Source organism: Corynebacterium sp. Marseille-Q4381 (assembly GCF_036881695.1).
Taxonomy (GTDB): Bacteria; Actinomycetota; Actinomycetes; order Mycobacteriales; family Mycobacteriaceae; genus Corynebacterium.
On sequence record NZ_JBAJNR010000001.1, the window covers coordinates 1 to 56,485 of the forward strand.

Sequence of the window (56,485 nt, forward strand, 5' to 3'; positions counted from 1 at the left end):
TGATAGCGGCGGGGAAACGCCCGGACCCATTCCGAACCCGGAAGCTAAGCCCGCCCGCGCCGATGGTACTGCACCCGGGAGGGTGTGGGAGAGTAGGTTACCGCCGACCCAACAACAACAAAACAACAACAAAATACACACAAAGCACCCGATCCACCGGCCACAACCGGTAGATCGGGTGCTTTATTATGCCCGCACACAAGCAGCGTCACGCCAGCGGCGCACACCGGTAACGCCACCACCGGCACCACCGGTACCGACAGTGCCACGCTGACCCCAAACCCCACACCACACAAGAGTGGGGCGGATACCCGAAGGCGGATAAACAACCGCGGACGTACGCGTACGTCATCGCATATCCGCTATCTATCATCCGCCCCGATACAGGCCGCAACGCTGACACACCCGGCCACCCCGGGCGCTGCTGTAGCCCCCAACAACAAACAGCCACGAACCGAGCAGCAAAGCCCCAGCTCGCAAACACCCCGAAACCCCGGGGAGCTACACACCCCGCACACCAACAGCGGATAACTCCCAAGGCCCCGGACTACGACCAGCACAAACAAGAAGCCACCCCCGAGATACCCGCTATCAGCAAGAGAAGCGGCGGGCGACGGCACCCAGGCGCCCGCCTTGAACAGCAGGCGCCCGGCGCCAGTGGCTTTTGAGGCGTGGGCGATGCGCCCGCAACGGCGGTTCATATAATGGTGGGAACGCAAACGAAAGGGCATCAATGTCGGAAAAGGACAACCGTCCGCAGCACAACAACCGTGGCAACCGTGGCGGCAACAGCCATGGCCGCCGCGGCGGCAGTGGCCAGCAGGGCAATCCGGGCCGCGGCCGCAGGCCGGATCGCGATGGGCGAGACGAGCGCAGCGGACGCGACAGGCGAGACGACGACCGGGTGCGTCATGACCGCTCAAACCCGCGCCGTCAGGGGTACCGCGAAGACCGCATGGCTCTCCGATTGTCCGAGCCGGATTTGCCCGACGAGATTGATGTGACTGTGCTCGACCCGTCCGTGCTCCAGGATCTGCGGGTTCTGTCGAAGGACAATGCGGACCGCGTCGCAAAGCACATGATTATGGCCTCTGATCTGCTTGAAGACGATCCGCAACTGGCACTTAGACACGCCCGCGCTGCGAAGAACCGCGCAGGGCGCGTCGGCGTCGTGAGAGAGACGAATGGCGTCGTCGCGTACCACGCTGGCGAATGGAAGGAAGCGCTGTCTGAGCTGCGCGCTGCCCGCCGCATGAGTGGCGGCCCGGGATTGCTTGCAGTCATGGCCGACGCTGAGCGTGGCCTGGGCAGGCCTGAGAAAGCGCTAGAGCTCGGCCGCACTCCCGAAGCGGAACAGCTGGACGAAGAGGGCAGGATTGAGCTCGCAATCGTGCTCGCCGGCGCTCGTCACGATCTTGGGCAACACGAGTCCGCGCTCGCAACTCTCGAGCGCCTGAATCCGTCGTTGGAATCTGAGGGCTACAGCCAGGGTCGGTTGTCTTACGCATACGCTGACGCGCTTTTGTCGCTTGGCCGCCGCGACGAAGCGAAGACGTGGTTCGAGCACGCCGCCAAGTTGGATGAGGATGGCCTGACGGACGCTGAAGAACGTATCGACGAGCTGGATTAGGGGTTTACAAAACGTTGACGCTCATCAGTAACCACGACGCACTCCTGCTCGATCTTGATGGCACCGTCTGGGAAGGCGGCGAAGCCATTCCCCACGCTGTCGAGGCCATTAACGGTGCTGCGGTACCGGCGCTCTACATCACCAACAACGCCTCGCGAGGCGCGGATGAAGTCGCCCGCATGCTGAGGGGGATCGGCTTAGACGCTTCGGAAGCAGATGTGGTCACTTCCGCCCAGGCTGCACTTGAGCTCGCTGGCGATCACCTCGCGCCCGGCGACGCGGTCCTCGTGCTGGGTGCGCCGTCGTTCCGCGACCTTGTGGCGCGAGCGGGCTACCGCGTCGTAGACAACGCTGATGAGCAGCCAAAGGTCGTGTTGCACGGACACAACCCCGAAACCGGATGGCGTGAGCTGTCCGAAGCTGCGCTGGCGATCCAGCGCGGCGCGACCTACTTGGCGTCGAATCTCGACACCACGCTGCCGATGCAGCGCGGCTTGATGGTGGGAAACGGATCTATGGTTGCAGCTGTCACCTCCGCTACCGGAGTGACTCCGCAAGCCGCTGGTAAACCCGAGCCCGCGATGTTCCTGCAGGGCGCGTCCCAGATCAATTCCTCGCGGCCACTCGCAGTCGGGGACCGGTTAGATACCGACATCGCCGGTGCCGTCGCTGCGGGCATTCCTGTCCTGCACGTGTCGACCGGTGTGTCGGGACCGCTAGCGTTAATCGAAGCACCGAAGGAACAGCGGCCCACCTATGTGGCTGAGGATTTCCGCGCCCTCCAAGCTGATCCCGGGACTCTGAAGCCCGGTAGCCAGGGTGGTTTCGGCGCCCGCGTCGACGGCGACGACATTGTGCTGAGCCACGGTCGCGATGGCGCTACCAGCATGGAGGCGCTGCGTACGGTGCTTGAAGTCGCTTGGATGATGGATACGCCGCCCAACCTCGTGCGTCCAAACTCCGAGGCCGCCGAGGCCGCGACGTCGACGTGGTGGTGATCGGCGATGACAGAACCGCACATCCTTACGGCGGAGCAATTGCGCGAGCAGTTTGCGGAGCTGATGGCTGAACCCGCCGATGACCTCGCAAATGAGGCAGCGCGTCTCTCGAAAGCACACCTGCTGCTTCACGACGCGCTGCAGAACGGATAGCCCGCGATGGCACCAGGAAGACGCCGCCTCGACGCGGAACTTGTGCGCAGGAAGATCGCGCGGTCCCGGGAGCAGGCGCAATCGTGGATCAAGGACGGATTGGTAGAAGTGGGTGGCTTTGTCGCCACTAAACCGGCCACCGTTGTGGAACCGGACGTCTCGATCAAGGTCAACGCCAACGCGGACGATGAATGGGCATCTCGCGGAGCGCATAAACTCCTCGGCGCGCTCGAGGTGTTCGAAGCCGCCGGTTTGCGTGTCGACGACCGCAAAGCCCTTGATGCGGGGGCGTCTACAGGCGGATTCACCGACGTGCTGCTGAAGCGCGGGGCGAGCGAAGTCGTGGCTGTGGACGTCGGCTACGGGCAGTTGATCTGGCGCCTCCAGAACGATGAACGCGTCCGTGTTCTTGACCGCACCAACATCCGCCATCTCACACCGGACATGATGGGCGGTGCCGCCGACGTCATGGTTGGGGATCTCTCCTTCATCTCGCTAAAGCTTGTGCTCCCGGCCATTGCGGAGTGCATGGCTGACGGAGCGGACTTACTGCCGATGGTCAAGCCGCAGTTCGAGGTGGGCAAGGATCGCCTCGGGCACGGCGGCGTTGTGCGTTCCGCTGAACAGCGTGCGGAGGTGACCGCCGATGTGGCAGGCTTCGCGCAGACGTTGGGGCTGAGCCTGAAAGGCGTCACCGCCTCACCCCTTCCCGGCCCGAGCGGCAACGTAGAATACTTCCTGTGGCTGGTCAAAGACGGTGGAACCGCCGCCATCGACCAGGATTCGATCGCCGCGATGGTGGGCGAGGCAGTGCAGGAAGGACCGCAGAATTGATGGACGCGACGCAAACCCGCGAAGTCCTGTTGGTGCCGCATTTTTACCGGCCGGACAACATCTCCTCGGCCGCGCACGCCGCTCGGTTGCTCAGTGACGCAGGCATCCGCGTGCGCCTACTCGATCAATCGGGTGACAGCGCCGAGCACCCGGCGCTGCAAGATCCGGTCTTAAGCACCCTTGAGCGCGTTACGCCGGGGCCGGCAGCTGCGAAGGGGTGCGAGCTTGTTCTGGTGATGGGCGGCGACGGGACGTTTTTGCGAGCCGCCGGCGTGGCCCGTGAGCAGGACGTGCCGGTGCTCGGCATCAACCTGGGGCATGTGGGGTTCCTCGCGGAGGGCGAGGTGGACAGCCTTGAGTCGGTGATCGATACAGTGGTGAACAAGACGTACACCGTGGAAGACCGGATGACGATTGACGTGCAGGTGCGCGACGCCGACGGCACGGAAATCGGGCGCGGGTGGGCGCTGAACGAGTGCAGTGTGGAGAACATAGACCGCACTCAGGTGCTCGACGCGATTTTGGAGGTAGATTTCCGCCCGGTGTCGTCCTTCGGGTGCGACGGGGTGCTAGTTTCCACGCCGACCGGGTCGACTGCCTACGCGTTTTCCGCCGGCGGCCCGGTGATGTGGCCGGCCTTGGACGCGATCCTGGTCGTGCCGAACAACGCGCACGCGCTGTTCACCAAGCCGATGGTGGTATCGCCGCGCTCGACAGTCGCTGTGGAGAATGAAGCGACGTCGAGCGCCGCTGTGGCGGTGATGGACGGTTTCCGCAAAATCGAGATGCCGCCCGGCGCCCGCCTCGAGGTCATCCGCGGTTCGCGGCCTGTCAAATGGGTCCGTTTGGACCGCAAACCGTTTACGGACCGGTTGGTCCGGAAGTTCCAACTTCCTGTTGCCGGCTGGCGAGGACCCAGGTACACGTAGTGCTCGCAGAAATTTCAATCCGCAACTTGGGTGTCATCCCGGCGGCGTCGGCTGAGCTGGCGCCCGGGTTGACGGTGCTGACCGGCGAAACAGGCGCCGGTAAGACGATGGTGGTTACTGGGCTGCGGCTGCTCACCGGCGGACGCGCCGATGCGTCGCGCGTTCGCAGCGGCGCTGACGAAGCCGTCGTGGAAGGGTCATTTTCCACCGAGGGCCTGCACACGACCCAGTCGCAACGTGTGGCGGACGTGGCCGAGGCCGCGGGTGCCGCAACAGACGAGAACGGCGAGTACGTGGTCACGCGGTCGGTAAAGGCCTCGGGGCGCTCGAAAGCTCACTTGGGCGGCCGCACTGTGCCGGCTGCCACGCTTGCAGAGCTCACCGAGCCGCTTTTGACTATTCACGGCCAGAACGATCAGCTTCGTCTCATGTCGCCGGACCAGCAGTTGGCCGCGCTCGACCGATTCGATCCGGCGATCGCGCCGGCGCTGAAGGAGTACCGCGAGGCGTACACCGAGTGGCGCAAAGCCGCGCGCGAGCTCAAGGAGCGCACCGAGCGCAAGCTCGAGCTCGCCCAGGAGGTCGACCGCCTCCGGTTCGCGCTGGAGGAGATCGACGCGGTCGCGCCCCAGGAGGGGGAGGACACCGAGCTGGTCGCGGCGATTAACCGGCTGCAGGATGTAGACGCGTTGCGGGAGGCCGCGGCCGAGGCCCTCGCCGCGATCGACGGTCCTGAGGCGGCCGGCGGCGCGGCCGCCGGCGACGAGCTGGCGGCAACGGCGCTCATCGGCCAGGCGGCGAGCGCGCTGCAGCAGTCGAGCGACACCAGCTTGCAGGAGCTGGGTTCACGCTTGGGTGAGGTGAGCAGCGTGCTTGGCGACGTAGCGGTTGAACTCGGAACCTACCTCGCCGATTTACCGGCAGACCCCGACGAACTGGATGCGCTGCTGACGCGCCAGCAGGAGTTGAAATCGCTGACGAGAAAGTACGCGCCCGACGCCTCCGGGGTGCTCGCGTGGCGTGAGAAGGCGGCGAAGCGGCTGGGCAAGATTGATGTGAGTGAGGGGGCCGTCGATAAGCTGAAAAAGCAAGTCGCCCAGCTCGAGAAACTCTTGCGGCAACGCGCTGAGACGCTCAGCGCCGCACGCGAGAACGCGGCGGCGGCGCTCGGCAACGCCGTGACCGAGGAGCTGCACGGGCTGGCGATGCCGAAGGCCAAGCTCGCCGTGCACGTGGAGCGCGCAGACTTTAGCAAAGACGGCGTGGACGCGGTGGAGATTCGTCTCGCGCCGAACGCGGCGCTCGAGCCGAAGCCCTTGGCCACAAGCGCGTCGGGCGGCGAGCTGTCGCGCGTGATGCTCGCGCTCGAGGTAATCCTGGCCGGATCCAGCGGCGGAGCGACACTGGTGTTCGACGAGGTCGACGCCGGTGTCGGGGGGCGCGCCGCAGTCGAGATCGGCAGGCGCCTTTCCAGGTTGGCGGCGAACAACCAGGTCATTGTGGTCACTCACCTGCCGCAGGTCGCCGCCTACGCCGACACGCACCTTCACGTGTCGAAGCACGTTGGCGATGAGGCGGTGACCTCCGGTGTCGGTGCGCTAAGCGGGGACGAGCGCGTGGAAGAGCTCGCCCGCATGATGGCGGGCTTGGACGATTCCGATACGGGGCGCGCTCACGCCGCGGAGTTGCTCACCCGCGCACAGGAGGAACGCGCGCGGCTGCGTAGCTAGCTGCCCACCCCTCCCGCGCGCCTTCCTAAGTTCAGGCAGGTCACGGTGCACAATGGCCGGTATGACTGTCTCGACCACCTTCGAAGGCACGCTGCGCGACTGCACGCCGCAGGGCAAGGGCATGAGCCGAATGCGCGAAGGCGACATCGCGTTCGTGGACGCGCCGGATATGACCCGCCGCCTGGCGGAGCAGCTCGCGGCCGCCAGACCCGCGGCCGTTGTCAACCTCGCGCGCTTCTCATCGGGTGCGGTGCCGAACTACGGCCCGCACTTGCTGCTGGACGCCGGCATCGCCCTGCTCGAAGGCGCAGGCACGGAACTTCGCGGGTTGATCCGCGACGGCAAGAAGGTCGCGGTGGACGCTGACGGGCAGATCACCGTGGGCAAGAAACTCATTGGCCAGGCCGCACCGGTTGACCGCGCGGAGCTCGACGCCACCTTCGCGGACGCGCAGCGCTCCCTGGTGGACACGATGGAAGCCTACTTCGGCAACGCAACCCAGTTCATTCAGTCCGAGGCGCCGCTGCTTACCGACGCCATCGGCGCCCCCGACTTAGGCGACGTCATGGCCGATCGCAAAGTGGTGGTTGTCTCCCCGGGCGCGGACACCCGCGAGCGCCTGAACGGGTTGAAGAACTTCATCAGGGAGTTCACCCCGGTCATCATCGGCGTGGGCAGCGCCGCCGACGAGGTGGTGAAGGCGGGATACGAGCTCGACTTTATTGTGGCTAACCCGACTGAGGTGTCGTCAGAAAGCCTGCGCGGCGACGCGAAAGTTATCCTGCCCGCGGAAACGGACGGCTACGCCCCGGGCCTGGAGCGGATTCAGGATCTCGGTGTGGGCGCGATGACGTTCCCGGCCGCCGGCGAGTCTGCCACCGACTTGGCTATCCTGCTCGCCGCGTTCCACGAGGCGGAAACCATCATCACGGTCGGCGAGCCGGTGGAACTCGACACGATCTTCGCCGACCCGGCGGCGGCCGAGCCGGCGGCTCTAATCACCCGGCTTAAGGCCGGCCGGAAGATGGTGGACTCGACGGTTATCGAAAACCTCTACGCCGTCAACACCGGAGGCGGCGGTGTGGCGTGGGCCTGGGCAATCCTGGGCCTGCTGGTCGCCGCAGCAACGGTCGTGGTCATTGTGGGCCTCGGCGGCAGCGACACGTTCACCGACAACCTGGTGAACACGTGGGACGCCGTCGTGGCGCGGGTCCAGAGCTGGTTCAAGTAGGCAAGTAGGGAGGGCGAGAGACGCATGGGTCAAGGAGCACGCAGTTCGGGACTTGTCGCCGCCGGTTTGGGTTGGGGCGTTGCCGCGGGCGTCGCGCTGGGCGCACTGCTAGTCGCGCCTGCGATGGACGACGTGTCCGGCGGCCGTCCCGCAACCACTCCGGCGCAGTCGAGCAAGGCGGACGCCGCCGAGAGCAACGCGTTTGCGGACGACCAGGTCGCCGACGCGAACGATCTGCTCGCCAGCGAGGGCGACGCCATGGTGGACGGGGTGCTTGACGGCGTCGCGGTCACGATTATCCGCACCGCCAGCGCCACCGACGAGGACGCCGCGGCTGTGCGGTGGAAGGCGAACGCAGCTGGGGCGTCGAACTCAGGCGGCGTTCGGTTAACGGAGAAGTTCACGGACATGTCGGCCGTAGACGAGCTGGCGACCATCATCACGTCCACCCTGCCCGCGGGTACGCAGCTGTCGGAGGACAACCGCGCTCCCGGCACCCACGCGGGCGAGTCGCTCGCCGCGGCGCTGACGACAGCTTCCGCCGACGACCGCGCGCTGGTTTTGGAAGCTCTGGAGCAGGCGGGTTTTGTGGAACTGCGCGGCCAAATCGTGCCGGCGGACGTGATTGTGCTGGTCGCGGCCGACGAGCTCGACCTCAGCGCGGAACCCACCGGTGACGGCGAGGCGTTCACCGCCAAGGTGCTCAGCGATTTTACCGCAGCGCTCGGCAGCGGCGCGCCGACCGTCGCGACGGGCCAGGGGTCGCTGCCGCAGCTTGGCGAAGCCCGCACCGTCAGCTTCGCCGACACGGAAGCTGGCCGGATCCGCACAGTGTTGCAGGCAGGCGAGCTGGCCGACGTACCATCGGAGCATGACGCATAACTTCGAGGTCACCCAAAGCACACTGCTTGTCGACGCACCCATTATCGCCCTGCGCCGCGACACCCTGACCATGCCGGGCGGCAAGGAAGCCGACCGGGAGATCGTGGAGCACTTCGGCGCCGTGGCGGTTGTCGCGATCGATAGCAGCGGCCGCGTCGCCATGGTGGAGCAGTACCGCCACTCGGTCGGCCGCCGCTTGTGGGAGTTGCCCGCCGGCATTTTGGACATCGCCGGCGAGGAGGAGCTCGCCACCGCTCAGCGGGAACTGGAAGAGGAAGCCGGCCTTGCCGCCGGCGACTGGGCGGTGCTGGTGGACCTGGTCACGTCGCCGGGGTTCGCCGAGGAGGCGGTCCGCGTTTTCATCGCCCGCGATCTGCGCGACATCGAGCGCCCAGATGCGGAGGACGAGGAGGCCGACATGGGTTTTCAGTGGATCGCCCTCGACGAGGCGCGCGCGAAAGTGATGCGCGGCGAGATCGTGAACTCCATCGCCGTCGCCGGCATCCTGGCTGCCGCCGAGGTCGAGGCGGGCCGCGCGCAGCCGCGCGATGTGCGCGAACCGTTTGCGTTGCGGCCGGAGTCGCTCGCGCGGCGCAGGCAAGCAGCTGGTGTTGCGCCGGACATGAAGAAGATCCAGCGCTAAGGCCGGGGTTTTTCAGATGCGCCCAGCAGATCTTGCGCACCGGTGGCACGTCCACCTCGTGGTGGAGCGGGGGCTTTCGGACAACACGGTGAGCAACTACGACCGCGACTTAAAGCGCTACGTTAATTGGCTCGCGGGCGCCGGAATCGACCGCATCGAGGACGTCACCCCGCAGCACCTCGAAGCGTACGTCGCCGACCTGCGCCGCGGCAGCGACACCGCCCGCCCGCTCGCCGCGTCCTCAGCCGCGCGCGCGTTGGTAGTGGCGCGAGGGCTGCACAAGTTCGGCGTCGCAGAGGGCGTGCTGCCTGCCGACGCCGCCGCTGAGGTTTCCCCGCCGGCCGCGGGGGAGAAGCTCCCGGATACCCTCACCGTCGACGAGGTCGCCCGACTCATCGAATCGTGCTCGACTGAAACGCCGCTGGGCCTGCGCGATCGCGCGCTTTTGGAAACGCTCTACGCCACCGGCGCGCGCGTCTCCGAGGTGCTCGCGCTCGTGGTCGACGATGCGGTCGACACCGGGGGCGTGATCGCGGTGAGGGGGAAGGGCAACAAACAGCGTTTGGTGCCACTCGGGTCGCACGCCCGCGATGCGATCGGCGCTTACCTGGTGCGGTCGCGCCCCGTGCTGGCGACGGGCAAGTCCCACGCGCTGTTCCTCAACGCCCGCGGAGGTGCCCTTTCCCGCCAGAGCGCGTGGACCGCGTTGAAGCAAGCCGCCGACCGCGCAGGAATTGCTAAAGACATCTCGCCGCACACGCTGCGCCACTCGTTTGCCACCCACCTGCTCGAAGGCGGCGCAGACGTCCGCACGGTCCAGGAGCTCCTCGGCCACGCCTCAGTGACCACGACACAGATCTACACTCACATCACCGCCGACAACTTGCGCGAAGTCTGGGCGGAGGCGCACCCCCGGGCGTAGGTGGGGCAACGCTGTACAGTTGGCGCGGTGTTGATCTTGCGAAAAACTGCCCTCGGTATCACCGCAGCGGGCGCGGCCGCCGTTATGCTCACTGCACCCATTGGCCCGGCGCATGCGCAGCTGCCAGGTGGGCTCGATCCGCAGACCGTCCGCGACATGATCCCGTCTCCAGTCAGCGTGCGCGCAGGGGAGACGACCACCGTCGATGTCGGCGTCCCGGTCAACGTCAGCTACAACTCGGGTGGTTGGGAGGTCAACGCGAACGGCACTTCCGTGACCGTCACAGCGCCGGATACCCCTGGTGCGACCGCCCAGGTCCCGGCGAGCGCTTTCGGCTTCGACGCGACGATCAACTTGATCGCTGTTGGATTCTCGGAGTCGACCACCCTGGACGAGATTGAGGATGCGGGGTCTGCTGCGCCGGTTGCGCCAGCTGCGCCTGCGCCGTCGGAGGCACCGCAGCAGCGGGAGGCAGCCGACGACGAAGCGCCTGCGGCGCCGCACCCGCCGCGGTCGAAGGCCGAGCCCGCCGACACCGCGGCAGCGAAGAAGTTCTACTTCGACGGGGTGATAGAAGGCAACCGCCTTGTGGTCACTGTGCCGCTGTCGCGCGCCGCGGGTCTGGCGAAGTACGCCAGCACCGACCGCGAGGGCGCGAAGCTGCGCTACCTCGACGTCGACGGCCAGATTATCGAAGGAGTCACCCGGGACGTGGAGGTCGCGGCCCGCAGGCTCACCCTGATCTACCCGGAAGGCGAAACGCCCGACAGCCCGTTCATCATGGAGGTTAACCGAAACGGCAAGGCGGAGTTCATCGCTGTCATCACCGCCACCAACGCCGAGACAGCTGCGCCGGCAGCACCGGAGAACAACCCGTACGCGGACGCAGCTGCCGAAGGTCAAGCGCAGAATAGTCAAGGCCATGAACATGACTCGGGGCGGTCTGTTGTGCCGCTCGCGATCGGCGGCGTCGCGCTGTTGACGTTGATTGCGCTGGTGATCGCCTGGTTGCGGCGCCGGGGCAGCGCGCGGGCGTAGCAGAGGCTACGCGCGAAATGCCACCGTTGTAAGATGGGGGCGTCAAGTGTTCAGGCGGGATGAAGTGTAAGGATCGGCGATGGCGGAGACACCTGCGGACGGCGCGTTGTTTAACGCCCAAGAGAACAAGACGTTTTTGACTGGGCGCCCGTACCGCGAATTCGCCGCACCGAAGGAACTTGACCGGCACGGACCCGCCAAAGTTATTTCGATGGTCAACCAAAAAGGTGGGGTGGGCAAAACCACCTCCACTATTAACTTGGGCGCGGCGCTCGTGGAGCAGAGGCGCAAGGTGCTGCTGGTCGACCTTGACCCCCAAGGCGCACTCAGCGCGGGCCTCGGCATCACCCAAGACGAAGAGCACGTCACGGTCTACGATCTGCTCTTCGACACCACCGCGTCGATCCACGCGGCGATCCAGCACTCGAAGGTTTCCGGGCTGGATCTTGTGCCCGCCAACATCGATCTCTCCGCCGCGGAGATCCAGCTGGTCAACGAGGTGGGCCGCGAGCACACGCTCGCCCGTGCGCTGCGCCCGGTGCGAGACGACTACGACTACATCTTCATCGACTGCGGCCCGTCGCTCGGCTTGCTCACGGTGAACGCGCTGGCGGCGTCGCAGGGCGTGATCATCCCGATGGAGGGCGAGTACTACTCCCTTCGCGGCCTCGCGCTGCTCACGGACACGGTGGAAAAGGTGCGCGACCGCATCAATTTCGACCTCGACATCGTCGGCATTTTGGTCACCATGTTCGACCGCCGCACCACCCACGCGCGCGAGGTGATCGAGCGGGTGGTCGAGGTGTTCGGCGACCGGGTCTTCGACACCGTCATCACCCGCACCGTGCGTTTCCCGGAGACGTCGGTGGCGGGCGAGCCGATCACCACGTGGGCGCCGAGCTCTCAGGGTGCGGAGCAGTACCGCAACCTGGCCCTCGAGGTCATGGAACGCATCGAGCGGTGATCGGGGAGCAGCCGGAGATCACCGGCTTCCGCCTCGCGCTGGCGAACTTCGAGGGCCCGTTCGACCTGCTGCTGTCCCTGATCAACGCCAAGAAGCTGGACGTGACGGAAGTTGCGCTGGCAGAAGTCACCGACGAGTTCATCGCCTACACCAAGGCGCTCGGCGAGACAGCCCAGCTCGACGAGGTCACGGAGTTCCTCCTCGTTGCCGCCACGCTGATCGACTTGAAAGCCGCCCGCCTTTTGCCGCGCGGCGACGAGGACGAGATTGAGGATCTCGAGCTGCTTCAGTCCCGCGATCTGCTGTTCGCCCGGCTGCTGCAGTACCGCGCTTACCAGCAGGTGGCAGACCAGTTCTCTCAGTGGCAAACGCTTGCTCAGCGCCGTTACCCGCGGGCTGTGTCGATGGAGCCCCAGTTCGCCCAGGCCCTGCCGCCGGTGCGCCTCGGGCACACGCCCGCGACATTCGCGCAGCTCGCGGCGGGCGTGTTCCGGCCCCGTCCGCCAGATGAAGTGCGCACCGACCACCTGCACGAGGTTGCGGTGTCGGTGCCGGCGCAGGCTGGGCGGATGCTCGACGTGCTGCGCGGCGCCGGCGCGAACGAGTGGCTTTCGTTTGCGACACTGACGCGCGAATGCAAGCGCTCGATGGAGGTTGTCGGCTCTTTTCTAGCGCTGCTCGAGCTGTACAAGGCCCGGGCTGTGGAGACGCAGCAGGACGAGCCGCTGGGTCCGCTAGATGTAGCGTGGACGGGCGTTGAGGTGGACCCGGCGGTTGTAGCCGCGGGCAACTGGGAGTAAGGGAGGCGCATTTCAATCGTGGAGATGGTGTCGCAGCTGCGCAGCCAGATCGAGTCGATCATGCTGGTCGTGGATACCCCCGTGCACGCAGAGGACATCGCGGGGGCGCTTGGGGTGGAGCGGGGGGACGTCGATAAGCAACTGCTTTCTTGGGCTGCCGAGCTGGACCAGCGGGGCAGCGGCATCGACCTGCGCGAGACCGCAGAAGGGTGGCGGCTGTACACGCGGCCGGAGAACGCCGCGGCGGTGGAGGCGTTTGTGCTGGACGGCACGCAGACCAAGCTGAGCCGCGCCGCGATGGAGACCCTTGCTGTGGTGGCGTACCGGCAGCCGGTCACCCGCGCTCAGGTCGCTGGAGTGCGCGGTGTCAACGTCGACGGCGTGATGCGCACGCTGGCGCTCCGCGGTCTGATCGCCGAGGTCGAGCCAGACGAAGCAACCGGTGCTCACCGGTACGTGACAACCGAGCTGTTTCTGGAACTGCTCGGTATCGACTCGCTGGAGCGCCTGCCGGATCTGGCGCCGCTGCTGCCTGAGGTCGACGCAATCGAGGATGCCTGGTAAGCGCGAGAACGCTGGTAGGCTCGTGCCGCAACAATTGAAAGGATGATTTTTCGATGACTCCACCCGCTCGCCGCGACGGCACACCGGAAAGGGATAAGGACGAAACGTTCTACATCTCCTACGCGAAGCCGGCGCGCAAACAGCACGTAGACGTGGAAAAGCGCCGCGCCGCAAGTGCCGCAAACGAAGACGACCACCCGTTGGCCGACAACTGGTGGGACGACGAAGACACGAAGGCCCGCAAGAAAAACACCGACGGCGTACGCCTGCAGAAGGTGCTCGCCCAGGCGGGCGTGGCATCCCGCCGACACGCGGAGGCGATGATTGACCAGGGCCGCGTTACGGTCAACGGCGAAACCGTCACCGTCCAGGGCACGCGCGTCGACCCGAACGTCGACGTGATCCGCGTCGACGGCTCGCGCATCAACGTCAACGAGGAACTGGAATACTTCGCGTTCAACAAACCGCGCGGTGTCCACACCACGATGAAGGACGAGATGGACCGCACGTCCGTCGGCTCCTACCTGGCGGAACGCACGGCATCCGGCCAGCGGCTCTACCACGTGGGCCGCCTCGACGCGGACACCGAGGGGCTGCTCCTGCTCACCAACGACGGCGAGCTGGCCAACCGGCTGACGCACCCGAAATACGAGATTGCGAAGACCTACCTGGCCACGGTGCTCGGTGAGGCGAAGCAGGACCTGATCAAAAAGCTCAGGGAGGGCATTGAGCTTGACGACGGTATCGCGAAAGCCGACTACGCCCAGATCGTGGACGTGCACAACGGCCAGTCTCTGGTCCGCGTCGAACTGCACGAGGGCCGCAAGCACATCGTGCGCCGCATGCTGAAGGAAGCCGGCTTCCCGGTGCAGCGCCTCGTGCGCACCAAGGTCCACACAGTGCAGCTGGGCGACATGAAGCCGGGCTCCATGCGCGCGCTGAACTCCAGCGAGCTCGCCTCGCTGTACAAGGCGGTGGAGATGTAAATGGCTGACCTCAACGTGAGCAACATGCCAGAAGGCGGGCTGATTCTCGCGGTCGACGGGCCTTCCGGGACCGGCAAGTCCACCACGTGCCGCGCCTTGGCCAAGCGGCTGGACGCGAAGTACATCGACACCGGCGCCATGTACCGCGTGGCTACGCTGGCGGTGCTGCGCGCCGGCGTGGACCCGCAATCGACCGACGAGGTGATTGCCGTGACCCGCGAGCTGCCCCTGACTGTGTCGGACGACCCGGATTCCACCGAGGTGCTGCTCGGCGGCGAGGATGTCTCCGGTGAGATCCGCGGCCCGGAAGTCACACGCAACGTCTCGGCGGTCTCCGCCATCCCGCAGGTCCGCGAGAACTTGGTGGCGCTTCAGCGCAACCTCGCGCGCGATGCCCACCGGGCGATCGTGGAGGGAAGGGACATCGGGACCGTCGTGCTTGTCGACGCCCCCGCGAAAGCCTTCATGACCGCCTCCGCCGAAGTGCGCGCGAAGAGGCGCTACGACCAGGACATCGCCGCCGGCCGCGAGGCGGATTTTGACACCGTGCTGGCCGACGTACAACGCCGCGATGAGCTCGACTCCTCGCGCGCCGCAAGCCCGCTGAAGCCGGCCGACGACGCCGTGATCATCGACACCTCCGACATGTCCCGCGAGGACGTGCTGGAGGCACTGATCGAGCTGATTGAAAGGAGCGCCAAGTGAGCGACTCACGCGACAACGAGCGCGTCAACGACACTGACGAGCAGGAGACCCAGTTCTTTCAGCCGGGTATTGACGCCTCCGGGTACGACGATGTTGAGGAGCAGTACCTCGGCGTCGGCGACGCGGAGTTCTACGACCCCGATTTCGACCCCAAAGATTTCGACGATGCCGACTTTGGTGACCCCGACTTCGGCGAGGATGCCGGCGACGACGACGCGGAGTACACCGACGAGGAGTGGGCCGAGATCGAGCGCGCGTACGGCGTGTCTCGCCCGGATGTGGTCGAGGAGGCGCTGCCGACCGTCGCCATCGTGGGACGGCCGAACGTGGGTAAGTCGACACTGGTCAATCGCTTCATCGGCCGCCGCGAGGCCGTGGTGGAGGACCACCCCGGTGTGACCCGCGACCGCGTCAGCTACCTCACCGACTGGGGCGGGCGCCGCTTCTGGGTGCAGGACACCGGCGGCTGGGACCCGGATGCCAAGGGCATTCACGCGGCGATCGCGCACCAGTCCGAGGCCGCGATGGAAACCGCCGACGTCATCGTCATGGTGGTCGACTCCCACACCGGCATCACTGAAACTGACTCCGTGATGGCGCGCAACCTCCAGCGCTCCGAGGTGCCGGTGATCCTGGTGGCGAACAAGTTCGAGTCCGAGTCGCAGTGGGGCGACGTGGCCGAGTTCTACTCGCTGGGCCTCGGCGACCCGTGGCCCGTCAGCGCACTGCACGGCCGCGGCGGTGCGGACGTGCTCGATGAGGTGCTCAGGCTGTTCCCCGACGTCCCGCGCGCCGCGAACTCGATCACCGACGGCCCGCGCCGCGTGGCTATTGTCGGCCGACCGAACGTGGGCAAATCCAGCCTTCTGAACAAGCTGTCGAAGAAGAACCGCTCGGTGGTGGACAACGCTGCCGGCACCACGGTCGACCCAGTCGACGAGCTGATCCAGCTCGATGAGAACCTCTGGAACTTCATCGACACAGCGGGTCTTCGCAAGAAGGTGAAGAACGCCCAGGGCCACGAGTACTACGCCTCCCTCCGCACTCGCGGCACGATCGAAGCTGCCGAGGTGTGCGTGGTGGTCATCGACGCCTCGCAGGAGATCTCGGAGCAGGACCAGCGCGTGATCTCCATGGTGCTCGAGGCCGGCAAGGCCATGGTGATCTGCTTCAACAAGTGGGACCTGATGGACGAGGACCGCCGGTACTACTTCGACCGCGAGTTTGAAGAGATGATCGGCCACTTGAGCTGGGTGACCAAGATCAACATCTCGGCGGAGTCGGGCCGCGGCCTGCACCGCCTTGAGCCGGCGATGGCGGAGGCGCTGGAGAACTGGGACAAGCGCATCTCCACCGGCCAGCTGAACAACTGGCTGCGCGAGGCGATTGCCGCCAACCCGCCGCCGATGAAGAACAACCGCCTGCCGAAGCTGCTGTTCGCCACGATGGCGACGACACGCCCGCCGACCATCATCCTGTTCACCACCGGGTTCTTGGACGCCGGCTACCGCCGCTACCTGGAGCGTAAGTTCCGCGAGCAGTTCGGCTACCACGGCACCCCGATCCGGATCGCGGTGCGGGTGCGTGAGCGAAACCCGAGGCGGCGCGGCTAGTGCGCCCCGCCATCATCGCGCTGCACGGCAAGGGCGACAACGGGCCCGACTTTGCTGAGGCGACCGGTCTCACCAGGGCCGACGCGGTGATCTCCGCGCCGACGGGGAAGGGGCTAGCGTGGTCGCCGGCCCCGTACGCCGCGACCACGCTCGAGCAGGATGCGGCTCGCATCGGCGAGATTGTGGACGGTTTGGTGGCCAACCACGAAGCCGACCCGGCGCGCATCTACCTGGTGGGCTTCTCAAATGGCGGCGGGCTTGCGGTGTCGCTGAGCACGATGAGCACACTGGGCGAGCGTTTCGCCGGCGTCGCATCTGTATCGGCGGCGGTGCGCACCACGCCGGATGAGATCGCCGCCACGCCCAACGCCGTAGATTACTTGAACATCCACGGCACGTGGGACGATGTCGTGCCCTACGCCGGCGAGACCCGCTCGCCGTACAGCGGTGAGCAGGACGACACCACCTACGGCGCGGTGGCTGTCACGGAAGCCTTCACCCGCCGAAACGCGGGCCGCGCCCGGGCAGAGCACATCCCCGTCGAGCGCATGGGCCATGAGTGGCGGCCGGAGACCACCGCCACCATCCTCAAGTTCTTCGGCATTCAGGCGAGCTTGTAGACAAACGCGTCGGTGCGGTAGGGCAGCGGCAGAAGCTGGCCCGGCGCGAACCCGAGCCGGTCGTACAGATACCAGCGCAAGTTGTCGGCCACTTTCGCGCGCGTCGCGCCGGAAGCCCCCAGCCAGTACGAGCGCGTCCGCGCGAGCGCCTCCAGCGCCTCAGGCGTGACAGGCTGGATCCACTTCGTCCGCAACTCGCGCTGGAGGAGCCATTGCTTGCCGACGTCCGCGTAAAACCCCTCCCTGTGCACATCACCTGAGTGGCTAATGCGGGAGTACCGCAGCACCCACGGGTGCGTGACGTCGAGCGTGTTCCAGCACAGTACAAGCGAGGCGCCAGGTGCGGCGACTCGCGCGGCTTCTCCACTTGCGGCGCCGACATCGAGCCAGTGCCATGTTTGGGCGCAGGTGATGGCGTTGAAGGTGGCGTCGGCAAGCGGCAGTGCCTCTGCTTTTGCCTCAACCACCGCAACCTCCGGCAACCGGGCCGCGAGCACCTGGGACATGTTGTGCGAGGGCTCGACGGCCACCACCCGGCGGCCGGGTGCCACCAGTGCCTCCGTGAGTTTGCCTGTGCCCGCGCCGATGTCGAGGACGTGCGAGCGCCCGGCGATCAGCTCGGCGACTTCGGGCGGATAGGAAGGGCGAACCTCGTCGTACGTGTCGGCGCCGCGGGTAAACGCCCCGGCAGTGAACTGCCTCGCGGCAGCGTCGCGGAAAGCCGGCGCGTCCTTCGCGCTCGGCTTGAAGTTGCGCGGGGTAGCTTGGCGAGGGTCCGTGGTCACAGCATGCAAATCTAGCCGTGTAGCCTGACACCTATGCAAAGGGCGGTGTCACTGATTGTTGCCTCGGCGCTCGCCGCGGCGAGCCTGACCGCGTGCGACATGCCGTGGTCCTCCTCGCGCCTGGACGATGTGCAGCAGGCGGAGGAAGTGCAACCCCTGCCGGCGCAGACTTCGGCCGCGTTCACGACCGCGCCCGCGACAGCGGAGCCCTTGAAGGAGAGGGACTACCGCCACACCGTCAAGGTGGACAAGCGCGACCGCGAGTACCTCCTGTTCGCGCCCGAGGACGCCGCCGGAAAAGATCTGCCGCTGATCATCGCGTTCCACGGCCATACCAGCTCTGCGAAGAACTTCCACAAATCCAGCCATTTCGAACGCGCGCAGGCAGTGGTCGTGTACCCGGACGGCGTGGCGAAGAAGACATCTTTGCACGCGGAGCCGAAGCAAGCGTGGGCGCCGGCTTGGTACGCCGACACCTCACCCGAGGAGGACGCCAAGTTCGTCGACGCGATCATCGCGCAGGCGGTGAAGGAATATGGCATCGACCCGAAGCGGGTCTACATCACCGGGTTCTCCAACGGCGGCGGGTTCGCCGCCTACCTGGCCGCGACCTACCCCGAGAAGTTCGCTGCCGCAGCGATCGTGGGCGCCGCGGTGCGCACGCCGGAAGAGGATCTGCGCACGGGCCTGCCCATCCCGCTGCTCATGATGCACGGCGCCGACGACAAGAAGGTCCCCACCACGGGCTACACCTCGCCCGTCCCGGAGCCGCCGGGCGGCACCGACGAGGTGCTGCCGGTGGAGAAGGTGCTCGAGGCGTTCCGGATCCGCAACGGCAACGACGGCGTCGAGTACGTCAAGATCACTGAGTGGGGGCACGCGTGGGCGACGCCTAGTTCGCGGATGCCGTTCGACACCACCGGCAGAGTGATTAAGTTCTTCGGCATCGAGGACACCTACGCCCAGCTGCCCGACTTCGAATAATCTCCACTATTCTATCCGGGTGCAATTACGGGGTCTTTTGAGTGCCGCGGCCGGCTTGGTGCTGGTCGCGGGCGCCGTTGCCGCGTGCGCGAATTCCGCCGATCAGCCGGACTCGCTGGAGCGGTTGACTGACGCGGCTGTTTCCCCGGCGCCGCCCGCCGCCGACACCGCCGCGTGGAGTCCGCAGGCGACACAGCACCGCGTGGTCGACGCCGGTGGGCACAGGCGCGAGTTCATCCTCCACGTTCCCGCGGGTGCCGAGCAGCGCTCGAAGCTGCCGGTCATTTTTGTCTTCCACGGCTATCTGGAGGAGGCAGCAACCATCCGCGAGTACTCCGGCCTCGACGCCGCTGACGCGCTGGTTGCCTACATGCAGGGGGTGGACAACGCGTGGGCGCCGGCTCCCTACGCTGCGACGTCCGGCGAGCAGGACTTGGCGTTTGTCGACGCCGCCTTCAACCAGCTCACCCACGACTTTTCAGTCGACCGCGCACGGGTGTTCGCCGCGGGGTTGTCCAACGGCGGCGGCTTCGCGGCGTACCTCGGCTGCCAGCGTCCACAAGAGTTCACCGCCGTCGCAACGGTTGCGGGCGCCTTTTACGAAAAGGTCTCAGAGGGGTGCTCGATGATCCCGATGAAGCACATCGACTTCCACGGCACCGCCGACCCGGTCATCGCGTACGCCGGTGGTAGCCGCCACAACCACGTGTACGACTCGACGGCAGAGCTCATGAGCGACGCCGCGGAGCGCAACCGGTGCGATCCCCAGCCGGTTGAGAGGATTGTCTCGAACGACATGGTGGAGCAGCGTTGGGTTGGCTGCGACGCGGGGTTGGTGCACTACCGCATCGTCGGCGGCGCCCACGTGTGGCCCGGCGGCGGCAAGGATCCCTCCACAACGGTGCCCTCCGGATTTGCCACCCGCACGATGCTCGAGTTTTTTGGCGTCCCGTCCACCAGTGCCGCAACCAGCGGGTTTTAGTCAAGTGCTCACAGTGGTGTAATCTGGCGGAGCTGCGAAAGCAGCGATCGGGCTGTGGCGCAGTTTGGTAGCGCACCACACTGGGGGTGTGGGGGTCGCAGGTTCAAATCCTGTCAGTCCGACATTTTTCTTTTCCGGGGGCTTTAGTCGATGGGTGCGACGCGAACCGGGTTTCCGTCGGGGTCAGCAACGACGAAGGTCGTGCCGAACACTTCCTCGTACGGCTCGCGCAGCACGGTCACGCCTTGCTCCTTCCAGCGGTCAAACATGGCGGCGACCTCTCCGGCGGGGACGTTCAAGCACACCTCTGCAGTCCGAGCGGTGGCTTCGTTCAGCGAATCGGCGCTTCCCGTCCACAGGGCGAGGGACACGCCTTCAGCGAGCGCGAACGTGACGTAGCGGGGGGAAACGAAGTCGGTGTCGAGGCCTAGAAGGTCGCGGTAGAAGGCAACCGAAGCGTCGATATCGGAAGCGTAGACGATGAAGACGAGTTCGCGGTTCACAGTTACGCAACGTACACCCACGCGCCCGCGCGGCGCTCAAAACGGGATCGCTCCCGCTGCACGCCGCCGGGGTAGTAGGCGGCGAACTCGACATACCCTTCGGAGTCGAACAACCCGCCCCCGGTTTTGCCCAGAATCACCAAGCGGGTGAACGGCTCGCCACCGCGACTGATCTCAAGTGCGGCGGGCCGCGTCTCGGGCGCCCAGGTGCGCAGCAGGTAATCTGCGTCGCCCACCACGAAAGCGGTGTAGCGAGAGCGCATCAGCGCCTCGGCTGTGGGCGCGGCGGCGCCCGCGTGGTATTTTCCGCAGCACTGCTTGTACGCAAAGCCGCTCCCGCACGGGCAGGACACGTTTTCGCCCGCCACTTAGCGCTTCGAAATGTGGGCCTTGCCGGCGGCGCGGTTACTCGCGCGGCGCTCGGCAATGGTCGCTGTGGACACCGTGGTCTCCACAGCGTTTTTCTCCACGTAGCCGTCGACCGTGGACGCGGCGCCGGCGGCGCGAAGTGTCTCAGCCTGGGCAGGGGTCACGTCGCCGTAGAGCGTGATCTCGCGCGTGAAGGTGCCGTCGCCGTTGTGGGAGACTTCAACGCGGACGTCGTCAAGCGGCATGCCCTTGGCAGCTTCCCTGACAGCTTGGGAGCACGACGTTGCGAGCGCGGACATGAACAGGCCGGTGGTGGTCACCCCCTGGCCCTTGCCGCCGCTGTTCTTCGGCCGGTCGGTGGTGATGGCGCGGCCCGAGGTTCGCACGACGTCGCCGTACTTCGTGCCGCGCGCGGTGTAAGAGATTGCGTTGGTGTCGCCGGTCTCTTCCGCGATGAATTCCGGCACGATGTACTGCTTCGCCCAGCTGCCGATGATGTCCGCGGCGCGCTGCGCAGTGCCTTCACGGGTCAGCAGGTGGTCGGCCTTGTCCAGCGCCATCAGCGACTTGGGGTAGCGGGTGAGCTGGAAAATGGTCTGTGCGTTGTCGATGCCGACGGTGACGTCGGTCGGGGAGTGCACTAGCAACAGCGGCTTGCGGAGCTTCGGCAGGTACGTCTCAGGGTTGGTTACGGCGAGGTCCTCCAAGAACTCGCGCGAAATGATCAGTTCACGCCCTCCCAGCACAACGGGCACCGAGCCGTTGGTATCTGCTTCGCCGATCTTGTCGGCGTAGTGCAGCACCGAGTGCGCCGGGTCGAACGGGGCACCGATCGTGGCCACGCACTTGATCATCTTCTTCAGCTCCGGGCGGGTGGCTGCCTGCAGCGTCGCCGCACCGCCGAGGGAGTGGCCCATGATGAGCTGCGGGGCTGTGAAGTGCTCGTCCATCCACTGCGCAACCGCGACAATGTCGTCGACGTTCTGGGTAAACGAGGTGTCTTTGAACTCGCCTTCGGACTGGCCCAGGCCGGGGAAGTCGAAGCGCAGCGTGGCGATGCCGTGCTCCGTGAGCCGTTTTGCAATGCGCGACGCTGCCGGGGTGTGACGCGACCCGGCGAAACAGTGGGCGAAAATGGCGTAGGCCTGCGCTGGAGCGTCGGGTCGGTCGATCGTGGCTGCCAACATCGTGCCGTTGGACGACGGCACTTTCACGTTCAGTGACTGCATACGGCTAAGAATAAAGCACGTTGCGAGATGCGTTGCGCCTCGACTTACCATGGTGGGAATGACGCGCACGCACCCCGCGCGGCACGCACGACGAAAGGACGGCACGCACGATGGGCGCATTCGACTGGTTCTGGAAGGCCATGGGCTCGTCCTCCGAGCGCAACAACAAGAAATCGAAGGGGGTTGTCGCGGCGGCGCACGGGTTGATCCCGGAGCTAGAGCAGCTTGACGACGCAGCGTTGGCCGCCACCGTGCGCGAAACCGTGGCCGGAGGCGAGATCTCGGATAAGCCCCGGTTCTTGGCGGGCCTGTCGGTGGCCTCCTCGCGCACAATCGGGTTGGTGCCCTTCGAGGTGCAGAACCAGGCGGTGCTTCGCCTGCTCGAGGGCGACGTGATCCAAATGGCCACGGGTGAGGGCAAAACGCTGGTCGGCGCCATGGCCGCCACCGGGTACGCGCTGACGGGGAAACGGGTGCACCTGATCACGGTGAACAATTACTTGGCTGAGCGCGACGCCGCCTGGATGCGCCCGCTGGTGGAGTTCTTCGGGCTCAGCGTGGCCGCGGTGACGGAGGCCTCCGCACGAGACGAGCGGGTTGCGGCCTACGCCTGCGACGTGGTGTACGCCCCTGTCACAGAGATCGGCTTCGACCACCTGCGCGACAACCAGATCACCAACAGGCAGCAGACGGTGCAACTTCCTGCCGATGTCGCGCTGGTCGACGAGGCAGACTCCGTGCTTGTGGACGAAGCGTTGGTTCCCCTCGTCCTCGCCGGCTCCGAGGGCACTCAACAGGCGGCCGGGCAGATCACCGCCGCCGTGGCCCAACTCGCCGAGGGCACCGATTACACAATCGACGCTGACGGCCGCAACGTTTTCCTCACCGATGACGGCGCAGGGAAGATCGAGCGGCTGCTCGGCATTGATTCGCTGTACTCCGACGAGCACATCGGCACCACCTTGGTTCGCGTGAACTTGGCGCTTCACGCCAAAGCGCTGCTTATCCGGGACGTCCATTACATCGTCGCCGACGGCAAGGTCGCGCTCGTCGACGCTTCCCGCGGCCGCGTCGCCGAACTGCAGCGCTGGCCCGACGGCCTCCAAGCCGCGGTCGAGGCGAAGGAAGGCCTCGCGGTGTCCGAGGGCGGCCGCATCTTGGATTCCATTACCCTGCAGGCGCTCATGCGCCGCTACCCGGTCGTCTGCGGCATGACCGGCACCGCGGTCGAAGCGACAGACCAGCTGCGCTCGTTCTACGGCCTGCACGTTTCGGTCATAGACCGCGCCAACGAGCTCGTCCGCTTCGACGAGGCCGACCGCGTCTACGCCACGATGGGGGAGAAAAACGCCGCTATCGTCGAAGAAATCGCGCACATTCACGCGACCGGCCAACCGGTGCTGGTGGGCACCCACGATGTGGCGGAATCCGAGGCGCTGGCCGAGGCGCTTCAGGCCCGCGGCATCGAGGTCAACGTCCTCAACGCCAAGAACGACGCTGAGGAGGCGCGCATCATCGCTGAAGCCGGCGACACCGGCCGCGTCACCGTGTCCACCCAGATGGCCGGCCGCGGCACCGACATCCGCCTCGGCGGCGCCGACGAGCGCGACCACGACGAGGTCGCCGCGCTCGGCGGGCTCGCGGTCATCGGCACCGCGCGACACCGCACAGCGCGCCTGGACAACCAGCTCCGCGGACGCGCCGGCCGGCAGGGCGACCCGGGCTTGAGTGTTTTCTTCGTCTCGCTCGAGGACGACATTGTCAAAGTTGGCGGCGCCGACGAGCAAGTCACCGCGCGCCCGGACGCCGACGGCGCAATCGACTCCAACCGTATTCGCCAGTTCATTGAGCACTGCCAGCGAGTGACCGAAGGCCAGCTGCTCGAGATCCATTCGCAGACGTGGAAGTACAACAAGCTGTTGGCGGATCACCGCGAGATCCTCGACGAGCGACGTGCGGCGCTGCTGGACACCGACGCTGCCTGGCGGGAGCTCGCCCAGCGCAACCCGCAGCGCGCGGCGGAGCTTGACCATTTGCCCCGCGAGGTGGTTGAGCAGGCCGCCCGCGACATCATGTTGTTTCACTTGGACGATGAGTGGTCGGAGTACCTCGCGCTGATGGACGACGTGCGCGAGTCAATCCACCTTCGCGCTATCGCGCGCGAAACGCCGATCGACGAGTACCACCGTATTGCTGTGCGCGAGTTCAAAGATCTGGCTAACCGCGCGGTGGACCTGGCGGGGGAGACGTTCCAGACCGTCGACGTCGACGAGGGCGGAGCCCACTTGGCGGACGCCGGGTGGAAGCGGCCGAGCTCCACGTGGACCTACATGGTCTCCGACAACCCGCTCGCCGGTTCGGGCAATTCCGTGATCTCGGGGATCGGCAACATTTTCCGCTAGCTTCACGGTGAAGCGCGCGAGCCGGTATTATGGCCAACGACTAATTGCACGACCCATGAGTTGCTTGGAGGATCCAATGAGCGAGACCACGGGAACCCCGCAGAATCAGGTGGAAACCACCTCGGTTTTCCGCGCTGACCTGCTGAAGGAGATGGAGACGGGGGCCACGGGCTCCGCGGATTCGTCCACCAGCTCGGAGAACCTGCCCGAGGGGGCGGCACTGCTTGTTGTGAAGCGCGGTCCGAACGCGGGTGCCCGATTCTTGCTCGATCAGGATTGCACCACCGCCGGCCGCCACCCGGAGGCCGACATCTTCCTCGACGATGTCACGGTGTCCCGCCGCCACGCCGAGTTCCGCCGCAAGGAGGACTCTTTCGAGGTGGTCGACGTGGGCTCGCTCAACGGCACCTACGTCAACCGCGAGCCGCGCAACTCCGAGGTGCTCTCCAACGGCGACGAGATCCAAATCGGCAAGTTCCGCCTCGTGTTCATTACGGGCGAGAACTAACCTTCGTCGCCCCCCAGCGCCCCAGGAGCCGGGGCGCGCCCTTTCTCCCCAACCTTCAACCTCGAGGAAAGATTGAGCAGTCTTGAGCGCAATTCCTAAGACTTCCGCGCCCACGCGCGCGGCCGCGAAGCCGGCAAAGGCGGCGAAGACCATGTCGATTGGTGTGGTCTTGGAGCAGCTGCGCGGCGAGTTCCCCGACGTCACCGTGTCGAAGATCCGCTTCCTCGAGTCTGAGGGGTTGATCACCCCGCAGCGCACCGCCTCCGGTTACCGCCGCTTCACCGACGAGGACGTTGAGCGCCTGCGCTACATCCTGGTCACGCAGCGCGACAACTACCTGCCGCTGAAGGTGATCCGCGAGCAGCTCGAGGCGATGGACGCCGGAAAGTTGACTGCCGTCACCCCTGCGGAAGCGGAACCCGTCGTCTCTCCGGAGTCGTTCCGCCCGGCCGCCCCGGTCCGCCTCACCGACGTCGAGCTCGCCGAGCAGGCCGACGTGGACGCTGACTTCGTCGACCAGCTGATTCAGTCCACCCTGATCGCCCCGGACGCCGCGGGGCTGTTTACCGCCGACGACGTCCGCGTAGTCACCACCGCTGCTGCGCTTCGCGGGTACGGCATCGACGCGCGCCACTTGAAGGCGTTGCGCACCGCAGCCTCCCGCCAGGCAGACCTCATTTTCCAGGTGACGGAGCCGGTGGCCAAGTCCGGCAAGCATTCCGCGCAGCAGGAGGCGGAGGAGATCGGCCGCCAAATGTCTGCGCTCGTGGTGTCACTCAACGCGGCGCTGGTCAAAAGCGAGTTGCGCCGCTCCACTTCCCGCTAGCGCCATGGAGCAGCTCAAGCTGGTCGGGGTGTTCTCCGTCGGCCCCGAGAACTTCCCCTGCGCACTGCTCGAATGGGAAGAGGGTAACCGCTTCATCCCCGTGTGGCTGCCGGCGCTGCAGGGCGCGATGCTCGCCGCTCGGTTGAGCGACTGGGAACCGGACGATCCGGACATCTACGAGGTGCTGGCCCGCGTCGCGCAGGTTGGCGGTGTGGAGATCACGCACTACTACCAGGGAACCTTCCACACGGAGCTTTCGCTTGTCGACGGCACCAAACATTCCCTCCGCATCGCCGACGCTCTCCTCGTCGCCGTGCAAGCCGACGTGCCCATCGAGGCGGACGCGGACGTATTGCACCACTCCTCGTTGCGCTTAAGCGCTCGCGACGCGAAGGATTACTTCGGCTTGGATCTTGGCAGTGGCGACCTCGAGGCTGAGGACGAAGCCACGCTCGACCCCGCTGAGCTGGAGGAGTTCATGCGCGAACTGGGCCTAGGGGACGACCCAGGCAGCGGCGACTAACCTTCAAGTTGAGGTTGAGACTTCCGGCGTGTTGCGCATGTGACGCTTGACCTTAGGTCTAGGCTGATTTTAAATAAGCAATAGGCCAAATGGTAAACACCATGGGAGTAATTACGTGATGACGAACGACGCGGAAACACCGGTGCAGGAATCGCTGTTTGATATCGGCCCGTCTGACGAGGTGGGGTACCGGGTCCCGATCGCCTGCCAGGTTGCCGGCATCACCTACCGCCAGCTCGACTACTGGGCCCGCACCAACCTCGTCCGTCCGTCCATCCGCGGCGCGAAGGGTTCCGGTTCGCAGCGTCTGTATTCCTTCAAGGACATCCTTGTCCTGAAGATTGTCAAGGGCCTGCTCGATACCGGCATCTCCCTGCAAAACATCCGTCTCGCGGTGGATAAGCTGCGCGACCGCGGCGTGAACGACATCGCCGAGATCACCCTGGTTTCCGACGGCACCACCGTCTACGAGTGCCGCAGCAACGAGGAGATCATCGACCTGCTCAACGGCGGTCAGGGTGTGTTCGGCATCGCCGTCCCGCAGATCATGCGCGAGCTCACCGGCACGATCTCTTCCTTCCCGTCGGAGCGCGTCTACGCCGACGCCGAGCCGGAGAACGTGGTTGGCATCGACGAGCTCGCCGCCCGCCGCCGCCTCAAGTCCTCCTAATCTCTCAAACCTGCCGCCTCCCGCACCGCGCGCGGGAGGTTTTCTGCTGCCTGGGCGGCCTCGACGTCGAGGTGGATGTCGGCGAGCGACTGCAGCGCCTGGTCTTTCGCCAAATCGCCGACGTGCACCACCGAGAACTCGACCGCGTCGCCCGCGGCGGCGCGGATCTCCTCGACGAACGCGTCGTCGCCCGACTCTGCTGCGTCCGCGGTACCGGTGGTGATAAGCACGATCCTTGTGGTGCCGTCTGCGTCAGCAAGCGCCGCTACAGCCGCCCGCAGCGCTTCGCGGGTCTGCGGCTGGCCGCCGGTAGTGAAACGGGTCACGACGCGCGCCACCTCCTCGCCGTCGGCGGCCAGCGCCACATTGCGGCGGTAGCCCTTCTCCACCCCTGGGCTCAACGGGGAGGAGTAGTTCCACAGCCCCACCGCGTGCCCGTCGGCGGCTACCCCGCGCGCGGCGGTTCCCACGGCTTCCTCCGCGGCTGCCATGAACGGTGCCATCGCGTCGGAGGTGTCGAGCACGAACAGCGTGTCGTAGACATCGCCGTCGGTGATCGTTGCGCCACCGGACGGCAGCGCTGCCGCCCATACCAGCTCCGGCACCAGCGGCTGCGCGGGTTGGCCGGGCTCGAAGCGCTCGGCAGCGAACCTGGCGAAGTCCTGCGCTGCGCGCGCCTGATTCTCGTCGACGGTCCCTGCAGCGTTGAGGGGAATCGCCGCGTACTCCACCGAAGCTTCCAGCGGCGTGAACTCGCGACCTTCGGGAGCATTGCTTCCCGACGCCGCCACCCACTCCCCAGCGCCCCTCTGGTTTGTCAGGGCCTCGACGGCCTCGTTCGGCCCGCCCGCGAGAACGAAGGCCACCACTGCTGACGCCGCCGACTCAGCCGCGGTGCCGGTGGGGAAGCTGACGCTTTGCACGTCGGGGCGCTCCGCCTTCACCGCGCCGCTCACCCCCACTGGGTCGGCGTACACCGTGGCCGGGTTCGCGACCGCAGCGGTGCGCTGCGCTTCGGCCAGTTCTTGGTGGGTGATGGCGGTGGCGGGAGCGAGGTACACCGCCGCGTCTTCAAGCGAGTCGGTGACGACCGGCTGAATGCAGTACTCCCGTACCGTCGGCTTCGATGCTGCGTACGCTCCGATCAGCTCCGCGGCCACCGCCGGGTTCGCCGTCGCCACAGGCAGGGCGAGATCCCCCAGCACACAGGGCTCGTCCGTGGCGGCAACCGGGGCCTCGTCGTCGCCGCGGTTCGCGGCGAACCAGACGGCGCCGCCAACGAGTAGGAGTGCCGCGACGAGGGCGAACACGGCCCCGCCGGAAAGTGCGTAGTTGTTCTTACCGCTGGAATGCCGACCCATAGCTGCATAGCTTAGCTGGCGAGCAGACCGTCCAACAGGGCGATGAGACGGGCGCGGATCGGCGCGGCCCGCGCTGACAGCTCGCGCTGGCGGGCGACGTACTCGGCCTTGCCGGCGGGCGTTTCCACCGCGACGACACCGAGACCGAGCCCAGTGCAGTCATAGGGCGAGGCCTCCATGTCTAAGCGGCGGGCGTCGACCGCCAGCTCGAACGCATCGAGGAGGAGCTCACCCGGCGCCGCGGGACCCATCTTCGCGGCCCACTTGTACAGGTCCATCGCGACGTGGACGCACCCCGCCTGGTCGCTGTCGGCCTGGTCGTCGCGCTCAAGGACTGTGAGGTTGAGCGGTTTCGCTGCGGGTGTGAAGAAGCGGTACGCATCGAAGTGCGTGCACTTTAGCTGGTGCGATTCCACCACGGCGTCGGTTGCGGCGCTGCCAAGGCGAAGGGGGAGGTCGTGGCGCGGCGCGTCCCGGTAGACCATTGCCCATTCGTGCATGCCGAAGCAATCGAAGTGGCTCGGACGGTGCTCCACCCCGCGCAGCAGCGCGCGTATTCGTTCACAGTCGTTGCGCCGCTTCGCCAGAAACGCGTCGCGGTCGAAGCCGACGCTGCCATCGGGGTGCGTGGTGTAAAAGGGAAGGGTTGCGTGGGGGGAGGCGTGGGCGTCGGCAAGCACTATGCCCCAACCCGGGTGCCACCGCGAAAGCTGGCTGGCGCGGAAAGGGTAGTAGTCGAAGAGGAAGTCCCACACTGGGTGGCGCTCGCCGCGCGTGCGGCGCGCAAGGTGCGGACGCGTGTACCGCCCAGCGCGCGTCTCGTGCTCTGCAATGGCTTTGCGCCACGCTTCGGGCGGGAGGCTAGTCGTCCTCATGCGTCCAGTCGCTCACCGTGCCCACGTACTCCTCGATGATGTCCTCGAGCGCGGCGACGCCGACGAGGTCGCCGTTGTCGCGGACCTGGGCCATGTGGGCGGAGCGGCGGTGCATGCTCGTCAGTGCGTCGTCAAGCGTCTGCGCCCCGTCGACAATGCTCAGCGGGCGGATGCGGTTGACCGGCACCACCGGGTTCTGCTCCGGAGAATCCATGAGGTCGAGGATGTCCTTGACGTGGATGTAGCCGACCAGCACGCCCGGCGCGCGCTCAACCGGGAAGCGGGAGAAGCCGGTGTCCCGGACGGTGTCCTCCACCAAAGACAGCGGGATGCCGCGGGAATGGTACGGGAGCGTCTTCAGCTCGTCGAGGGGGATCATGACCTCCTTGACGTTGCGCGATTCGGTGCGCAGCGCCTTCGCCAGCCGGGCTGTTTCCTCGGCGTCGAGAAGGCCTTCCTCGTTCGACTCCCGGATCATCGTGGCCAGCTGCTCCTGATCCACAGTGGATTCCAGCTCGTCGCGCTGCTCGATGCCGAACGCCTTCAGCGTCTTGCGAGCGATCCAGTTTAAAAACTCGATGATCGGGCGGGTGAGCTTCATCCACACGGCAAACGCAGGCGTCAGCACCATGGCGGTGGCCTCGGGGCCGGCGATCGCGATGTTCTTCGGCACCATCTCACCGAACATGATGTGCAGGAACGAGATGATGATCAGGGCGATCACGAACGAGACCGGGTGCAAAAGCTCCGGGGGCAAGTTCAGCGATGCGAAGGGCACCTCGATGTAGTGCGCGATCGCGGGCTCAGCCACCTTACCCAGCACCAACGACGCGACGGTGATGCCGAACTGCGCTCCGGCGAGGTATATCGAGAGGTGTTCGATGGCGTAGATCACCGCGCGGGCCTCCTCCTTGCCTTGGGCGAGGAGGGACTCGAGGCGGTCGCGGCGGGAAGACACCAGCGCGAACTCTGTTGCGACAAAGAACGCGTTGACCGCGAGCAGGACGACGATTAAAAGGATTGCCACAACAACGTTCATCGCAAGCTCCCTTCCGCGTCAGCCTGGAGTTGTGCTGCTTGCTCGGGGGTAATCGGGGACAGGATTGCCTTGTCGACGCGGCGTTCATCCATCACAGTGACGCGAGCGAGCCAGAAACCGTCGCCGCCCGAGGTGAGCCCCTCTTGAAAGCTTTGCGGCTGGGTGCCGGGCAGCACCGCTCGGTCGCCGACGCGCGGCACGCGCCCGAGGCTGGCCATAACGAGGCCGCCAAGGGTTTCGTACGGCCCGTCCGGGGCGGTGTAGCCGGTCTTCGCGGCCAAGTCGTCGAGGCGCACCAGCCCCGCCACCTCCCAGGAGGTGCCGAACTTTTGGAAGTCGCGCTCCGACTCGCGGTCGTCGTACTCGTCGTAAACCTCGCCCAGAATCTCTTCCACGACGTCCTCGATGGTGACGAGCCCCTGCGTGCCGCCGTACTCGTCGGCGACGAGCACTACCTGCGAACCGGCAGAGCGCACCCGGTTGAGCACGGAGTCGCCGTCCAGCGTGCCCGGCACGAACGGCACCGGCCGCGCCATCGCGGACAGCTTGGTCGTGGAGCGCTCTTCTCTCGGCACGTTGAACGCGTCCTTGATGTGCACCACGCCGATCGTGTCGTCTAGATCGCCGCGCCGCACCGGGAAGCGCGAGTGGCCGGTGTCGCGGGCGAGCACGATCAAGTCGGCGACGGTGTCGTCGGCGTCGAGCGAGTCGATGGTGGAGCGCGGCGTCATGACCTCCTCTGCGGTGGTCTCACCGAAGCGCAGGGAGCGGTCGATCACCGCCGCTGTTTCGGCGTCCAGACCGCCCGCTTCGGCTGAATTGCGCACCATCGCGCCGAGCTCCTGGCCTGACCTCGCGGAAGCGAGCTCGTCCGCGGGCTCGATGCCCATCTTCCGGACCACCCAGTTGGCAGACGCGTTCAAAGCGTTGATGAACCACTTGAACACCTGATTGAAGGCGTTCACCGGCGGGACGACGAACCGAGCCGTGGGCAACGGCTCGGTAATCGCGATGTTCTTCGGCACCAGCTCGCCGAAGACCATAGACAGCAGCGTCGCGATAACTAGGGCGAGGATCATCGCCACTGTTTGCGACGCGCTCTCGCCGAGTCCGATCAGCTCGAGCAGGGGAGTGAAGTACTGTCCCAGCACCGGCTCCGCCAGAAAACCTGCAGCCAGTGTCGTCACCGTGATGCCTAGCTGGGCCCCGGAAAGAACAAACGAGAGGTTGGCGTGGTCGCGGGCCACGGCCTTGGCCGTCGCGTCGCCCTTCTCTCGGACGTGGGCCTCGATCGTCGAGCGCTCCAGGCCGGTCATGGCGAACTCAATGGCGACGAACAAGCCGGTCGAGGCTGTCAGCAGAATGAATCCGAGCAGGGAAAGAATGGATATGAAAATGTCCATGTGCGTGGGCTACCGCGTTAGCGTGAGCGTCTCCTGTTTCTCTGTTGGCCACTTCGCTGACCGCCATGTTGACCGCCGCGGCGCGGTTTCGCTGGTGCTTGCGACTGGGATTGGCCCGGGGGCGGCAACGGTGCGCCCGCCGGAACACGCGCGCCGGTAATTTTAGTCAACTCCTCCGACTCCGGTGAGACCCGCACTTCCCGCGCGTCGACCCCAGCTTTGCGCAGCAGAGCCGCCACGTCTTTCTGCTGCTCATCGGTTACGAGGGTGACCACGGTACCTGACGTGCCGGCGCGGGCCGTGCGTCCCGCGCGGTGCAGGTAGGCCTTGTGCTCTGCCGGGGGGTCGATGTGGACGACGAGGGAGACATCGTCAATGTCGATACCGCGGGCGGCGATGTCGGTCGCCACCAGGACGGGCGTGGATCCGTCAGTGAAGCCGTCAATGGCGCGCGTGCGCGCTCCCTGTCCCTTGTCGCCGTGCAGTCCCTGGGCGTTGATGCCGACGCGGCGGAGTTTCTTCACTTGGCGGTCGACACCGTGCTTGGTGCGCATGAACATGATCGTCTTGCCGTCGCGGGCGGCGATGCGTTCCACCACCGCGCCGCGTTCCTTGCGGTCGGTGACCAACAGGCGGTAGTGCTCCATTGTGTCCACGGCAGCTTCTACCGGTGCGGTGGAGTGCGTCACCGGCTGGTGCATGTAGCTGTCCACGAGTTTCTGCACGTCGCCGTCAAGCGTCGCTGAGAACAGGAGGCGCTGGCCGTCTCGCGGGGTGCGGTCGAGCAGCTTGCGCACCTGGGGCAGAAAGCCCATGTCTGCCATCTGGTCGGCCTCATCGAGGGCGGTGATCTCGACCTTGTCGAGAAAGAGCTTCTTCTGGTTGATCAGGTCCTCGGCGCGCCCCGGGGTGGCAACCAGGACGTCCACAGGGGAGGCGAGAGCGCGGATGTGGTGGTTGATGTTCACGCCGCCGACTACCTCGATGACGCGCAGGCCCACGGCGGCGGCTGGGTCGGCGAGGCGGTCGCTGATCTGGGCGGCGAGCTCGCGCGTCGGGGAGAGAATGAGGCTGCGTGGGTGACCCGGCTTGGACGGTGCCCCCGCCAAGCGAGCGATGATCGGGAGACCGAACGTGAACGTCTTGCCTGAGCCTGTGGGCCCGCGGCCGAGGACGTCCTTGCCCGCCAAAGCGTCCGGGATCGCCGCCGCCTGGATAGGGAAAGGTTCAGTGATGCCCTGCTTAGTCAGTACGGAAACTATGTCTCTGGGCAGCCCCAGGTCGGCGAACGAAGTCATTACGACGATGTTAAACGCTCTCCGCCCTGTTTCCTAGTAGCTCTAGTACGACAGCTCCTCGCGCTCGCCGGACCACGTGGTGTGGAACGTGCCTTCCATGTCCACGCGGCGGTAGGTGTGCGCGCCGAAGAAGTCGCGCTGGCCCTGGATAAGCGCGGCCGGCAGACGCTTGGCGCGCAGCGAATCGTAGTAAGACAGCGAAGAGGCGAACACGGGTACCGGAAGGCCCAGCCGAGTGGCTGCCACGACCACGCGGCGCCAGGAATCCACCAGGCCCTTCTCCAGCTCACCCTTGAAGTACGGGTCAAGCAGGAGCGACGGCAGATCCGGGTCGTTCTCGTAAGCCTCGGTGATGCGGTCGAGGAACTTCGCGCGGATGATGCAGCCGCCTCGCCAGATCCGGGCAAGGTCGCCCGGCTTGATGTCCCAGTTGTGCTCCTGCGAGCCCGCGTTGATCTCGTCGAAGCCCTGCGCGTATGCCACGAGCTTGGAGGCGTAGAGCGCCCGGCGGACGTCCGCGATGAACTCCTCGCGCTCCATACCCAGGTCCTCGAGCGTCGACAGCTCTCCAGCAGGCAGACCCACCTCCTGCGCCGCTTCGCGCTGCGCTAAGGCGGATGACAGCGCGCGGGCAAACACCGCCTCGCCGATGCCCGTCGTAGGCACGCCCAAATCGAGGGCCTCCTTGACGGTCCAGCGGCCGGTGCCTTTCTGGCCGGCGGCATCCACGATGACGTCGATAAACGGCTGCCCCGTGCGAGCGTCCTTCTGGCGCAGCACCTCAGCCGAGATCTCGATCAGGTACGAGTCGAGGTCGCCCTTGTTCCACTCGGTGAAGATGTCGGCCATCTCCTCGGGCTCGATGCCCGCCGCGTGGCGCAAAAGGTGGTACGCCTCGCCGATGACCTGCATGTCGGCGTATTCGATACCGTTGTGCACCATCTTGACAAAGTGGCCCGCGCCGTCGGGCCCGATGTGGGTCACGCACGGCACGCCGTCGACCTTCGCCGCGATGGATTCCAGCAGGGGACCCAAGGTCTCCCAGCTCTCGGCGGGACCGCCCGGCATAATCGACGGGCCGAGCAACGCGCCCTCCTCACCGCCGGAAATACCTGCGCCGACGAAGTGGCGGCCGCGCTCAGCGACCTCGCGTTCGCGGCGGATAGTGTCGGTGAACAGCGAGTTGCCGCCGTCGATGATGATGTCGCCGTCATCCATGGCGGAGGCGAGTTGGTCGATCACCGCATCGGTCGCGGGGCCGGCTTGAACCATGATGATCGCTTTGCGGGGGCGCTCAAGGGACGCGACAAACTCCTCGATGGTTTCGGCCGGGATGAAGTTGCCGTCGTGGCCGTGCGCCTCGATGACCGCGCGCGTCTTCTCCGGCGAGCGGTTGTAGATGGCCACGGTGTGGCCTCTGGAGGCGAAGTTGCGGGCCAAATTCGAGCCCATGACGGCCATGCCGACAACACCGATTTGTGCGAGGGGAGCGCTTGAGTTGGTCATGAACGCCAGTCTACGTCGCTATAGTTGCGGCCATGACGCAACTCCCGGAGGTGTTGACCGAGCCGATCGGCGACCGCGAACTCACTGCTCAACAGCTCGCTGCGCTCAACGCGGCGAACGTGGGGTTTGCGCAGCTCGTTGGGCTCGAGATCACGCATGCGTCTGGGGCCCTGCTTGCCGGGCGGGTCGGCGTGGGGGAGCAGCATTTGCAGGTGGCGGGAATCGTCAACGGCGGCGTCTTCGCGGCGATCGGGGAGACGCTCGGCTCCGCCGCCGCCATCCTCACTGCGGGCGCCCCCGCCATTGGGATGAGCAACAACACGGATCTCTTGCGTAGCGTCACCGGCGGCACCATCGAGGCAGAAGCCCGCCCCGTGCACATAGGCCGGCGCACGCACTTGTGGCGGATCGAGATGCGCAACGACGGCGCGCTAGCTGCCGTCACCAACCTCAAACTGTTGATTCCGTAGGTTCGCCTACAGCCACTTGTTGCGGCGGAACCACCAGAACATCAGAGCCATCACCGCGAACATAACGATCAAAACGACGGGGTAGCCGTACTTCCAGTTCAGCTCCGGCATGTTCGTGAAGTTCATACCGTATACGCCGGCGATCATCGTCGGCGCGGCTGCCATACCCACCACGGCTGAGATCGTGCGCATGTCGGCGTTCTGCTGCATGGTGACTTTCGCCACGGAAGCGTCGATAAGCGAGCTCAAGCGCTCGTCGAAGCCGAGCAGCTGGTCCGAGACGATCGTGGCGTTGTCCTGGACGTCGCGGAAGTAGGAACGCAGGGCCTTTCGCACCATGTCCTTGTTGTTGGTCAGGCCGTTGCGCAGCGCCGGGGCAAGCGGATCGATGGCGTGGCGCATCTCCAAGATCTCACGCTTGTAGTTGTAGATCTTGTCCACGTTGATCATCTGGTTGGGAGTGAAAACTTCGTTCTCCAGCTCGTCCACGTCGCGGCTGAGCGCCTCGCCGACACGCAAGTAGTTGTCCACCAGGTAGTCGGCCACGATCCACGCCACCGCACTCGGGCCTAGGACCACCAGGTCTTCTTCTTCCTCGAGCTTGGCTGTGAGATCGGGCAACGGGGCGTTGTGGCGGATGGTGATCGCGAAGTTTGGCCCGGTGACTACCTGGACTTCGCCCGTGGAAATGATCTCGCGGGCGTCAGCCACTTCCTCGTCGTCGCGGTAGTGGACGGAGCGCACGACCATGAACAACTGCTCGTCGTAGCGGTCGATCTTGGGGCGTTGGTGCGCGTCCACGATGTCGTCGACGATCAAGTCGTCGAGGTCGAAGACCGCCGCAACGCGCTCCATCTGGTCCACGCTCGGCGCTTTTAGCGACAGCCAAACGAACGCGTTGTCGTGCTGCTCCGCCATCTCGAGCGCCTGGGGAACGCGGTAGTTGTTGGGCAGCCGTTTGCCGTCGACGAAGACGCGGCAGAAGTCGACGGACCGCTCAATCGGAACCGGGACGTAGGCGGGGGGCGCGGGTTTCTTCGCTTTCGGACGGGTGAGCGGGATGCGTGGCGGCATGGGCTTCGAGCCCCCTTTCACTCGTGCGAGGGGCTACAGGCCGCGCGGCCTGTAGCCCCTGTGCGGAGGGAGAACGCGCACTCCGCGGTGCGCAGGACGATTAAGGTAATACTACGCCTTTGGCGCGGGTTAGAAAACAGTCAGCCCGCGCGAGCGGAAGACCGAGCGGACGTGCTCGACCGACTCCAAAGACGGGGGAGTAACATCCTTAAGCTCGTAGTCGAGCCCGATCTTGTCCCACTTGTCGGCGCCCATATTGTGGAACGGCAGAACCTCCACGCGTTCCACCGTGCCCTTCCAGCGCGAAACGATGTCCGCCACGCGGGCCACGTTTTCCTCGCCGTCGGTAAGACCCGGGACAAGCACAAAACGAACCCACACCTTCTTGCCCTTCTCGTGCAGCCGGTCGCCGAAATCAATCGTTGGCTGGAGATCGCGGGCGGTGACGTTCTTGTACGTGTCCGGATCGCCGGATTTGACGTCGAGGAGGAACAGGTCGATGTTGTCGAGATCCTCGTCGGTCAGCCGAGCGCCGAGGTAGCCGGAAGTGTCAACCGTTGTGTGCACTCCCGCGTCGTGCACCGCTTTGAGAAGCCGTCGCGTAAACGCAATCTGGAAAAGCGGTTCACCGCCGGAGATCGTGAGACCGCCGCCCGACGCCTTGAAGACCGCCTTGTATCGCAGCACCCGCTTCACCACATCGTCGACGCGTTCAAGGGTGCCTTCCTTCATCTCCATCGTGTCCGGGTTGTGGCAGAACTTGCACCGCAACGGGCAGCCGGAGAGGAAGATGGTCATTCGGGTGCCGGGGCCGTCGACGGCCGTTACTAGCTCCCACGAGTGGATGAGTCCGATCTCGCCGGTACGTCGGGCGTCGAGCAGCTCGGGGCGGGTGATTTCCAAGTCGTCCGTGGAAAGACCGCCTAAACCGGCGGCGACGCCGCGCACGCGCTCACCCTGTTGGGGCTCGAGCGTGACGACGCCGCTAGTACCGTCTTGAGCCATTACGCACCCTTGTGGAAGGTACGGGAGATGACGTCGCGCTGCTGCTCCTTCGTCAGCTTGACAAAGTTCACGGCGTAGCCAGACACGCGGACAGTCAGGTTCGGGTAGTTCTCCGGGTGCTCCATCGCGTCTTCCAGCGTGGACTCGTCAAGCACGTTGATGTTGGCGTGGTAGAGGCCGGAGTCCATGTTGTTCGCGGAGCGGGATGCCTTCATGCTGGCCAGACGCTGGTCAAAGGTGGGGGTGGTCATTTTCTGTGCTCTCCTTCGGTAGGAAAAGTGAGTGGGGGAAACTGGTTAGGCGGGCTGGATGGCCGTGTCGGCGTTGTCCATGATGAAGCCGGCGTCGAGAACACCGACCAAGTTGGACACCTGCTCGTCCTTGTCGCGGCCGAGGCCTGCCGGGGTGATGGTGTTGGTCAGGGAGATGCCGTCGAGGGCGTCGTTGTAGTCCAACTTGCCCACGGACAGCATGGAGGCAACCATGCCGTGGTTGTCGGCTCCGTTCTCCGGGTTCGCGCCCGGCGCGAACGGGGTACCGGCCTTGTGGCCGGACGGGAAGGATCCGGTTGCCTTGCCGTAGACCACGTTAGAGGTGATCGTCAACACCGACTGCGTCGGGATGGCTTCGCGGTACATCGGGATCGCCTTGATCTTCTGCATCACGGTGTGGACCACAGTTGCGGCGATGTCGTCAGCGCGGTCGTCGTCGTTACCGTAGAACGGGAACTCACCCTCGGTGACGTAGTCCACGACCAAGCCGGTTTCATCGCGCACCGGGTAAACCTTCGCGTACTTGATGGCGCTCAGGGAGTCAGCAACGATGGACAGACCCGCGATGCCGCAGCCCATGGTTCGGATGATGTCCGAGTCGTGCAGCGCCATCTCGATCGACTCGTATGCGTAGCGGTCGTGGCAGTAGTGGATGATGTTGAGCGCCTCGACGTAGGTGCCGACGACCCAGTCCAGCATCTCTTCGTACTTCTGCCAGACTTCGTCGAAATCAAGCGGGCCGTCGCCCTCGATCGGAGTGTGGTCGCCGTCGGTGATCTGCTTGCCGCTGACCTCGTCGCGGCCGCCGTTGATGGCGTACAGCAGTGCCTTGGCTGCGTTGACGCGCGCGCCGAAGAACTGCATCTGCTTGCCCACCTGCATAGGGGAGACGCAGCAGGCGATCGCGGCATCGTCGCCCCACTTGTCGCGGATCTGCTTGTCGGATTCGTACTGCAGCGACGACGTCTCGATAGAAATCGCGGCGCAGAATTCCTTGTAGCCCTCCGGCAGGGACGGATCCCAGAAGATGGTGATGTTCGGCTCCGGAGCCGGGCCCAGATTGCGCAGCGTCTGCAGGAGGCGGAACGAGGTCTTGGTGACTTGGTGGCGCCCGTCCTCGGAGAAGCCCGCGTCAGTCCAGGTTGCCCAGTACGGGTCGCCCGAGAAGATCTGGTCGTAGTCCTCGGTGCGCAGGAAGCGGACGATGCGCAGTTTGATCACGAGCGCGTCGATGATCTCCTGTGCCTCGACCTCGGTCAGGGTCCCGTTGGCGAGATCCCGCTCAAAGTACGCATCCAGGAAGGGGGAGAGGCGGCCGATCGACATGGCGGCGCCATCCTGGCTCTTCACAGAAGCGAGGTAACCGAAGTAGGTCCACTGGACCGCTTCCTTGGCGTTCGTTGCCGGTCCGGAGATGTCGAAGCCGTAATCGGCAGCCATCTTCTTGAGCTTCTTCAGCGCCTTGATCTGCTCGGCGTGCTCCTCGCGGTAGCGAGCCCAGTGTTCAGAGAAGCCCTTCTCCAAGGAGGCGTCCTTCGCCTTCTGCTTCTCCTCGATGAGGTAGTCCACGCCGTAAAGCGCGACGCGGCGGTAATCGCCGATGATGCGGCCGCGGCCGTAGGCATCGGGCAGGCCCGTCACAATGTGGGAGGAGCGGGCCGCGCGGATGCGCGGGGTGTAAATGTCGAAGACGGCGTCGTTGTGGGTCTTGCGGTACTCCGTGAAGATCTTCTTCACGTCCGGGTTGACCTCTTTGCCTGCCTCCTTGATGGCCTGCTCAACCATTCGCCAGCCACCGTTGGGCATCATTGCTCGCTTGGTGGGGGTGTCGGTTTGCAGGCCGACGATGACATCGTCGTCTTCGGAGATGAATCCCGGTTTGAACGCGTCGATGTCTGCGGGAGTTTCGGTGTCCACGTCGTAAACGCGGCGCTCGCGCTCGACGGCGAGGTAGTTCTTATCCAGGTGGTCCCACAGGCGGAGCGTCTTTTCAGTTGCTCCCGCGAGGAACGATGCATCCCCGTCGTAAGGGGTGTAGTTGCGCTGGATGAAGTCGCGGACGTTAATTTCTTCCGTCCACGGACCAGGGGTGAAGCCTTCCCACGCCTGGTTCTGGATTTGCGGCTCTGTAGAAACAGTCACAATTGCACGGTCCTTCAGTTGAAGATTCTGAAATGTTCCGGCGGTTGCGCTTGCCCATTCCCATACTCAAAGTTTTAAAGCGCTTACCGCTTGCCATTCAGTATACGAGGGTGACCATCTCGAAAGATAATATGATTGACGTGAGCTTAGGCACATTAAAAACCGCCCGGTGACCTGCTGCGACGCGGTTACCGGGCGGTGACGTGTGGAGTTTTAGTTGTTCTCGGCTTTGTTCTGCCGGGCTAGGCGCTGCTCCAGCTCGCCGTCTGTGGACGCCAGATTGTAGCGACGCGTGCCGAGGGCGTTGCGCAGCCAGGTGTAGGCGGAGACGACGCGGCTGCGGTTCGTCTCGAGGAACTGCGCGTGGACGATCAGCCACATCAGCCAGGCGATGAAGCCGGTGAACTCGACCTTGCCAATCTTCGCCACAGCGTTGAAGCGGGAGATGATGGCCATGGAGCCCTTGTCGAAGTAGTCGAACGGCTCACGCTGGTCAGGCTCCACCTCGTGGGCAACCTGATCCTTGATCAGGTTGCCCACGTAGTCGCCCGACTGGATCGCGACCTGCGCAACGCCCGGAAGCTTGTTCAGGCTCATCATGTCACCGATGATGAAGACGTTGCGCTTCTCGCCCACGGAGCAGTCCGGGTTGACCTGCACGGTGCCGTTGCGGTTAACCTCGACGCCCGCCTGCTCGGCGACAATGCGGCCCAGGGGAGAGGCTTCTACGCCTGCGGACCAGATCTTGGTCGCGGCCTGGATTGTGGTCTCCTGCTCCGTCTTCGTGTCCTTGTAGGTCACGGAGTCGGCGTCGACATTGCTGACCAGAGCGTTGAGGACGACGGTGACGCCCTCGCGCTCAAGCTGGCGCTGAGCCTTCTTGCCCAGTCGCTTGCCAAACGGGGGGAGTACCTGCGGCATGCCGTCGATAAGCACGATCTTGGCTGCCTCCGTGCTGTAGGAGTACTCACCCTTCTTCAGGGTGCGGTGGGCGAGCTCCGCAACCTGGCCGGCGAGCTCAACACCAGTCGGACCAGCGCCGACAATGACGAAGGTGAGTAGCTTCTCGCGCTCATTCGGGTCGGTGGCGTGCTCAGCGCGCTCGAACGCGTCGTTGATGCGCGCGCGGATCTCCAGCGCGTCGTCGACAGTCTTCATGCCCGGCGCAAACTCGGCAAAGTGGTCGTTACCGAAGTATGACTGACCCGCTCCAGCCGCGAGGATGAGGGAGTCGTAGGAGAACTCGAGAGTTTCGCCGGCGTCGAGGGCGGTTACAGTCTGCGCGTCGGTGTCGATGGTCTGCACGTCAGCTCGCACGACGCGAACGTTGTCCTGGCCGCGGGTGAGCTGGCGGACGGACTGCGCGATCTCGCCGGACGACAGGATGCCGGTCGCCACCTGATAGAGCAAGGGTGCAAAGAGGTGGTGGTTGGTGCGGTTGATCAGAGTCACGTCCACGTCAGCGTCCGCGAGCGAGCGGGCCGCGGAGAGGCCACCAAAGCCAGCGCCGATAATGACGACGTGGTGGCGGTTGCCAGCGGGGCGGATGGGCCGATCTGCCATGGGTTTTATCTCCTTGAAGGAAGCGTTCAGAATACCTTCGTAGATAGTACGCCCCATAGTGCGATCCGTCACAGTTTCGTGTGCGTGGGAACCGGCCCGCCCGCCACCGCGGCCGTTACTATCGATCGGGTGATGAGCTCTGATGACGGGTACGACCACCTCTCGGCCATTGATCCGCAGACGTGGCCCGGCGTCGCGACCGTTCCTAGGGTGCGCGCCGAGTCGCTACGAGCGCAACGCGCGGAGGCGGCGTTTGCGGCCGCGGCGAGCCGGGCGGGGCTTCGGCTTGACGGCGACGAGCCCGATCTCCGCGTCCACAATGACACGGTGTTCACCCGTGTCGCAGCCGCCGGATGGGTGGGGCTGTTGGAGGGCTACCTGGCAGGAGAGTGGGAGACCGGCACATCAGACGGGCTGGTGGATGTCCTGCGCGCACTCGTCGCGGCAAACTACCACCCTCGCACGCCGCGCATCCGGCCAGTCGAAGCGTCCGCAGGGGGAGAGCAGCCGGCCGAATTGATTTCCCATTACTCCGGCGACGGCACGAGCCCGTTCCAGGGCCATTTCGCGACCGGTGTGCCGACCACCCAGCGCAAGATGGTGAAATCTTTCGCCCCCGGCGCCGGCAGGGGCAGTGAGCCCGCCAGGCATTACGTCGATGTGACGGAATACGGCCACCCGCTCGAGGTGGACCGTGCGGACCTCGCGGACGCGCAGCAGCGCAGCGGGCAGATGCTTATCGACGCCGCCCAAATCTCCACCGGCACCCACCTCCTTATCCAACCAAACTGCGGCGCGACCGTCTTGCTTGAGGCATCGCGCCGCGGAGCAGCCGTAGACTGCGTCGTCTCTGACGGCGGCACGAAACAGCTGTTGTCCGACCAGCTCGTCCTGCAAGGCGTTGACCAGTCTGTCTGCGTCATTACGGAAGCCGAGATTGAGCACCGCTTCGCCTACGACGCGATTGCGTCGTTCGAGCACCTAGAGACGCTGGCGCCGGCGGACCAGAGGGTGTGGTTGCGGGAGTCCGACGCCGTTCTGGCGCCGAGCGGACGAATCGTCGTGCAGTCCGTGCTGGCAGAGGACTCCCTGTCAGCTGCAGCGAAGGCGTCCCTGATGACGCTCCGGGCGTACGTTTGGCCGGGCCTGTCGCTGATGACCGCCGAGCAGCTTTCCAAACTCGTTGATCGAAACACCGGCCTGCGCGTCATCGCAGAGTCGCGCGCGCCAGAGCACCTTGCCGAGTCGCTCAAGCTGCAGCGCGCCACATTCGAGACGCACCTTCGCGACGCCGCCGCAGACGGATTCGACATCGTCTACCGCAGACTCTGGCGCTGGCAGCTCGCACTCCGTGAAGCGCTCACGCGGCAGGGGATGCTGAATCTGGCTCAAGTTACCATGGTGCGCCGGAGCAGACGCGGGAGATAAGCCTTACTTGACATAATGTACATTATCGGACATTTATCGGTAGTGGTGTGGAAGTAGGTGCACTTTCAACCTCAAGTAAACGGTATTATGCGCGGCATAATCGCCCCAGGGATCCCTCGCCCTCAGGCATGGCCACCCCGCGGTTATTCCGTCACGTTACGTAATAACTGCTACTCCTTGGTCAGGTTCAGGCGGATGTTGATCTCGCCTTCCTCGGCGATCTTCGCGGCAACAAGCTCCGGCGTTTCCACGCCGTAGTCGAGACGGTTGATCGGTACGTTGCCGGCGATGACCAGGTTGTCGCCCGAGCGGGCGACGTCGAAGGTGTGCGTGATCGACCGGGTCTCGCCGTGGATCGTCATGTCGCCGGTCAGTTCGATCTGGCTCACGGTTCCGTTGCCGCCAACGCTGGAAATGTCCGCGGGCTGAGTAAGCGCGAACGTGGATTCTGGGAACTTGTCCGTGTGGAAGATCTTGTTGCGCACGTTGTTGTCGCGCACGTCGCTGTCAGTGGTGATGTTGGTCATGTCGACAACGATTTCGCCCGCGGTAACCGTGGAATCAGCGATGGTCACGTGACCCGACACGCCTTGGGTCGAGCCGGAGGTCTCGCGGCGCTCGCCCGGCAGGACTTCGTTAAAGGTGAATCCGGCGGCTGAGCGGTTGGCTGAGGGCCGGTTCGACACCGTCCACTCGCCGTCAACCTCGGTTGTTGCCTCGCGCAGCGCCGAGTCGTCGATGCCCCCGGTCTTCACGCCCGAGCCGAGCATGTTTAGGAACAGCGGAACCATGGCAACGAGTACTGCGAGCACGATGAAGATCGACACCGCGACGATCAGCACTGTCTGCTTCTTCTTCTGTTGGGCCATGGTCTCCTACCTCAACTTCTCAATTCTTACGGCTAGGGTAACTAATTCGTCACAAAGGTGACGAATTTCAGAGGGTTCTGCCCCCTCGGTCACCGCGGTCTGTACGTCCTCGGCGGCGCACCGCAACTCGTACAACTCGTCCCGGATCTCGTCGACGCGCTCGGGCCGCAGCACGATCGATCCCTCAGTGATCCCGGTGTTGCTGACGCTGTTGCGGTGCTCGTAGGCGCGCTGCTTACAGCTGGGTCCGCAGTACTTGCGTTTGCGGCCCCTCCCCTGCTGTTCAGCGAGCTCGCGGCCGCACCACTGGCAGACGGGAGCGCGCTTGTTCGAGCTAGGTGTCGCGGCTGTCACGGCGATTCATCGTAGCAGGGAACAATCGCGCCACCTAGACCGTTATAATGTTTCGACTGATAGCTACCAACCGAAGGGAAGTTGAACAGCATGGCTGATCGTGTTCTGCGCGGAAGTCGCATGGGTGCAGTGAGCTACGAAACCGACCGCGATCACGACCTGGCGCCCCGCCAGATGGCGAAGTACAAGACCCCGAACGGCGAGGTCTTCGAGGTGCCTTTCGCGGACGATGCCGAGATCCCCGAAGAGTGGATGTGCAAGAACGGCCAGGTGGGCACCTTGATGGAAGGTGAAGGCGTCGAGGCGAAGCCGGCGAAGCCCCCGCGGACCCACTGGGACATGCTGCTGGAGCGCCGCAGCATTGAAGAGCTCGACGTCCTTCTGGAGGAGCGCCTCGAGCAGCTGCGCAAGCGCCGCCGCAACGCGGCGAAGATGGCGAAGGAGCAGCAAGCCTCCGAAGAGGCGTAAGCTCAGCTACTTCCGCAGTTCCCGCACTGCGACGCGGGTGAACTCGGTAGCCGCTGCTAGCCTATCTCTGACGGCATGGACGGCGCGGGACGGCAGCTGCGGCACCTTTGAGTGGGCAAGCTCGTGCTTGCCCACTTTCGCTATTTCTGCAGCCGCGTTCGCGGCGTTGCCGGCCGCGCCCTTCAGCTTACCGCCCGCCTTTGGCAGGCCAGAGTGGCGGTACTCGTAGCTGGCGGTCGAAGCGATCTGCTTCGTGAGGTCGGTGGCGGTGGCGACGCGTTCAGACGCGCCCCACTTCGTCACCTCGGCCAGAGAGGTGACGGCGAAGCTCGGGTCGAGCTTGGACTCGCCGAGCTTGCGGTCCTCGAAGGTGATCGGCACCTCGCGCACATCGAAGCCGTCGCCAATCACCCGGTGCGCCACCTCAACCTGGAAGATGTAGCCCTTCTCGGACAGCGTGTCCAGGTCGATCTGCTCCAGCACTTCGCGGCGGAACGCGCGGTAGCCGGCGGTCATGTCACCGACTTCGTCGCCGAGCGCTAGAGCGACGTAGCGGTTGCCCAGCTTGGACAAAAGGTACCGGCTCTTCGGCCAGTTCTTCACCTCGCCGCCGTCGACGTAGCGGGATCCGATGGCGAGGTCGGCGCCGTTTGACAGGGCGTCGATAAGCCTTGAAAGCTCCTCCGGCGCATGCGAACCGTCGGCGTCCATCTGGCAAATCACCTGGTAGTCGCGCTCAAGCGCCCAGCGGAACCCCGCGCGGTAGGCGGCCATGAGACCTTCTTTACCGCGGCGGTGCAGGACGTTGACCTCGTCGTGCTCGGCGGCGAGCTCGTCGGCCTTGTCACCTGTGCCGTCGGGCGAGTTGTCGTCGACGACCAGCACGTCGACGTCGTCGTTGGCGGCGAGGACGCGGCCGATAATCAGCGGCAGGTTCTCCACCTCGTTGTAGGTGGGTATGATCACCAACGTCGAGTTCGACACGGTGGTGCTCCTTTATCGTTGTTCAAGCTGTGTACCCGAAGCAGCATACTCGCGCCTCGTGGTGGTCAGCGCGGTGACCGCTACGGCGAGGCCCGCGATAACAAGCAGCCACTCCACCGCGGAGCCGATGTGCACGGCCGGGGTAACGCGGTCGCGCAGGGGTAGCTCCTCCACCAGAAACGCGGGCGTAAAAATCTCCGAGTGCTGGGAGACCGTGCCGTCCGGATGCACGATGGCGGAGACGCCCGAGGTCGCGGCGACGATCACGGCGCGGTCCAGCTCAATGGCCCGCAGGCGGCTCATCGCCAGCTGCTGGTACGTCATGTCTGTAAACCCGAAGGTGGCGTTATTCGTCGGTGTCGTCAGAATCTGCGCGCCGTTTCGCACCGCGATGCGGTACGCGGGGTCTTCCGCCACCTCGTAACAAGTGGCGATGCCGACGTTGACGCCGCCCATCGAGACGACGCCCGGGCCGTCGCCCGGCTTGAAATCGCCGGCCAGGTCCACGAGGTCGGAGAAGTTGCGGAAGAAGTCGCGCATGGGCATGTACTCGCCGAACGGCTGGAGGAACCGCTTGTGGTGGTAGTCCCCCGCCCCGGTATCGGGGTCGAAGACGACCATTGTGTTGCGCGCGCCCACCTCGTCGCGGGTGAGCGTGCCGACGAGCACCGGCGCGTCCACCGCGTCGACCGCCTCAGCCACGAGCGCTGCGGCCTCCGCGTCAGCGAACGGGTTCACGTCGGACGAGTTCTCGGGCCATATGACGAGGTCGAGGGGGTTGTTGCGGGTGGCGTCGGCAAGCATCTGCGTCTCGTGCACGTGGTTTGCCAGCACCGCCCTGCGCTGCGCGTTGAAGTCCAGCCCCATGCGCGGCACGTTGCCTTGAACGGCGGCGGCGCGCACGGTGCCGCTATTCTGTCCGCTTTCAACATCGTGGACACCGAGCCCTGCCAACAACCCGAGCGCGAGCGGACCGATCGCGCACGCGGCGGCGGTTGCCCGTGCCCGGCCGTTGCGCTGGACCGCTCCGATGAAACCGGCCCCCGCCAGCGCCGCCGCGAACGTGACCAGCGCAGGCCCGCCCCACGACGCGAGCGCGGCGAGCGGCCCGTTGATCTGGCCCCAGGCGAGGCGCACCCAGGCGAACCCGCCGAAGGGAAACGACGAGCGCAGGAACTCAACCGCGACGTACACCAGCGCGAACGCCGCGAAGCCGTAGCGCCAACGAGCGACCAGTACGCCGAAGACGCCGGTCAGGATGCCGTAGAGCGCGAGGAAGATAGACAGCGCGATGTACGGCATCGCGCCGACGAACTCGCCGACCCACGGCAGCAGAAAGAGATAGCAGAACAGCGTGTGCGTAAACCCCAGCAGCGCGCCGTACCCAGCCGAGGGGCGGCTGGTGCGCCACGGCGCCAGCGCCAAATAGAACAGCGCGATGCCGGCGATGCCGAGGAGGAAGTACCCGTGCGGCTCGTACGAGAGGTAGACCAGCCACCCGGCGATCGCCGCGAAGCCGAAGCGTAGGAACGCGTCCACTTACGCCCCGCTTCCGGGGCGCCTGCCCGCCTCAGGCCCGTCCTCGCCGGGGCTGTCCATGCGGTACATCTCCTCGAGTTCCTCGGCGTCGATCACCTCGTGCGACTGAGCAGGCTGCGTGAACGAGCCGTAACTGGTGGTGCGCTTCGCCAGCGGGGAGGCGTTGAAGACCTGCATGCTGAAGTCGTCGATTTTGCGCTGCGCGCGTGTGGTGATGCCGCGGCGAATCAACCCGCGCGTGGGCGGAAACACCGTCAACAGGCCCAAGACAGTGGAGACGAACCCCGGCACCACGCACAGGCACCAGCCCACCAGAAGCAGCGCCGAGTCGCCGGCGAGCTGGCCTATCGACGTGCGGCCCTGCGCGGCGGAAGACAGCGCGGAGCGCATGGAGAGGCTGGTCGCGACGCCGCCGAGCAGCATGCACAAAAAGATGGCGAGGAACGCCCACCCCAGGCCGATCCATTTGGCCACGCCGATGAAGGCGAGGACCTCAACAAAGAAATAAGCGAAGAAGATCAGCGGCATGCGGCATAGATTACCTTGGCGCGTGACGCCACAGCCGACGCGGCACCCGCCGCATGACGAAGGCAAGCAGGGCCAGCGACCGCGGGATCCAGACGGTGGAGCTTTTGTTGCTTGTCGACGCAGCCACCACCGCATCCGCCACCACATCAGGAGTCACCGACAACGGCGCAGGCTTCATCCCCTCAGTCATCGACCCGATGACGAACCCGGGGCGCGCCGTGATCAGGTTGAGCGGGGTGCCGTGGAGGCGGTCCGCTAGCCCCTGGCAGAACGCGTCGAGGCCTGCCTTCGTCGAGCCGTAGACGTAGTTCGCCCGGCGCGCCCGCCACCCGGCGATGGAGGAGAACGTGAAGATCTCGCCGCGCTCCAATTCGTCCGCCAGCACGGTGAGCATGGACGCCTGGGCTGTGTAGTCGACCGTGGCGATGCGCACCACCTCGCGCTCGTCCCGCTCTGCGAGCTCCTGGTCCCCCAGGATGCCGAACGCGACGATGGCTGTGGTCAGGTCTGGAACGGATCGCACGAGCTGCCGGTGTGATGAGAAGTCAGTCGCCTCAAAGGTCACGCGCTGTACGCGGCGGGCGCCGGCGTCGGCAAGCTTGTGCTCCACTTCATCGAGCCGGGAGATATCGCGCGCGGCGAGTACGACGTCGCGGCCCGGGCACAGCCGAAGCGCTACCTCGCCGCCAATGTCGCTGGTCGCCCCGAGCAGCAGAATTGTCCCCTGGCTCACCGCAGGCTCCTGGTCACGTTGTTGAGGCGCCGCGCTCCACCGGCCTCGAGCACCACGATGTCTTCGATGCGCACACCGAACTTGCCGGGCAGATACACCCCGGGCTCGATTGAGAAGGCCATGCCTTCCCGCAGCACGGTGTCGTTGCCCGCGATGATAAACGGCTGTTCGTGGACCGCAAGCCCAATCCCGTGGCCGAGGCGGTGGGTGAACCGCTGGCCGTAACCCGCCGCGTCGAGGCACTCCCGCGCGACCGCGTCGAGCTCGCCTGCGGTCATCCCGGGCCGCGCGGCGCCCACCGCGGCCTCCTGCGCGTCGAGCACAGCGCGGAAGGCATCAGCGAACTCCTCGCCCGCGCCAGCGCCGCCGACCACGTACGTCCGCGTGCAGTCCGAGTGGTACCCGGATGAAAGCGTGCCGCCGATATCGACTACCACCGGGTCGCCCACCCGAAGTGTGCGCTGCGAGAACTCGTGGTGCGGGTTCGCCCCGTTCGCACCGGAGCCGACGATGACGAAGTCGACGCTATGGTGCTCAGCTGCGATCAGTTCCGTGAGGTCCTCCGCCACCTGCGCCTCAGTCCGGTCGGGCAGAAGCAGCTCCGGCACTTGCCCGTGGACGCGGTCGATCGCCGCGCCGGCTCGTGCCAGCTCGCTGATTTCACCCTCGTCTTTCACCGCGAAGTCCGCCGCCGCAAGCTGGGCGTCGCCCACCTTCGCCTGCAGCTCAAACACGTGGTCCGCTGTCAGCGACGCGGTCAGACGAGCTGGCCCAGGGGGCAGGTGCTTTGCGACGATCCCGTACACATCCTCACCATCTCCCCACCCAACCACGTCAACGCCCACCAGCGACGCCTCGTTCGAGACCGTCTCCACATCAGTCAGCGGGGCGAGGAGGGTTAGCGCGTCCTTCGTCACCACCAGGGCGGTGAGGCGCTCATGCGAGCTGCCGTGAAACCCCGTCAGGTACGCCAGCTCGGCACCCGCGCCGACCACGTAGCCCCCGCCCCCGCTCACCTGCTGCTGCAGCGCCGCGCGGCGCGCGGCGTAGACCTCGTCACTGAAAAACGGCATAGCGACATCGTAGGTCGATACCATTGGCGAAGTGCACTTCTCCCCGGCCCACCTTGTCCGCATCACCGCCCCCGGCGGCTACTGCAGCGGAACTCTCATCGGGCCGGAGACAGTGCTCACGTGCGGCCACTTCCTCGCGTCCGCGGACGCGGCGGCTGTGCGTTGCGCTGTGTCCGGTGTTACGCGCCGCGCCCGCGCCGTCGAGTTCTACTCCCACACCGACATCGCGGTGGTGCACCTGGACTCCCCCGTGGAGACGGCGCAGCCGTTTCCCCGGTTTGGTACCCCGCCGAAACCGTTCACACCCACAGTGACCTTCGGCTTTGGCGGCCGCGCCCGCCAACCCGCAGCCCGCGTCGGCAGGTTCATTACTACGCTGCCGTTCGCGGTCTCGCGCAGCGGCACCACCGTCGTGCGCCCGGCAGGACTCATCGCGAACGCCCCGCGCGCGATCAAGGGCGATTCGGGCGGCCCTGTGATCGCAGACGGCCGGGTCGTTGCCGTGCAGTCCCTCATTCTGGACCCGTTCGGCCGCAACCTCGGGCTGGCCACGGTGTCGCTTCTCAGCTAGTTGCCAATCGCCACCACACCGCGGCGGATCGCTTCGACGGCGCGGCTCGCGTTGCGCCGGATCTCGTCCGAGTACCCGGTGTTGTGGATCTGCTCCAGTAGATCGATCACCTGGCGGCACCAGCGGACGAAGTCGCCGGGGGTCAGTTCCGCGCCCGATTCGGCCGCCGCGGCGAGCGCGTACCCGAGCGGCGCCCCGGCCGTCCACTGGTGGATGGACAGTGCGAAGCCGGCATCCGGCAGCCTCGTCGGCGGCAGGTGGTGGCGCTGCTCGTCGGAGACCAGCTCGCCGTAGATGCGCTGCGTTTCGTTCATCGCCTCGGCCATCCGCTCCGTCGCGGCCTCTGGAGAGCCATGAGTGGACTTGCGATTCTCGAACACCACCATCGATGCGACCCCGGCCAGCTCGGCCGGGTCGAGATCGTCCCAGATGCCGCGCTTGAGGCACTGCGCCACCAACAGGTCCGAGACGTTGTGGATGCGGGCGAGGCGCTCGCCCTCGTCGGTGACCTGCGCCTCGCCGTCGACAACCTCGACGTAGTCCATCTCAGTCAGCAGCCCAATGATGCGCTCGAAGTGGCGGCCGAGCGTGTCGGTGCTGGAATCCACCCGGTCCTTCACGCGGATAAGCTTGCGCTCCTCGCGCACCAGCTCCTCACCGACGCGCGCCAGCATCTCGCGCTTTGCTGCCGGCCACTCGTGCGCCGGGTGGTGCCGGATCGCCTCCCGCAGCGCGAGGACCTGCTTGTTCGGGCGGGTCCGGGCTTGCTCCCGCATCTTCCGGGGCGCTGTGAAGTTGCCGCGGTGCAGCATGTCCACAACCTTTCGCGTGTGCTTCCTCGGTTGCTCCTGCATGTGCCGCGGCACCTTGATCCGGCCCACCGGGATCGGCGGGTTGCGGAAGGTGTCCACACCTATGCGCCCCGACCAGCCGCGCTCGGTAGTGACCCACGGCCTTGGGTCGTCGGGGCGACCCGCCGGCTGAACAACCGCGGCGAGTTCCGGCATCTTGTTGCCCGGAATGGCGATGACTTCGCCCACCTGCAGGCGAGCCAGAATCTTCCGCGTTTCCACCTCGCGGTCACTCAGCGAGGCCCGGCGCGCTTCCTTCTCCGCGTCCGTCAGGTCGCGCCGCAGCTGCAGGTACTCGACCAACAGTTCGGCAGGGTCGTCGCCCTCGCCCACGGGCAGCGCGTACGTCGCCACGTCGCGCTCGAGCTGCTCGCGCAGCTTGTCCACCTTGGCCTCGCGGCGCTCGATGTCGCGGACTTCACCAACCACGGAGCGGTCCGTTTGGAACTGGGCGAAGGACTGCTCGATGAGTCTGATGGAGTCCTCGTAGCCGTTCATGCCGAGCATGTTGATCGCCATGTTGTAGCCGGGCGTGAACGGGGAGATCAGCGGGTAGGTGCGGGTCGACGCCAGCCCCGCGACCTCGCGCGGATCCATCGCGGGTGCCCACTGCACCACCGCGTTGCCGATGTGGTCGATGCCGCGACGCCCAGCGCGGCCCGTCAGCTGCGTGTACTGGCCTGGTGTGAGGTCGACGTGCGCCTCGCCGTTGAACTTCACCATTTTCTCCAGCACAACAGTTCGCGCCGGCATGTTGATACCCAGCGCCAAGGTCTCGGTAGCGAAGACGACCTTGACCAGCCCGCGGACGAAAAGCTGCTCGACGATGTGCTTGAAAGCGGGAAGCATGCCGGCGTGGTGGGCGGCGAAACCGCGCACCCACGCGGTGCGCAGCTGGCGGTAGTTCAGAACTTGGAGGTCTTCTTCGGGAATGTCTTTCACGCCGTCGTCGATAATCGCCTTGATCTGCTCCTGCTCTTCGGGTGTGGTGAGCTCCTTGCGCGAGCGCAGGCACTGGAACAGGGCGCCGTCGCAGCCGGCGCGGGAGAAGATGAAAATGATTGCCGGCAGCATGTCGCGGCCTTGCAGGGCTTGGACTACTTCCGGCCTGCCGACGGGGCGGACCCGGTCTTGTCCCCGCTCCCTGCCGCTGCGGCGACCGGCCGCGCGGGACCGGAACCCCCGTCCCTGCTCGTAGTCTTCTCGGCCCTCGTCGTGCGATCCCTGCTCGATGCGGGCGATGGCGTGGACGAGGTCGTCGTTCACGGTGTCTTCCCCGGGTTCAAAAAGCGGGAAGATCTTGCGGCCGACCATCATGTACTGGCTCAGCGGCACTGGGCGGTGCTCTGAGACGATGATGGCGGTGTCGCCCCGGACGGCGGCGAGCCACTCGCCGAACTCCTCCGAGTTCGACACGGTTGCGGACAAGCCAATCAGGTTTACCGAGTCGTCCAAGTTGAGAATGATCTCTTCCCACACCGCGCCGCGGTCGATGTCGGCGAGGTAGTGGATCTCGTCCATCACCACGTGCGAAAGCCGGTCGAGCTGCGGCGACTTCGCGTAGATCATGTTGCGCAGGACCTCGGTCGTCATCACCACCACGTCGGCGGAGCCGTTGATGGACACGTCGCCGGTGAGCAGCCCCACTGCGTCGCTGCCGTGCTCGGCGACGAGGTCGTGGTACTTCTGGTTGCTTAAGGCTTTAATCGGCGTTGTGTAGAAGCACTTGGTGCCCCGCGACAGCGCAAGGGCGACGGCGAATTCGCCGACAATTGTTTTGCCCGATCCCGTGGGTGCGCAGACCAGCACCCCGCGGTCCGCTTCGACCTCGGTGCACGCCTCGATCTGGAACGGGTCGAGCGGGAACGGTTTCTGCGCCTGGAATTCCGCGAAAAAGGACATACCCCCTAGAGTACGTCTTCGAAAATATCCTTCGCTGGGGCGATGGGGGCTGGCCGCTCGATCGGCTCGGGGCGGATCGCTTCAGAGGCGCCCGTGCTGCCGCTGGCCGGAGCAATCGGGGCGGTTGAGATCGGCCCGGACGCGGTCTCGTCGTCAAGGTCCATCCACTCAGGGCGCGTCGACTCCTTGCGCCTGTCGTTGAACCGGCAGAACTGGAACGCCAGCTCGACCAGGACAACCATGGACGTGCCGAGCGCGACCATGGAGAAGGGGTCCTGGCCCGGGGTCATGAACGCCGCGAAGATGAACAGGCCCACGATGATCACGCGCCGCTTGTCCTTGACGTGCTCGTAGCGCAGCACGCTTGCGAGGTTCAGCATGACCACGATCAGCGGCAGCTCGAAGCTCACGCCGAAGACAACAGTGAGGCCGAGCAGGAAATTGTAGTAGCTCTGGCCGGTCAAGCCGCCGACCTGCACCTCGCCGCCCATGGTCATGAGCACGTAAAGGCCCTGGTCGAGGACGAAGTAGGCGAGCAACGCGCCCGCAATGAACAACAACACCGCTAACGTGACGAAGGTGAAGGTGTAGCGGCGCTCGTTCTTGTGCAGACCCGGCGTGATGAAGTTCCAAATTTGCAGCAGCCACACCGGCGACGCAAGAACGAGACCAGCCAACGCGCCCACCTTCAGGCGCAGCATGAACATTTCAAACGGGCTGGTGGCCAGAAGGCGGCAGGAACCGTCGTGGGTGAAGTCCGCGCGCAGTTCCTGCGGGAGGTTGCAGTACGGTCGGCGGATGATCTCCCCTAGCGGCATCGTCCCCGGGATGGCGTTTTGATACCAGATGAACCCAATCACCGTGCCGACGACGATCGCGGCGAGGGAGACGATGACGCGGCGCCGGAGCTCCTGCAGGTGCTCAACAAGCGTCATCTCCCCTTCGGGATTGGCCTTGCGCTTGCGTGCCACGTTTTAGAGCTGGCGGGGCTGCGTTTCGGGACGGTCCCAGAAATCATCAGGTTGCGCAGGTTGTGCGGTCTGGGTCGCGCTGCGGGCTTCCTGGCTCGGCGGCAGCTCACCCTGGCGTGCCGGGGCTGGGTCCTCCATGTCCTCGCGGCGCATTTCCTTGACTTCGGACTTGAAAATGCGCGCGGAGCGGCCCATGGACCGAGCAAGATCCGGCAGCTTGTTCGCACCGAAAAGCAGCAGGATAATCAGCAGGATAATGAGGATTTCACTGGGTCCGAGGTTCGGCATGGACGTTATCCTAACACGCTCCGCGCGGCCTCAGCCCGCGCCTCGACCTCGCGCGCAAGGCTTGCGGGGCTGACCAACTGCACGCGGTCAGCCTCGCTCAGGCAGAAGCGGACCAACCAGTCGTCGCTGCCGTAGCGCATGGTCGCCGGCAGCCACCCCTCCCGCTCCTCGGAGCCGAGCTCGATGTCCTTGTAGTCGGCGATCCACGCCGCGTCTGAGCGCACCTTCAGTTCCGCCAGTTTGCGCGTGGCCAGGCTAAAGGGGTCGTCCGGATCGAACGTTGGGCTCGCGCCCTCCGGCGTCTGCGCCGGCAGATCGCTCAGCTCCACTTCGCGGATCCGGTCAAACCGGAACACCCGCAGCTGATCACCGTGCCACGCGCGCAGGTAGGTGTGCCCGTCCCGGTGGAAAATGTCGATCGGGCTGACGGTGCGGGTGGTCGTCGCGTCGGAAGACTGCGAGTAGTAGGTCAGCGTGAGCTGCTGCCCTCCGCCGAGGGCTTGCCGGATCACGTCGGCGGGTGAATCGGACGGGGTTTGCTGCGCGTCGTCGATACCAGCTCCCCTGGCCACCGCGCGGATTTTCGCCGCTGCCGACGCCACGGCAGCGCTGTCCACAAGCCCGGGCATGGTTTCCAAAGACTCGAGCAAAAGCAGCAACGCGCTCGCCTCCGTGGGAGTCAAGCGCAGCGGCTTGTCTAACCCCTGGCTGTCGATAATCCGCACACTGGCCCAGTCGTGCTGCAAGTCGATCATCTGACCGCCGTGTTTGCCCACGCCGGACAGGTGCAGCATGTTGAGATCGTCGCGGATTGTCACCGGGTCGGAGCCCAAGTCGCGCGCCATCTCCATGACGGTGGAGTCGGGGTGCTTCTGCACGTACGCCAGCAGGTTGAGCAGGCGCACCGTGCGCTCTTGCCGCTCGTGCTTCGCCGACACCATTACTCCTGCCCTCCCACGCGGCTCAGCAGCGCCACGACGTCGCGGCGAACCTCCTCGGGTTCCACGGCAGTCACGTTCGGCGCCTGCGCCGCAATCGTTCGCACTAGCCAGTCGCGGTCCACGCCGCTCAGCTGAATCGTGTCGCCGTCCCGCTTACCCCGGCTCGCGAGTGCATCGCCGGTGCCGGGGGTTAGGGTGACGGTGGCGTCGACAAGCTTGGAGCTCAGTTGCTTTTCGACGATCCCCTGCAAGTCCCCCGAGGCCTCCCGAAAACCGTCCGCGCCCTGCACTCCGGCGACGTTCGAAATTTTGCGCACGCGGAACACCCGCTCCTGGCCCCTGTCGAGGTCCCATCCGACGAGGTAGGCGCGGTTGTTCAACGGCACGATCCCCCAAGGGTCCACCGTGCGCCGCTGGACCTGCGCTCCCGGCGCGGGCAGGAAATCGAACTTGAGGCGCAGCTTGTTGCGCACGCCCGCCACGAGTTTGCGCAGCGTCTCGGGGTCGAGGCGGGTGATGTCGTTGGACACTGACGCCAACACCGGTGCGTCGAACGCCCGCGTTGCGCCGGAGGCGGCGAGCTTCGTCCATCCGGATCGCGCGAACGCGCCGAGGTTCGCCCCCTGCGCAAGGTCCGCGGCAAGACCGACGACGGTCGCCTCCGCCTCGGTGAGCTCCACGGGCTGAAGCTCGTATTGGTCTTTGTTGAGCCACAGTTCGCCGTCTTCAAGCTGGATCGGCACCCACATGGAGCGAAGCTCCTTGACATCGCGCTTCAGCATGATCTGGAAGGCGCTAGCGGAGTTGCCGTCGTAGCCGTCCACGTTGGCGCGCACCCACTCTGTGGAGCGGGGGCGGTCGGAGCCGAGCAGCGCGAACACCAAGTTCACGTGGCGGCGGACGGCGTCGCGTTCACTCACCGCCGGTGACCTCTGCGATAAGGGCGTCCACGCGCTCGTCCTGGGTGGCGAACGGATCGAGCAGTTCCACGCTTGTGGGCTGCGGGCGGTTGATCTTCAGGTGCACCCAGTCGACGTTATAATCCGCGCCCGCTTCCCGCACGGCGTGGAGGAATTTTCCTCGCAAAGCTGCACGCGTGGTCGCGGGTGCCTGCGCCACGGCCTGCTCGATGGTTTCGTCCGTGGTCCACCGCGTGGCGAGGCCTTTGCGCTCCAGTAAGTAGAACAGCCCGCGGTCGCGGTTGATGTCGTGGTACGTCAGGTCGATCTGGGCGAGCTTCGGGTGGTCCCAGTCCGCGCCGAGCTTGTCCTTGTAGCGGGTCAGCAGCTTGCGCTTGATTACCCAGTCGATCTCGGTGTCCACGCGGGAGAAGTCCTGGGAGGCGATCGCGTCGAGGGTGCGCTCCCACAGATCCACCACCTTGGCCATGTCCGCGTTCGGTGTCCCCTCGTCCGGGCGGTTCTCCAACCAGCGCTTCGCGGCGCTGAGGGTTTGCCGTTGGACGTCGAGTGCGGTGGTGAGGCGGCCGTCTTTAAGCGCAAGCTCCGTGGCGCCCGTCGGATCCGCGGCGATATCCCGGATGTGGCTGATCGGGTTTTCCAGCTCGAAGTCCGGCAGGTCGAAGCCCGCCTCGAGCATCTCGATGACCAGCAGCGTCGAGCCGATCTTCAGCGCGAAGGTGGGCTCGGACATGTTCGAGTCGCCGACAATGACGTGCATGCGGCGGAACCGGTGTGAATCGCCGTGCGGCTCGTCGCGGGTGTTGATGATCGGGCGCGTGCGCGTGGTGGCCGAAGACACGCCCTCCCACACCTGGTCGGCACGCTGCGAGATAACGAAGCGGCCTTTCTGGATCATGCCGGCGCCGCAGATGAGCTGGCGGGTGATCAGGAACGGTAGGAGCTGCTTGCCGAAGGATTTCAGCGCCAGGTCGCGGCTGATCAGGTAGTTCTCGTGCGCGCCGTACGAGTTGCCGGCGGAGTCGACGTTGTTC

At 65.6% G+C, this 56,485-nt stretch carries 55 protein-coding genes, 1 tRNA gene, 1 rRNA gene and 1 pseudogene (1 of these 58 cut by a window edge); 31 read left to right on the forward strand and 27 right to left on the reverse strand.

What is annotated here, in order from left to right; translation table 11 throughout:
* The 19 genes from rrf to V6D40_RS00095 all read left to right on the forward strand — a co-directional run.
* A 5S ribosomal RNA gene (gene rrf / locus V6D40_RS00005) occupies positions 1 to 109 on the forward strand; the annotation flags it as partial.
* 846 nt (positions 110 to 955) lie between these two features.
* Positions 956 to 1,630 (forward strand): hypothetical protein, encoded by a 675-nt coding sequence (locus V6D40_RS00010; RefSeq protein ID WP_442891864.1) that lies wholly within the window; start codon positions 956 to 958, stop codon positions 1,628 to 1,630.
* A 14-nt stretch (positions 1,631 to 1,644) separates the two neighbouring features.
* Complete coding sequence (locus tag V6D40_RS00015) at positions 1,645 to 2,628, forward strand: HAD-IIA family hydrolase (protein ID WP_334264986.1); 984 nt, start codon at positions 1,645 to 1,647, stop codon at positions 2,626 to 2,628.
* Between the two features lie 6 nt (positions 2,629 to 2,634).
* The gene (locus V6D40_RS00020) at positions 2,635 to 2,781 is read left to right on the forward strand and encodes a hypothetical protein (protein WP_334264987.1); all 147 of its coding nucleotides are present in this window, start codon (positions 2,635 to 2,637) and stop codon (positions 2,779 to 2,781) included.
* A 6-nt stretch (positions 2,782 to 2,787) separates the two neighbouring features.
* The gene (locus V6D40_RS00025; RefSeq protein WP_334264988.1) at positions 2,788 to 3,615 is read left to right on the forward strand and encodes a TlyA family RNA methyltransferase; all 828 of its coding nucleotides are present in this window, start codon (positions 2,788 to 2,790) and stop codon (positions 3,613 to 3,615) included.
* Positions 3,615 to 4,544, forward strand: coding sequence for an NAD kinase (locus V6D40_RS00030; protein WP_334264989.1), 930 nt, complete (start codon positions 3,615 to 3,617; stop codon positions 4,542 to 4,544). Before V6D40_RS00025 ends, V6D40_RS00030 begins: the two co-directional genes overlap by 1 nt.
* Complete coding sequence (gene recN, locus V6D40_RS00035) at positions 4,544 to 6,274, forward strand: DNA repair protein RecN (RefSeq protein ID WP_334264990.1); 1,731 nt, start codon at positions 4,544 to 4,546, stop codon at positions 6,272 to 6,274. The genes V6D40_RS00030 and recN overlap by 1 nt, the downstream gene beginning before the upstream one ends.
* Positions 6,275 to 6,335: 61 nt before the next feature.
* Positions 6,336 to 7,505: a putative cytokinetic ring protein SteA gene (gene steA, locus V6D40_RS00040; protein ID WP_334264991.1), complete on the forward strand. Its 1,170-nt coding sequence runs from the start codon at positions 6,336 to 6,338 to the stop codon at positions 7,503 to 7,505.
* 24 nt (positions 7,506 to 7,529) lie between these two features.
* Positions 7,530 to 8,387: a copper transporter gene (locus V6D40_RS00045; RefSeq protein ID WP_334264992.1), complete on the forward strand. Its 858-nt coding sequence runs from the start codon at positions 7,530 to 7,532 to the stop codon at positions 8,385 to 8,387.
* Positions 8,377 to 9,030, forward strand: coding sequence for an NUDIX hydrolase (locus tag V6D40_RS00050; protein ID WP_334264993.1), 654 nt, complete (start codon positions 8,377 to 8,379; stop codon positions 9,028 to 9,030). Before V6D40_RS00045 ends, V6D40_RS00050 begins: the two co-directional genes overlap by 11 nt.
* A 16-nt stretch (positions 9,031 to 9,046) precedes the next feature.
* A complete protein-coding gene (gene xerD, locus V6D40_RS00055) occupies positions 9,047 to 9,952 on the forward strand; it encodes a site-specific tyrosine recombinase XerD (RefSeq protein WP_334264994.1) in 906 nt (301 codons plus the stop codon).
* A 27-nt stretch (positions 9,953 to 9,979) separates the two neighbouring features.
* Positions 9,980 to 10,990: a hypothetical protein gene (locus tag V6D40_RS00060; protein WP_334264995.1), complete on the forward strand. Its 1,011-nt coding sequence runs from the start codon at positions 9,980 to 9,982 to the stop codon at positions 10,988 to 10,990.
* Positions 10,991 to 11,069: 79 nt separating this feature from the next.
* Entirely contained in the window at positions 11,070 to 11,954 is an 885-nt protein-coding gene (locus tag V6D40_RS00065) for a ParA family protein (protein WP_334264996.1), read from the forward strand.
* On the forward strand, positions 11,954 to 12,754 hold the full coding sequence (locus V6D40_RS00070; protein WP_334288633.1) for a segregation and condensation protein A: 801 nt from the start codon (positions 11,954 to 11,956) through the stop codon (positions 12,752 to 12,754). Before V6D40_RS00065 ends, V6D40_RS00070 begins: the two co-directional genes overlap by 1 nt.
* Positions 12,755 to 12,778: 24 nt before the next feature.
* Positions 12,779 to 13,318 carry an SMC-Scp complex subunit ScpB gene (scpB, locus tag V6D40_RS00075; protein ID WP_334264997.1) on the forward strand — a complete coding sequence of 180 codons (540 nt, stop codon included), beginning with the start codon at positions 12,779 to 12,781 and terminating at the stop codon, positions 13,316 to 13,318.
* Positions 13,319 to 13,371: 53 nt separating this feature from the next.
* Positions 13,372 to 14,304 (forward strand): pseudouridine synthase, encoded by a 933-nt coding sequence (locus tag V6D40_RS00080; RefSeq protein WP_334264998.1) that lies wholly within the window; start codon positions 13,372 to 13,374, stop codon positions 14,302 to 14,304.
* The gene (gene cmk / locus V6D40_RS00085; protein ID WP_334264999.1) at positions 14,305 to 15,009 is read left to right on the forward strand and encodes a (d)CMP kinase; all 705 of its coding nucleotides are present in this window, start codon (positions 14,305 to 14,307) and stop codon (positions 15,007 to 15,009) included.
* Entirely contained in the window at positions 15,006 to 16,622 is a 1,617-nt protein-coding gene (gene der / locus V6D40_RS00090) for a ribosome biogenesis GTPase Der (protein WP_442891865.1), read from the forward strand. Before cmk ends, der begins: the two co-directional genes overlap by 4 nt.
* The gene (locus tag V6D40_RS00095; protein WP_334265000.1) at positions 16,622 to 17,242 is read left to right on the forward strand and encodes an alpha/beta hydrolase family esterase; all 621 of its coding nucleotides are present in this window, start codon (positions 16,622 to 16,624) and stop codon (positions 17,240 to 17,242) included. The genes der and V6D40_RS00095 overlap by 1 nt, the downstream gene beginning before the upstream one ends.
* On the opposite strand, the gene V6D40_RS00100 is transcribed toward V6D40_RS00095, so the two are convergent.
* Positions 17,227 to 18,027: a class I SAM-dependent methyltransferase gene (locus V6D40_RS00100; protein WP_334265001.1), complete on the reverse strand. Its 801-nt coding sequence runs from the start codon at positions 18,025 to 18,027 to the stop codon at positions 17,227 to 17,229. The two genes, V6D40_RS00095 and V6D40_RS00100, sit on opposite strands and share 16 nt — an antisense overlap.
* Positions 18,028 to 18,072: 45 nt before the next feature.
* On the opposite strand from V6D40_RS00100, the gene V6D40_RS00105 reads away from it, so the two are divergent.
* The 3 genes from V6D40_RS00105 to V6D40_RS00115 all read left to right on the forward strand — a co-directional run bounded on the left by V6D40_RS00105 (position 18,073) and on the right by V6D40_RS00115 (position 20,115).
* Positions 18,073 to 19,011: an alpha/beta hydrolase family esterase gene (locus V6D40_RS00105; protein WP_334265002.1), complete on the forward strand. Its 939-nt coding sequence runs from the start codon at positions 18,073 to 18,075 to the stop codon at positions 19,009 to 19,011.
* A gap of 19 nt (positions 19,012 to 19,030) precedes the next feature.
* Entirely contained in the window at positions 19,031 to 19,993 is a 963-nt protein-coding gene (locus V6D40_RS00110; protein ID WP_334265003.1) for an alpha/beta hydrolase family esterase, read from the forward strand.
* 48 nt (positions 19,994 to 20,041) lie between these two features.
* A tRNA-Pro gene (locus V6D40_RS00115) sits at positions 20,042 to 20,115 on the forward strand.
* A 21-nt stretch (positions 20,116 to 20,136) separates the two neighbouring features.
* On the opposite strand, the gene V6D40_RS00120 is transcribed toward V6D40_RS00115, so the two are convergent.
* From V6D40_RS00120 to V6D40_RS00130, 3 genes are read right to left on the reverse strand one after another with little or no spacing between them, the layout of a single operon-like run.
* Positions 20,137 to 20,496: a VOC family protein gene (locus V6D40_RS00120; protein WP_334265004.1), complete on the reverse strand. Its 360-nt coding sequence runs from the start codon at positions 20,494 to 20,496 to the stop codon at positions 20,137 to 20,139.
* A gap of 2 nt (positions 20,497 to 20,498) precedes the next feature.
* Positions 20,499 to 20,864 carry a YchJ family protein gene (locus V6D40_RS00125; RefSeq protein ID WP_334265005.1) on the reverse strand — a complete coding sequence of 122 codons (366 nt, stop codon included), beginning with the start codon at positions 20,862 to 20,864 and terminating at the stop codon, positions 20,499 to 20,501.
* Complete coding sequence (locus V6D40_RS00130; RefSeq protein ID WP_334265006.1) at positions 20,865 to 22,094, reverse strand: bifunctional alpha/beta hydrolase/OsmC family protein; 1,230 nt, start codon at positions 22,092 to 22,094, stop codon at positions 20,865 to 20,867.
* Positions 22,095 to 22,204: 110 nt separating this feature from the next.
* Here V6D40_RS00130 and secA2 point away from each other — a divergent pair, with 110 nt between their 5' ends.
* The 5 genes from secA2 (at position 22,205) to V6D40_RS00155 (ending at position 27,023) form a co-directional block, all read left to right on the forward strand.
* A complete protein-coding gene (secA2, locus tag V6D40_RS00135; protein ID WP_334265007.1) occupies positions 22,205 to 24,496 on the forward strand; it encodes an accessory Sec system translocase SecA2 in 2,292 nt (763 codons plus the stop codon).
* A gap of 76 nt (positions 24,497 to 24,572) precedes the next feature.
* Positions 24,573 to 25,004, forward strand: a complete 432-nt coding sequence (gene odhI / locus V6D40_RS00140) for an oxoglutarate dehydrogenase inhibitor Odhl (RefSeq protein WP_334265008.1) — start codon at positions 24,573 to 24,575, stop codon at positions 25,002 to 25,004.
* 82 nt (positions 25,005 to 25,086) lie between these two features.
* Positions 25,087 to 25,830 carry a transcriptional regulator FtsR gene (gene ftsR / locus V6D40_RS00145; RefSeq protein WP_442891866.1) on the forward strand — a complete coding sequence of 248 codons (744 nt, stop codon included), beginning with the start codon at positions 25,087 to 25,089 and terminating at the stop codon, positions 25,828 to 25,830.
* 4 nt (positions 25,831 to 25,834) lie between these two features.
* Positions 25,835 to 26,353 (forward strand): bifunctional nuclease domain-containing protein, encoded by a 519-nt coding sequence (locus V6D40_RS00150; protein WP_334265009.1) that lies wholly within the window; start codon positions 25,835 to 25,837, stop codon positions 26,351 to 26,353.
* 118 nt (positions 26,354 to 26,471) lie between these two features.
* Positions 26,472 to 27,023, forward strand: coding sequence for a MerR family transcriptional regulator (locus tag V6D40_RS00155; protein WP_334265010.1), 552 nt, complete (start codon positions 26,472 to 26,474; stop codon positions 27,021 to 27,023).
* Here V6D40_RS00155 and V6D40_RS00160 read toward each other — a convergent pair.
* Genes V6D40_RS00160 through gndA form a run of 6 tightly spaced genes read right to left on the reverse strand, consistent with a single transcriptional unit; the run spans position 27,020 to position 34,505 of the window.
* Positions 27,020 to 28,384 (reverse strand): hypothetical protein, encoded by a 1,365-nt coding sequence (locus V6D40_RS00160; RefSeq protein WP_334265011.1) that lies wholly within the window; start codon positions 28,382 to 28,384, stop codon positions 27,020 to 27,022. The two genes, V6D40_RS00155 and V6D40_RS00160, sit on opposite strands and share 4 nt — an antisense overlap.
* A gap of 11 nt (positions 28,385 to 28,395) precedes the next feature.
* Positions 28,396 to 29,259 (reverse strand): 3-methyladenine DNA glycosylase, encoded by an 864-nt coding sequence (locus V6D40_RS00165; RefSeq protein WP_334265012.1) that lies wholly within the window; start codon positions 29,257 to 29,259, stop codon positions 28,396 to 28,398.
* Positions 29,246 to 30,298: a hemolysin family protein gene (locus V6D40_RS00170; RefSeq protein WP_334265013.1), complete on the reverse strand. Its 1,053-nt coding sequence runs from the start codon at positions 30,296 to 30,298 to the stop codon at positions 29,246 to 29,248. Before V6D40_RS00170 ends, V6D40_RS00165 begins: the two co-directional genes overlap by 14 nt.
* Complete coding sequence (locus V6D40_RS00175; RefSeq protein WP_334265014.1) at positions 30,295 to 31,701, reverse strand: hemolysin family protein; 1,407 nt, start codon at positions 31,699 to 31,701, stop codon at positions 30,295 to 30,297. The genes V6D40_RS00170 and V6D40_RS00175 overlap by 4 nt, the downstream gene beginning before the upstream one ends.
* 17 nt (positions 31,702 to 31,718) lie before the next feature.
* Entirely contained in the window at positions 31,719 to 32,999 is a 1,281-nt protein-coding gene (locus V6D40_RS00180) for a DEAD/DEAH box helicase (RefSeq protein WP_334265015.1), read from the reverse strand.
* A gap of 42 nt (positions 33,000 to 33,041) precedes the next feature.
* On the reverse strand, positions 33,042 to 34,505 hold the full coding sequence (gndA, locus tag V6D40_RS00185) for an NADP-dependent phosphogluconate dehydrogenase (protein ID WP_334265016.1): 1,464 nt from the start codon (positions 34,503 to 34,505) through the stop codon (positions 33,042 to 33,044).
* A gap of 32 nt (positions 34,506 to 34,537) precedes the next feature.
* Here gndA and V6D40_RS00190 point away from each other — a divergent pair, with 32 nt between their 5' ends.
* Complete coding sequence (locus V6D40_RS00190) at positions 34,538 to 34,975, forward strand: PaaI family thioesterase (RefSeq protein ID WP_334265017.1); 438 nt, start codon at positions 34,538 to 34,540, stop codon at positions 34,973 to 34,975.
* A gap of 6 nt (positions 34,976 to 34,981) precedes the next feature.
* Here V6D40_RS00190 and V6D40_RS00195 read toward each other — a convergent pair whose 3' ends face one another.
* From V6D40_RS00195 to V6D40_RS00210, 4 genes and pseudogenes are all read right to left on the reverse strand, one after another.
* Complete coding sequence (locus V6D40_RS00195; RefSeq protein ID WP_334265018.1) at positions 34,982 to 36,049, reverse strand: magnesium and cobalt transport protein CorA; 1,068 nt, start codon at positions 36,047 to 36,049, stop codon at positions 34,982 to 34,984.
* Positions 36,050 to 36,178: 129 nt separating this feature from the next.
* Complete coding sequence (gene pflA / locus V6D40_RS00200; RefSeq protein WP_334265019.1) at positions 36,179 to 37,054, reverse strand: pyruvate formate-lyase-activating protein; 876 nt, start codon at positions 37,052 to 37,054, stop codon at positions 36,179 to 36,181.
* Positions 37,054 to 39,468: pseudogene (gene pflB / locus V6D40_RS00205) on the reverse strand (formate C-acetyltransferase). The gene pflA and the pseudogene pflB overlap by 1 nt, the downstream one beginning before the upstream one ends.
* A 213-nt stretch (positions 39,469 to 39,681) precedes the next feature.
* Positions 39,682 to 41,031, reverse strand: a complete 1,350-nt coding sequence (locus V6D40_RS00210; protein WP_334265020.1) for an NAD(P)/FAD-dependent oxidoreductase — start codon at positions 41,029 to 41,031, stop codon at positions 39,682 to 39,684.
* A gap of 132 nt (positions 41,032 to 41,163) precedes the next feature.
* Here V6D40_RS00210 and V6D40_RS00215 point away from each other — a divergent pair, with 132 nt between their 5' ends.
* Positions 41,164 to 42,459 carry a class I SAM-dependent methyltransferase gene (locus tag V6D40_RS00215; protein ID WP_334265021.1) on the forward strand — a complete coding sequence of 432 codons (1,296 nt, stop codon included), beginning with the start codon at positions 41,164 to 41,166 and terminating at the stop codon, positions 42,457 to 42,459.
* A gap of 170 nt (positions 42,460 to 42,629) precedes the next feature.
* Here V6D40_RS00215 and V6D40_RS00220 read toward each other — a convergent pair whose 3' ends face one another.
* Together V6D40_RS00220 and V6D40_RS00225 are read right to left on the reverse strand one after the other, a co-directional pair.
* The gene (locus tag V6D40_RS00220) at positions 42,630 to 43,328 is read right to left on the reverse strand and encodes a YceI family protein (RefSeq protein ID WP_334265022.1); all 699 of its coding nucleotides are present in this window, start codon (positions 43,326 to 43,328) and stop codon (positions 42,630 to 42,632) included.
* Positions 43,329 to 43,334: 6 nt separating this feature from the next.
* Entirely contained in the window at positions 43,335 to 43,682 is a 348-nt protein-coding gene (locus V6D40_RS00225) for a hypothetical protein (protein ID WP_334265023.1), read from the reverse strand.
* A 90-nt stretch (positions 43,683 to 43,772) separates the two neighbouring features.
* On the opposite strand from V6D40_RS00225, the gene V6D40_RS00230 reads away from it, so the two are divergent.
* The gene (locus V6D40_RS00230; protein WP_334265024.1) at positions 43,773 to 44,150 is read left to right on the forward strand and encodes an RNA polymerase-binding protein RbpA; all 378 of its coding nucleotides are present in this window, start codon (positions 43,773 to 43,775) and stop codon (positions 44,148 to 44,150) included.
* Between the two features lie 6 nt (positions 44,151 to 44,156).
* Here V6D40_RS00230 and V6D40_RS00235 read toward each other — a convergent pair whose 3' ends face one another.
* Genes V6D40_RS00235 through V6D40_RS00255 form a run of 5 tightly spaced genes read right to left on the reverse strand, consistent with a single transcriptional unit; the run spans position 44,157 to position 49,007 of the window.
* Positions 44,157 to 45,134, reverse strand: a complete 978-nt coding sequence (locus V6D40_RS00235) for a polyprenol monophosphomannose synthase (protein ID WP_334265025.1) — start codon at positions 45,132 to 45,134, stop codon at positions 44,157 to 44,159.
* 12 nt (positions 45,135 to 45,146) lie between these two features.
* Entirely contained in the window at positions 45,147 to 46,673 is a 1,527-nt protein-coding gene (lnt, locus tag V6D40_RS00240; RefSeq protein WP_334265026.1) for an apolipoprotein N-acyltransferase, read from the reverse strand.
* A complete protein-coding gene (locus V6D40_RS00245) occupies positions 46,674 to 47,201 on the reverse strand; it encodes an FxsA family protein (protein WP_334265027.1) in 528 nt (175 codons plus the stop codon).
* 10 nt (positions 47,202 to 47,211) lie between these two features.
* Complete coding sequence (locus V6D40_RS00250; RefSeq protein ID WP_334265028.1) at positions 47,212 to 47,934, reverse strand: SDR family oxidoreductase; 723 nt, start codon at positions 47,932 to 47,934, stop codon at positions 47,212 to 47,214.
* Positions 47,931 to 49,007, reverse strand: a complete 1,077-nt coding sequence (locus V6D40_RS00255; protein ID WP_334265029.1) for a M24 family metallopeptidase — start codon at positions 49,005 to 49,007, stop codon at positions 47,931 to 47,933. Before V6D40_RS00255 ends, V6D40_RS00250 begins: the two co-directional genes overlap by 4 nt.
* Before the next feature lie 31 nt (positions 49,008 to 49,038).
* Between V6D40_RS00255 and V6D40_RS00260 the strand changes: the two genes are divergently transcribed.
* Positions 49,039 to 49,578 (forward strand): serine protease, encoded by a 540-nt coding sequence (locus V6D40_RS00260; RefSeq protein WP_334265030.1) that lies wholly within the window; start codon positions 49,039 to 49,041, stop codon positions 49,576 to 49,578.
* Here V6D40_RS00260 and V6D40_RS00265 read toward each other — a convergent pair.
* The 6 genes in view from V6D40_RS00265 to pafA are tightly spaced (at most 39 nt apart) and all read right to left on the reverse strand, a layout consistent with a single transcriptional unit that may run on beyond the window.
* On the reverse strand, positions 49,575 to 52,331 hold the full coding sequence (locus V6D40_RS00265; protein WP_334265031.1) for a DEAD/DEAH box helicase: 2,757 nt from the start codon (positions 52,329 to 52,331) through the stop codon (positions 49,575 to 49,577). The two genes, V6D40_RS00260 and V6D40_RS00265, sit on opposite strands and share 4 nt — an antisense overlap.
* Before the next feature lie 5 nt (positions 52,332 to 52,336).
* Complete coding sequence (tatC, locus tag V6D40_RS00270; protein ID WP_334265032.1) at positions 52,337 to 53,266, reverse strand: twin-arginine translocase subunit TatC; 930 nt, start codon at positions 53,264 to 53,266, stop codon at positions 52,337 to 52,339.
* Between the two features lie 39 nt (positions 53,267 to 53,305).
* Positions 53,306 to 53,590, reverse strand: a complete 285-nt coding sequence (gene tatA, locus V6D40_RS00275) for a Sec-independent protein translocase subunit TatA (protein WP_334265033.1) — start codon at positions 53,588 to 53,590, stop codon at positions 53,306 to 53,308.
* A gap of 5 nt (positions 53,591 to 53,595) precedes the next feature.
* Entirely contained in the window at positions 53,596 to 54,528 is a 933-nt protein-coding gene (locus tag V6D40_RS00280; protein WP_442891867.1) for a helix-turn-helix transcriptional regulator, read from the reverse strand.
* A gap of 2 nt (positions 54,529 to 54,530) precedes the next feature.
* Positions 54,531 to 55,451, reverse strand: coding sequence for a helix-turn-helix transcriptional regulator (locus V6D40_RS00285; protein WP_334265035.1), 921 nt, complete (start codon positions 55,449 to 55,451; stop codon positions 54,531 to 54,533).
* Positions 55,444 to 56,485, reverse strand: partial view of a Pup--protein ligase gene (pafA, locus tag V6D40_RS00290; RefSeq protein ID WP_334265036.1) — the 3' portion only. It continues 332 nt past the right edge of the window; only the last 1,042 of its 1,374 coding nucleotides appear in the window; the start codon falls outside the window, past its right edge; it ends in the stop codon at positions 55,444 to 55,446. The genes V6D40_RS00285 and pafA overlap by 8 nt, the downstream gene beginning before the upstream one ends.

Coding starts and splice junctions, on each gene's coding strand:
- V6D40_RS00165 (WP_334265012.1), bottom strand. CDS start 29,259: ATGAGGACGACTAGCCTCCCGCCCGAAGCGTGGCGCAAAGCCATTGCA.
- V6D40_RS00025 (WP_334264988.1), top strand. CDS start 2,788: ATGGCACCAGGAAGACGCCGCCTCGACGCGGAACTTGTGCGCAGGAAG.
- odhI (WP_334265008.1), top strand. CDS start 24,573: ATGAGCGAGACCACGGGAACCCCGCAGAATCAGGTGGAAACCACCTCG.
- xerD (WP_334264994.1), top strand. CDS start 9,047: ATGCGCCCAGCAGATCTTGCGCACCGGTGGCACGTCCACCTCGTGGTG.
- V6D40_RS00050 (WP_334264993.1), top strand. CDS start 8,377: ATGACGCATAACTTCGAGGTCACCCAAAGCACACTGCTTGTCGACGCA.
- V6D40_RS00130 (WP_334265006.1), bottom strand. CDS start 22,094: ATGCAGTCACTGAACGTGAAAGTGCCGTCGTCCAACGGCACGATGTTG.
- V6D40_RS00255 (WP_334265029.1), bottom strand. CDS start 49,007: ATGCCGTTTTTCAGTGACGAGGTCTACGCCGCGCGCCGCGCGGCGCTG.
- V6D40_RS00245 (WP_334265027.1), bottom strand. CDS start 47,201: ATGCCGCTGATCTTCTTCGCTTATTTCTTTGTTGAGGTCCTCGCCTTC.
- V6D40_RS00045 (WP_334264992.1), top strand. CDS start 7,530: ATGGGTCAAGGAGCACGCAGTTCGGGACTTGTCGCCGCCGGTTTGGGT.
- V6D40_RS00265 (WP_334265031.1), bottom strand. CDS start 52,331: ATGTCCTTTTTCGCGGAATTCCAGGCGCAGAAACCGTTCCCGCTCGAC.
- V6D40_RS00190 (WP_334265017.1), top strand. CDS start 34,538: ATGACGCAACTCCCGGAGGTGTTGACCGAGCCGATCGGCGACCGCGAA.
- steA (WP_334264991.1), top strand. CDS start 6,336: ATGACTGTCTCGACCACCTTCGAAGGCACGCTGCGCGACTGCACGCCG.
- gndA (WP_334265016.1), bottom strand. CDS start 34,505: ATGACCAACTCAAGCGCTCCCCTCGCACAAATCGGTGTTGTCGGCATG.
- scpB (WP_334264997.1), top strand. CDS start 12,779: ATGGTGTCGCAGCTGCGCAGCCAGATCGAGTCGATCATGCTGGTCGTG.
- V6D40_RS00020 (WP_334264987.1), top strand. CDS start 2,635: ATGACAGAACCGCACATCCTTACGGCGGAGCAATTGCGCGAGCAGTTT.
- V6D40_RS00230 (WP_334265024.1), top strand. CDS start 43,773: ATGGCTGATCGTGTTCTGCGCGGAAGTCGCATGGGTGCAGTGAGCTAC.
- V6D40_RS00170 (WP_334265013.1), bottom strand. CDS start 30,298: ATGAACGTTGTTGTGGCAATCCTTTTAATCGTCGTCCTGCTCGCGGTC.
- pflA (WP_334265019.1), bottom strand. CDS start 37,054: ATGGCTCAAGACGGTACTAGCGGCGTCGTCACGCTCGAGCCCCAACAG.
- V6D40_RS00195 (WP_334265018.1), bottom strand. CDS start 36,049: ATGCCGCCACGCATCCCGCTCACCCGTCCGAAAGCGAAGAAACCCGCG.
- V6D40_RS00220 (WP_334265022.1), bottom strand. CDS start 43,328: ATGGCCCAACAGAAGAAGAAGCAGACAGTGCTGATCGTCGCGGTGTCG.
- tatA (WP_334265033.1), bottom strand. CDS start 53,590: ATGCCGAACCTCGGACCCAGTGAAATCCTCATTATCCTGCTGATTATC.
- V6D40_RS00080 (WP_334264998.1), top strand. CDS start 13,372: ATGACTCCACCCGCTCGCCGCGACGGCACACCGGAAAGGGATAAGGAC.
- cmk (WP_334264999.1), top strand. CDS start 14,305: ATGGCTGACCTCAACGTGAGCAACATGCCAGAAGGCGGGCTGATTCTC.
- V6D40_RS00180 (WP_334265015.1), bottom strand. CDS start 32,999: ATGACTTCGTTCGCCGACCTGGGGCTGCCCAGAGACATAGTTTCCGTA.
- V6D40_RS00065 (WP_334264996.1), top strand. CDS start 11,070: ATGGCGGAGACACCTGCGGACGGCGCGTTGTTTAACGCCCAAGAGAAC.
- V6D40_RS00210 (WP_334265020.1), bottom strand. CDS start 41,031: ATGGCAGATCGGCCCATCCGCCCCGCTGGCAACCGCCACCACGTCGTC.
- V6D40_RS00215 (WP_334265021.1), top strand. CDS start 41,164: ATGAGCTCTGATGACGGGTACGACCACCTCTCGGCCATTGATCCGCAG.
- V6D40_RS00160 (WP_334265011.1), bottom strand. CDS start 28,384: ATGGGTCGGCATTCCAGCGGTAAGAACAACTACGCACTTTCCGGCGGG.
- tatC (WP_334265032.1), bottom strand. CDS start 53,266: ATGACGCTTGTTGAGCACCTGCAGGAGCTCCGGCGCCGCGTCATCGTC.
- secA2 (WP_334265007.1), top strand. CDS start 22,205: ATGGGCGCATTCGACTGGTTCTGGAAGGCCATGGGCTCGTCCTCCGAG.
- V6D40_RS00155 (WP_334265010.1), top strand. CDS start 26,472: ATGACGAACGACGCGGAAACACCGGTGCAGGAATCGCTGTTTGATATC.
- V6D40_RS00175 (WP_334265014.1), bottom strand. CDS start 31,701: ATGGACATTTTCATATCCATTCTTTCCCTGCTCGGATTCATTCTGCTG.
- V6D40_RS00010 (WP_442891864.1), top strand. CDS start 956: ATGGCTCTCCGATTGTCCGAGCCGGATTTGCCCGACGAGATTGATGTG.
- V6D40_RS00030 (WP_334264989.1), top strand. CDS start 3,615: ATGGACGCGACGCAAACCCGCGAAGTCCTGTTGGTGCCGCATTTTTAC.
- V6D40_RS00150 (WP_334265009.1), top strand. CDS start 25,835: ATGGAGCAGCTCAAGCTGGTCGGGGTGTTCTCCGTCGGCCCCGAGAAC.